This window comes from Orlajensenia flava (genome assembly GCF_004801905.1).
GTDB lineage: Bacteria > Actinomycetota > Actinomycetes > Actinomycetales > Microbacteriaceae > Orlajensenia > Orlajensenia flava.
The window spans coordinates 964864-1020736 of sequence record NZ_SSSN01000003.1; the positions used below are offsets into that span (position 1 = coordinate 964864).

Consider the following 55873-nt stretch of genomic DNA (forward strand, 5'->3'; position numbering starts at 1 on the left):
ACATGGACACCAGCCTCACCGTTCCGACGGCGACGAGCGTGCGCACCATCCCGGCCAAGCTGATGATCGACAACCGCATCGTCATCAACAACCACCTGCGCCGTTCGCGCGGCGGCAAGGTCAGCTTCACGCACCTCATCGGCTGGGCGCTCATCCAGGCCCTCAAGGTGTTCCCGAGCCAGAACGTCTATTACAGCGAGGTCGACGGCAAGCCATCCGTCGTCAAGCCCGCGCACGTCGGCCTGGGCATCGCCATCGACATCCCCAAGCCCGATGGCTCGCGAGCCCTGCTCGTGCCGGCTATCAAGCGCGCCGACACGATGACGTTCGGCGAGTACCTGGCCGCGTACGAGGACCTCGTGCAGCGGGCCCGAACCAACAAGCTCACCGCCGACGACTTCTCGGGCGCATCGATCTCGCTCACCAACCCGGGCGGCATCGGAACCGTGCACTCCGTGCCTCGGCTCATGAAGGGCCAGGGCTGCATCATCGGTGCGGGCGCCCTCGAGTATCCCGCCGAGTTCCAGGGCTCCAGCGAGAAGACCCTCGCCGGCCTCGCCATCGGCAAGACCATCACCCTCACCAGCACCTACGACCACCGCGTCATCCAGGGGGCCGGCTCCGGCGAGTTCCTCAAGATCGTGCACGAGCTGCTCACCGGCCAGCGCACCTTCTACTCCGACATCTTCGCGGCCCTGCGCATCCCCTACGCCCCCATCGAGTGGGCTCCCGACATCTCCGTCGACATCGCGAGCGCCATCGACAAGACCGCTCGCGTGCAGGAGCTCATCAACGCCTTCCGCGTCCGCGGTCACCTGATGGCGGATGTCGACCCCCTCGAGTACGTGCAGCGTTCTCACCCCGACCTGGACATCTCCAGCCACGGGCTGACCTTCTGGGACCTCGACCGCGAGTTCGTCACCGGCGGCTTCGGCGACAAGCGATCCGCGCTGCTGCGCGACATCCTCGGCGTGCTCCGCGACTCCTACTGCCGCACAACGGGCATCGAGTACATGCACATCCAAGACCCGGCGCAGCGCGCGTGGATCCAGGGCAAGGTCGAGCGCAAGTACGAGAAGCCGACCCACGACGAGCAGATGCGCATCCTGGGCAAGCTCAACGAGGCCGAGGCGTTCGAGACCTTCCTGCAGACCAAGTACGTCGGCCAGAAGCGGTTCAGCCTCGAGGGCGGCGAGTCGACCATCGCGCTGCTCGACATCATCCTCGAGGGCGCCGCTCGCGACGGCCTCGACGAGGTCGCGATCGGCATGGCCCACCGCGGTCGTCTCAACGTGCTCACCAACATCGCCGGAAAGACGTACGGCCAGGTGTTCCAGGAGTTCGAGGGACACATGGGGGGCAACGGCTCCGGCGACGTGAAGTACCACCTCGGCACCGAGGGCACCTTCACAGGAGCCGACGGGGAGGAGATCGGCGTCTACCTCGCCGCCAACCCCTCGCACCTCGAGGCCGTTGACGGCGTGCTCGAGGGAATCGTGCGCGCCAAGCAGGACCGCAAGCCCATCGGCACCTACTCGACGCTGCCTGTCCTCATCCACGGCGACGCGGCCATGGCCGGCCAGGGAATCGTCGTCGAGCAGATGCAGATGTCGCAGCTGCGCGGCTACCGCACCGGCGGCACCATCCACGTCAACATCAACAACCAGGTGGGCTTCACCACGCCGCCGACCGATGCCAGGACGTCGGTGTACTCGACGGATGTCGGCAAGACCATCCAAGCGCCGATCTTCCACGTGAACGGCGACGATCCCGAGGCCGTCGTCCGCGTCGCGGAGCTGGCCTACGAATTCCGTCAGGAGTTCCACAAGGACGTCGTCATCGACCTCATCTGCTACCGCCGCCGCGGGCATAACGAGGGCGACGACCCGTCGATGACGCAGCCGCTGATGTACAACCTCATCGAGGCCAAGCGCAGCGTCCGCAAGCTCTACACCGAAGCCCTCGTCGGTCGCGGCGACATCACCGAGGAGGAGTACGAGCAGGCGCACGCCGACTTCCAGGACCGCCTCGAGCGCGCCTTCCAGGAGACGCACGACGCGGCGACCGGCGCGATGCCCATGATCCTGCAGGGCGACGAGTCGGATGCCGCCGGCGAGCCCGAGGTGACCGGTGTGCCGGAGCAGGTCGTGCAGCTCATCGGCGACGCCTTCAATAACAAGCCGGCCGGGTTCACCGTGCACCCCAAGCTCGCGCAGCTTCTGGCCAAGCGCGAGGACATGAGCCGCAACGGCAACATCGACTGGGGCTTCGGCGAGCTTCTCGCCCTCGGGTCACTCCTCGTCGAGGGCACTCCCGTGCGTTTCGCCGGCCAGGACGCTCGTCGCGGAACCTTCGTGCAGCGCCACGCCGTGCTCCACGACCGCGTCAACGGCCAGGAATGGCTGCCGCTGGCCAACCTCAGCGACAACCAGGCCCGGTTCTGGATCTACGACTCGCTGCTCAGCGAGTACGCGGCGATGGGCTTCGAGTACGGCTACTCGGTGGAGCGAGCGGATGCCCTCGTGTTGTGGGAGGCGCAGTTCGGTGACTTCGCCAACGGCGCCCAGACCATCATCGACGAGTTCGTCTCCTCGGCGGAACAGAAGTGGGGCCAGCGCTCGAGCGTCGTGCTCCTGCTGCCGCACGGCTACGAGGGCCAGGGACCCGACCACTCCTCCGCGCGCATCGAGCGCTTCCTGCAGTTGTGCGCCGAGAACAACATGACCGTTGCGCGCCCCTCGACGCCCGCGTCCTACTTCCACCTGCTGCGCCGCCAGGCCTACGCCCGCCCGCGCCGCCCGCTCGTCGTCTTCACGCCGAAGTCCATGCTGCGCCTGCGGGGAGCGACCAGCCCGGTGGAGGACTTCACCAGCGGACGCTTCGAGCCCGTGCTGGACGACCCGAATATCGGCGACGCGTCAGCGGTCAAGCGCGTGTTGTTCATGGCGGGCAAGATCTACTACGACCTGCGCGCCGAGCTCGACAAGAACCCGAATCCGGAGATCGCCCTCGTGCGCATCGAGCAGTTCTATCCGCTGCCCGGCGCGGAACTGAAGGAGATCGCCGCCCGGTACCCCGACGCCGAGCTGTACTGGGTGCAGGACGAGCCCGAGAACCAGGGCGCTTGGCCGTTCTTCATCCTCGAGACCAGCAAGATGGGGCCGCGTCCGGTCGGGGTCATCTCACGTCCCGCATCCGCCTCCCCCGCCGCCGGCTCGGCCAAGCGTCACGCCGTGGAGCAGGCCGAGATCATCAAGGCCGCGCTGACCCTCTGATCTCCTCGGGCTCGGTGGCCGCTCGGGACAGTTTCGACGGCCACCAGATCGCGCGACCGATGTCGTACGAGATCGCGGGCACCAGCAGCGACCGCACGAGGAACGTGTCGAGCAGCACGCCGAACGCGACGATGAACGAGATCTGAGCCAGGAACAGGATGGGCAGCACGCCGAGCGCTGCGAAGGTCGCTGCCAACACCACGCCGGCCGAGGTGATGACTCCTCCGGTCACGACGAGCCCCCGCAGCACCCCGTCGCGGGCGCCGTGGAGCGCGGCCTCCTCGCGCACCCTCGTCATGAGGAAGATGTTGTAGTCCACGCCGAGGGCGACGAGGAACACGAACGCGAACAACGGCACCACGGGATCCGCTCCGGCGAAATGGAAGACCTCGTTGAAGACGATGGCGGAGACGCCGAGGGCAGCCGCGAAGGAGATCACCACGGTCGCGATCAGCAGTAGCGGAGCGACGATCGCCCGCAGCAGCAGCATGAGGATCAGCAGGATGACGACCAGCACGAGCGGGATGATGAGGTTGCGGTCGTGGATGGCGGCGGTCTTGGTGTCGAGCGCGACGGCGGTCTGGCCGCCGACGAGGATGTCGCTCGAGACAGCCGACAGCTTGTCTCGCAGCTGCACGACCACCGCCTCGGCGGCGTCGGAGTCGCTCGCGTAGTCGAGGGTCGCCTGCAGCTCGACACGTCCGTCGGCCACGGTCGGTGCCGGAACCGGGGTTCCGGTCGGCCCAACGGCCTGGATCCCCTCGCCCGTCACGGGAGCGGAGCCGGATGGCGAATCAGCCGATACCACGGCGAGCGAGTCGACGCCGTCGACCGTCAAGGCCGCATCTGCGGCGTCCTGCAGGCTCGACTCGGGGGCGATGATGATCGCCGGCGTTCCCGACCCCGCCGGGAAGTGCTCGCCCAGCACCTTCTGCCCGTCGCGAGCCTGCGACGAGCCGAGCACGAACTCGCTCGCCGGAACCCCATCCGCCTTCAGCTGCGTCATGCCGAGCGCCAGCACGAGCAGAAGCAGCGTCGAGCCGATCCAGAGCAGTCTGCGACGGCGGGCGACGAAGCGCGCGACCGCCGGCCAGACCCCCTTGCGAGCGATGACGTCGTCAGGAGCGGTATGGGCGCCGACGCGCGGGCGCACGGGCCAGAACGCCACCCGGCCGGCCCACAGGAGGAGTGCGGGCAGCAGGGTGAGCGCGGCGAGGATGGCGAGCGCGATGCCGATCGCCGCGACCGGCCCGAGGATCTTGTTCGAGTTCAGCTCGCTGACCAGCAGCATGAGCACGCCGGCGATGACCGTCCCACCCGACGCGACGATGGGTTCCCACGCGCCCTTCAGGGCTCGCAGCGTGGCCTCCCACTTGCCGTCGACGGTATGGAGCGCCTCACGGTACCGGGAGATGTAGAGCAGCGAGTAGTCGGTGGCCGCGCCGATCACCAGGATGAACAGGATGCCCTGCGTCTGCCCGTTGATGACCAGGATGTCGGCGCGCGCCAGGGCGACGACGACGAGGACGGATGCGCACAGCGCCGACAGGCTCGTGCCCAGCACGATGATCGGCAGCAGCGGAGACCGGTAGACGATGACGAGGATGAGGAACACGGCTCCGAACGCGACGCCCAGGAGTATCCCGTCGATTCCGGCGAAGGCTCCCGCGAGGTCGGTGGTGAAGCCGGCCGGCCCCGTCACGGCAGCGGTGAGGCCCTCGTCGTCGGATGACGCCAGCCGATCGCGGAGCGCTCCGACCACATCCTTGCTGTCGGCGGATCCGTCGATCTGCACGAACACCTCGGCGGCCTTCCCGTCCTCCGAGATGACAGCGGGCGACACGCCGTCGTCGATGACGCCGTCGATGTCGGCGAAGGCGTCGGCGTCGGCGGCGATCGACTTCTTGTCCGCGCTCGTCAGCGCCCCGTCACGCGAGTAGACGACGATCGCGGGGATGACGTCCTTATCGCGGAAGTCGTCCTGCAGCGACTGGACCTTGGTCGCCTCGGAGTCGGAGGGGAGGAATTGAGCCTGGTCGTTGACGACCACCTGGCTGAGACCGCCGAACGAGGCGCCCCCGGCTCCGAACAGGGCGAACCAGACGAGGATGAGGACGGCGGGAATGACGACGCGCAGCCAACGGGGAACCTTCACGTCATGATGCTAACCGAGTTAGCGAAAGCGGCGCTCGGTCGGGCGCAGACCGGGCTAGTGCGTGGCCTGGATCTCGCGGATGGAGAACAGCACTTGGGCGCGCAGCGTCTCGGGCGCCGTCTCGCGGCAGGCGCGCTGCACGGCCTCGGTCAGCACTCGGCCGACGTGGTGCTCCGATGTGCAGTCGGCGCAGTTGGCGAGGTGTTCGCGGATGTCCTGCACGTCGGACGCGCAGAGCTCGTTGTGCAGGTACTCCTCGAGTTCGGCCTTGGCCTTGTCGCAACCGCAGTCGGTCATGTCGTGCTCCTGGTCTGGGCGGAGGCGCGCGGACCGGCGAGGCCGATCCCCTGCTCCGCGGCGTATTCGGCGAGGGACTCGCGAAGCATCCGCCTGCCACGATGCAGGCGGCTCATCACGGTGCCGATGGGGGTCTTCATGATGTCGGCGATCTCCTGGTAGGCGAAGCCCTCCACGTCGGCCAGGTACACGGCCAAGCGGAAGTCCTCGGGAATCGCCTGCAGCGCATCCTTCACGGCACTGTCGGGCAGGTGGTCGATGGCCTCGGCCTCCGCGGAACGGCTCGATGATGCCGTCGTGGAGGTCGCGCCGCCGAGCTGCCAGTCCTCGAGCTCGTCGATGGTGCCCTGGTAGGGCTCGCGCTGCTTCTTGCGGTAGGTGTTGATGAAGGTGTTCGTGAGGATGCGGTAGAGCCAGGCCTTGAGGTTGGTGCCCTGCTCGAACTGCCGGAAGGCGGCGAACGCCTTCACGAAGGTCTCCTGCACGAGGTCCGCGGCATCCGCGGGGTTCTTGGTCATGCGCATCGCGGCCGCGTAGAGCTGGTCCATGAACGGAAGCGCCTGCTCTTCGAACAGTGCTCCGAGGTCGGGCTCGCTGGTGCCTTCAGATTGCGCATTCATCACGGGCAATCCTAGGCTCTGCCGCACCAGAGGTCTCTCGAGGACGGTTGCACCTGCCACCGGGACCTCCACTCATCGGATCGCACCGGTGTTGATCACCGGCTATCGTTGCAACCGATGCAGATCTCCCGGTATTCCGCACCTGAATTCGACCCCTACGGCGACAACCGGCCCGAGGAGTCGACGGAGTTGTGGGCCGCACCGGTGGCGTCCGAACCGATCGTCGCCGCGGTGAAGCTGCCGGGCTCGAAATCGCTGACCAATCGAGAGCTGGTTCTCTCCGCCCTCGCGGATGCGCCCAGCCTGCTGCGGCGGCCGTTGCACTCGCGCGACAGCGCGCTCATGGTGCAGGCGCTGCGCTCCCTCGGCACGCGCATCGTCGAGGTGGACGGCGAAGGGCCCGACCCCGACCTGCTCGTCACGCCGGGCGAACTCCTCGGCTCGACGACGATCGACTGCGGCCTGGCCGGCACGGTCATGCGCTTTCTTCCTCCCCTTGCCGGGCTCGCACTCGGCCCGACGACGTTCGACGGCGACGAGGGCGCCCGCATCCGTCCGATGGCGGCGACCATCGGTTCGCTCCGAGACCTCGGCGTCGACATCGACGACAACGGCCGCGCCGTCCTTCCCTTCACGGTGCACGGCACCGGCAGGATCGCGGGAGGCGACGTGTCGATCGACGCGTCCTCCTCGAGCCAGTTCGTCTCGGGACTCCTGCTGGCCGCCGCCCGGTTCGACGACGGTCTGCATCTGCGGCACTCCGGCGAGCGCCTGCCGAGCCAGCCGCACATCGAGATGACCATCGCCGCCCTCGCCGCACGTGGAGTCCTCGTCGAGGAGCCCGCCGTCGGCGAGTGGATCGTCGCGCCGGGAGCGATCGCCGGCCGCGAGGTCGACATCGAGCCCGACCTCTCCAACGCCGCCCCGTTCCTCGCCGCAGCACTCGTGACCCGCGGCAGCGTCACCATCCCGGACTGGCCGGAGCAGACCACGCAGGTCGGCGACGAGCTGCTGCGGCTGCTCCCTCTCTTCGGTGCCACCGTCATCCGCGACGGCTCGCTCGTGACGGTTCGCGGCGGCGATCGCATCCTGCCGGTCGAGCTGCACCTGCCAGAAGCCGGTGAGCTCGCGCCGAATCTCGTGGCACTCGCAGCCCTCGCCAACGGCACGAGCACCATCACGGGCATCGGCCACATCCGACACCACGAGACCGACCGCCTGGCTGCCCTCGCCGCCGAGATCAACGGCCTCGGCGGCCGCGTCACCGAGCTCGACGACGGGCTCATGATCGAGCCGGCGCCCCTGCACGGAGGTGTCTGGCGCAGCTACGCCGACCACCGGACGGCCACGTCCGGTGCCATCATCGGCCTCGCCGTTCCCGGCGTCGACGTGCACGACATCGGCTCGACGGCCAAGACGCTCCCGGCCTTCCCGCAGCTGTGGCACGAGATGCTGCACGGTGCGCCCGCGACGCAGTTCGAACCGTTCAGCCTGACCCTATGAGCTGGTGGGAGACGGACGACGACGAGGACGAACCGGAGTTCGACGAGTCCGACGTCCGGGTCAGGCCCAACCCCAAGGGGAATCGGCCGCGTACCAAGGTGCGGCCCGAGTACGCCCAGGCCATCACAGCGCGCGTGCTCGGAGTCGACCGCGGACGCTATACGGTCATGGTCGGAGAGAACACCGACGACGAGCACGAGGTCACGGCGGCCCGCGCTCGCGAGCTCCGCAAGCAGGCGATCGTCACCGGCGACCGGGTCGACCTGGTCGGCGACACCACCGGAGACGACGGCACCCTCTCGCGCATCGTGCGCATCCAGCCGCGCACGACTCTTCTGCGACGCAGCGCCGACGACACCGATGCCGTTGAGCGCGTCGTCGTCGCCAATGCCGACCAGATGCTCATCGTCGTCGCCGCCGCCAATCCCGAGCCGCGCATCCGCTTGGTCGACCGTTACCTGGTCGCCGCCTTCGACGCGGGCATCACCCCGATGCTGTGCGTCACCAAGACGGATGTCGCCGACCCGGCGGAGTTCCTGGCCAACTTCGCCGGTCTCGACCTACGTGTCTTCACGAGCAGGCAGGACGCCATGCCGCTCGCCGAGATCACGGATGCCCTGACCGGCCACGACACCGTCTTCGTCGGGCACTCGGGTGTCGGCAAGTCGACGCTCGTCAACGCGCTCATCCCAGGTTCCGACCGCGCGACCGGAGTGGTCAACACCGTCACCGGGCGGGGCAGGCACACGTCGTCGTCGACGGTCTCCCTGCGTCTTCCGGAAGGCGATGGCTGGGTGATCGACACCCCGGGCGTGCGCTCCTTCGGTCTCGGCCACGTCAACCCCGACAACATCCTGCGCGCCTTCACCGACCTCGCGGCCGTGGCGGAGGAGTGTCCACGCGGCTGCACGCACCTGCCCGATGCGCCGGACTGCGCCATCAACGAGGCCGTCGAGGCCGGGGAGCTCGGAGAGAGCGGGCCCGCACGATTGGACTCGCTGCAGCGACTGCTGTTGACTTTCCGATCATGACCGACACGACCGCCACCACCCGCCTCCAGCCCGGCGACACCGCGCCCGCCTTCACCCTCATGGCCGACGACGGCGCATCCGTCTCCCTCGCCGACTACGCCGGCGGCCCCGTCATCCTGTACTTCTACCCCGAGGCGATGACGCCGGGCTGCACGACGCAGGCCTGCGACTTCCGCGACAACCTGGGCTCGCTGCAGGGCGCCGGCTACACGGTCCTGGGTGTCTCGAAGGACTCTGTCGCCAAGCTCGCACGATTCCGCGAGGAGGACCACCTCACCTTCCCGCTCCTCTCCGACGAGGACCTCACCGTTCACCGTCTCTACGGCACCTGGGGCGAGAAGAACTCCTACGGGCGCATCGTGACGGGCAGCATCCGTTCGACCTTCGTCATCGACGCCGATGGACGCATCTCGCACACGTTCTACAGCACGAAGGCGACCGGCCACGTGGCGATGCTGCGCTCGAAGCTCGGCATCAGCTGACGGCGTCGCACTCCTCGGGGCGTGCGAATCCTGCGCGTACCGACGGCGTGAGCAGCAGCACCATGACGACGACGGATGGCACGAGCAGCGCCCATCCGATGTCGGCGCGCGCGTAGAGGCCCTGGAAGCATCCGACCGCCACGGCGACCTGAAGCACCTGCCAGGTGAAGGCAGCCCCGCGGATCCACGGCGCTCCCCGGAGCGATCCGATCGCGATGGCGATCACGAACGCCGCAGCGGCCAGCACCAGCACGAACAGGGCGATCGCGCTCGCGACCGAGTCCGCCGGCGCGCTCACGAGCTCGAATACCAGCCACACCGCGACGCCGACGATGAGCGCGGCCTCGGCGAACAACAGCACGCGCAACAGCACGATCAGGGGCCGGTTCACAGCGCAGTCTCATACAAAGCTATTGATCACGTTCCACTACTATGCGACGATTGTCGTCGGCCAAGTTTTGCTCACAGGGACGTGAGCGTTGCTCTCACGAGTTTACTTCCTGCAACTTGAGCTGTTTGGATCCCTTGCATTCGTGGCGATACGCCCATGCACCCGCAACAAAGGAGCACCCCCATGGACTGGCGCGACAAGGCCGCCTGCCTCACCGCTGACCCCGAGCTGTTCTTCCCGGTGGGAAACACCGGGCCGGCCGTCGATCAGATCGAGAAGGCGAAGTCCGTCTGCGCCCGGTGCACCGTCACCGAGGTCTGCCTGCAGTACGCACTCGAGACCGGTCAGGACTCCGGCGTCTGGGGCGGCCTCTCCGAGGACGAGCGCCGCGCCCTCAAGCGCCGCGCCGCCCGCGCCCGCCGCGCCTCCTGACGCAGGCGCACCGACGGTCCGAGGGCTACGTCCCGGGCCTGTGACTGAGGCCGTGATTCAGGCCATCCGACTCAACTCTTCGTCGACAACCAGCGCATCGGGATGTCGATCGTCACCTCGGTGCCCCTGCCGAGCACGGTGTGCCAGTCGATGGTTCCACTGAGCTCGCCCTGGATGAGCGTGCGCACGATCTGAGTGCCGAGGCCCGAACCGACCTTGCCCTCCGGCAGGCCGGATCCGGTGTCGCGCACCTTCACGCTGAGGGTGTCGTCGGAGCGCGACGCGATGATCTCGACGTCGCCCTCCTGGCCCGCCAGGCCGTGCTCGACGGCGTTGGTGACCAGCTCCGTCAGCGCCAGCGCAAGCGGGGTGGCGTATTCGCTCGGCAGCACGCCGAAGCTGCCCGACGACTTCGGATGCACGGTCGTGTTGTGGCTCGACGCCACCTCGGCGATGAGCAGCAGCACACGATCGAACACGGCGTCGAAGTCGACGCTCTGCGCCAGACCCTCCGAGAGGGTGTCGTGCACCACGGCAATGGCGGCCACCCGACGCATGGCCTGCGAGAGCGCGTCGCGCGCCTCCTCGGAGTGGGTTCGCCTGGCCTGGATGCGGAGCAGCGACGCCACCGTCTGCAGGTTGTTCTTGACGCGATGGTGGATCTCGCGGATGGTCGCGTCCTTGGTGATGAGCTCCCGCTCCTGGTGCCGCAGCTCGCTGACGTCGCGGATGAGCACGATGGCGCCGATGCGCTCCCCCCGATTGCGCATGGGGATCGCCCGCAGCGAGACCGTGACACCGCGGGCCTCGACATCCGTCCTCCACGGAGCCCGGCCCGTCACGACCAGGGGAAGTGACTCGTCTACGACGAGGTCGCCGCTGAGCAGACGGGTGGTGACCTCCGCGAGCGACTCCCCCTCGAGCTCTTCGGCGAAGCCCATGCGGTTGAAGGCGGAGAGGGCGTTGGGGCTGGCGAAGTTCGTGATGCCGTCCACGTCCAGGCGGATGAGGCCGTCCGCCGCACGGGGAGCGCCGCGACGGGGCCCGGTGGGTGCGCCGAGGTCGGGGAAGTCTCCGCTCGCGATCATCTCGAAGAGGTCGGCTGCGCACTCGTTGAAGGTGAGCTCCTGGCGGCTCGGCGACCGGGTCTCGCTGAGGTTGGTATGGCGGGTGAGCACCGCGATGGGTCGATCCGTCACCTGCGAGGTGGTCGGGCTCAGCCGGCGCATCACCGGGACCGCGCGGACGCGCGTCGGCGTCTCCTCGTACCAGGCCGGAGCGAACGAGTCCACGATGCGCATGGTGTCGAACGCCTCGCTCACCTGGGCGACCCACTCGCTGCGGATGGCCTGTCCCACGAAGTCGCGGTAGAACAGCGTGGCGGCGCTCGACGGCCGTGCGTGCGCGACGGCGACGAACGAGCCGTCGGCCGACGGAACCCACAGCACGATGTCGGCGAAGGCGAGATCGGCCATGAGCTGTCCGTCCGCCACGAGCATGTGGAGCCAGTCCACGTCGGCCTGGGAGCTGCGCCCCTGGGCGAGCACGAGATCACTGAGCGTCGACACGTGCTCCAGCGTATCGGAGCTCATCCTCGACGAAGCGGGCCATGGCCTGCCGTGCTTTGGAGCGCGGCGCCTCGTCGCGGAGAGTGCGCGCGGAGAGCATCGCGGCATCGTGGGCCCGTTGGTCGTCGGGGATCAGGCAGGCGTCGTCGATGCCCCCGAACCGGCGAAGCGTCGCCCGCAGCTGGCCCGAGGCGCCGATGCCGACGGCTCCCCCGCGCACCCGGTTGATCACGACGCTCATGCGCGGAGCCTCCAGCAGCTCGACGAGGTCGCCGTAGGCCCGTAGGAAGCGCGGGAGGCCGACGGGGTCGGATGCGCCGACCGCCACCACGTGGTCGGATGCGCGCAACGCCGCGATCGTCGCTCCGTTGCGGTGCGGCGCGAACAGGTCGCTCGAGATCTCCTCGTCGGTCTCGAGGCAGAAGCCGGTGTCGATCACGAGGACCTCGCAGTCGCGACGGCACGCCGACACGACGGCCGAGACCCGCGACGCGCCCAGCTCGGGCCACCGCGACGCCCTGCTGATGCCGGTGAGCACGCGGAAGCCGCCGCCGCGGGATCGGTACGGCTGCGCGATGCGCGCGAGCTCGTCGGCCGTCAGCGCATCCGCCGCCGCCAGCCGGCACGCTGCGGCGAACCCGGGCGACTCGTCGACGAGGCCCAGCGCCGGAGCGATGGTGCCCCCGTAGCTGTCGGCGTCGGCGAGGATGACGTCCACGCCGCTCGCCGCCAGCTCGGCCGCGATGCCGATGGCGACGCTGGTGCGTCCCGGTGCGCCCGTCGGGCCCCAGACCGCGATGACGCGCGGGGCGTCGCCATCGGCGTCCGCTCTCGTGTCGATGGCCATCGGTGCTGCCGCACGCACGATGAGGAGGCCCTCGAGCTCATCCCAGCGCGCTCCGGAGTCCACCACGTCGACGAGCCCGACCTCCGCGGCGTGACGGCGTTCGCTCGGCGAGCCCGCCAAGGCGATCACGCGGATGCCGCCGGCGTCGCACGCGGCCAGCAGTTCTCGCCCGAGCCCGGAGTGCGAGGCGGTGGTGATGACGGCATCCGCCTGGATCCGGCCGACCTGGTCGGTGAACTCGCGCGCCGACTCGAGCCGCGCAACGACGGTGTGTCCGTGCTCGATGATGTCGGAGAGCAGGGCGTCCTCGGTGCGTCGGTCGAGGATCAGGACGAGGCGCGCCACGATTCACCCGGCCGATGGGACGATCGAGATCGCGGAGTCGCCCGCGATCGCCTCCAGGACCGATGCGACCTTCGCGGAGGGCACCAGCACGTCCACCGTCGTCGAGCGGGCGTCCGAGATGAGACCGCCCGAGTCGTGCGTCGCGACGATGGTCGCCTCTCCGACCAGCACGGCGGGTGGTCCGAAGTGCGACGAGTCGGTGGCCGGCGCTGCCCAGAGGTCGACGACGCTGCCCTCCACGACGGATGCGGGAAGCCGGTCGACGCTGACGACCACGGTGGAGTGACCGGCCTCCGAGGCCCGACCAACGACGGAGGTCGGCACGAGTTCGCCGGGCAGCACCGACCGAGTGGCGACGAAGCCACCGTCGGGCAAGTCGTCTACGGCGAGGTACTGCGCTCCGGCCGAGCCGAGCCGCACGCTGCGCACGACCAGGTCGGAGTCGTCGATGCGCTGGCCGACGCTGAGGGTTCCGCGGGCCGCGTACACCTGCGTCGTGTCGTCCACGGTCGCGACGATGGCGCACACGCCGATGACGGACCCGGCTACGAGCAGCACGCCGACGATGAAGCGCGGATCGATCCAGAACGAGCGTGGAGCGCGTGCTCCCGACGGGCGTGTAGTCATTCCGACCTCCGAATACCCATCGTGGCCAAACCGCACGGATCCCGTGAAAGTTATCCACAACGGTGAACGACAGGGGTCGTCTCCACACCGGCGGACGATAATGAACCACATGACCCCTGCTGCGCCCGATGATGGCGTCGCGCGGTTCCTCACCCTCGCCGACACCGCCGAGATCCTCTCGATCACCGTCTCCGAGGCCGACGAGCTCGTGCGATCCGGTGAGCTGCCCGCGATCCGGGTCGGCGGCGCCTGGCGGGTCGAGCGGGTGGTCCTCGAGAACTACATCGACGGCCAGTACGAGCAGGCGAGGCGAGCGGCACTCTGGCAGCAGAGCGACTTCGGCAACATCCCGGAGCTCTCCGGCGGTCGCATCCTCCGCCCTGACCCCCAAACCGACGCGGAGTGACGCGGCGACATCAACCGGCCAGTCGCAACAGCCGGATCTGCTCGAGCGGGACGATGCGGTACTGACGAACCGCGCGGTCGCGGCGGGGCGTACCGGCCTCGTGCACCGCGAGGTCGATGTGGTCGCGGCCGACGCGGTCGATGGTGCCGTGTACCGCTCCCCCGGCACTGAGGACCTCGACGGATGCCCGACGCCGGCAGAGGTCGCGCAGCACGAAGGGCAACCCGATGCGGTCGATGAGCCGGCCCTGCGCGTCGCTCGCGGTGTGCTCGAGGCTCGGGTCCACCTGCCCGCGGCCGAGGATCACGGCCGTGATCGCGCCGAACGGGACGATGCACTGCGGATGCCATGGCGAGCCGTCGATGACCTCCCCGGCCAGCCAATCGCGGCCGAAGGTCGTCGGACGGACGGTGACCGGCGTCCCTCCCAGCAGTTCGAAGCGGATGGCCGCGACGGCGCCGAGACCGCGGTCGGCAGAGAGCGCCATGAGCCGATCGCGTAATCCGAGTCGGCCGAGGCGCAGCCGCTCCTCTTCGACGCGCAGCTCGTTCTCCTCGGTCAGGAGCTCCTGTTCGAGCTGGCCCTCGAGATCGGCGAACAGGTCATCGAAGCGCATGACCGAACGTTAACGGCACACGCCTGAAGGCACCGGTAGTTATCCACAGGTGCAACTGACTCTGGACAGTCGAGTGCCGCTCATGGTTGAGTCATCTCACCCCCGGACAGGGGTCAGCCCCACAGGTCGCGATGACGGCCGCAGGACGAGCGCGATGACAGCCACGACGAGGAGCCGACGATGAGGAAAGCCCAGGCCGTCGCCGTCCGCGAGCTCGACGAGGACTTCTTCGGCATGCAGCCCTCGCGTCGGGCCGACCTGCCCGACCCCGAGCCGCTGCTCGGCAACCTGACCCGCTGCGTGTTCGAGGTGCTCGCGGGGGCCCGTGACCTCGAGCAGATGATGCGCTGGATCACCGACGACGTCTACCAGAAGCTGCTCAAGCGCACCGTGCTCGCCTCACGCGCCCGCACCGTGCGCAAGCAGCCGGCGAGCCGTCCCAACATCAGCATCGGGCGCATCATCGTGACCGAGCCGCGCGACGGTGTCGTCGAGGCCGTCGTGCTCGTCAACGGACCTCAGCGCACCCGCGCCGTCGCCATCCGTCTGGAGGGCATGGACCAGCGCTGGCGTGCCACCGCCATCACCGTGATGTGATTCGCGCCAACGGCGCGGGTCTCAGCCCTTGCGGCGCTCCTGCGCTCGGCGCTCCGCTCGGTTGGCCGGTGACGGAGCTGCAGCATCCGTCTTCTGTCCGAAGGCGCCACGGGCTGCCGGCTGCTGCTGCGCCGGAGGAGCTGCGGGCGCGGACTGCGACTGAGCCACCTGACGACGCGCTCGCTCGGTGGCCGCCTGCTGGATCTGGCCGCGCTGGTTGCGCACCTCGACCCCGCCGTCGTCACTCGGAGCGGAGTAGCTCAGCCGCTCGACGGGAGCCTCGCTGGAGCCGAGCCCCTTGGCTGCGACCTGCGGCGCATCCACCTCGCCGCCGGCCTCGTTCACCTCGACCTCGAGGTTGAACAGGAAGCCCACGGTCTCCTCGCGGATCTGGCCCATCATCTGCTGGAACATCGTGAAGCCCTCGCGCTGGTACTCGACCAGCGGGTCACGCTGCGCCATGGCGCGCAGGCCGATGCCGTCCTTGAGGTAGTCCATCTCGTAGAGGTGCTCGCGCCAGCGACGGTCGATCACCGAGAGTACGACCCGGCGCTCGAGCTCGCGCATGGCGGGCGCTCCGAGCGTCTCCTCGCGACCCTGGTAGGCGATGCGCGCATCGGAGAGGATCTCGCGGCGCATGAAGTCGCGATTGATCTTGCCCTTGCTGCCCGCCTCGGAGACCACCTCGTCGATGGTGAGGCCGACCGGGTAGAGCGTCTTGAGCTCGGCCCACAGCGCGTCGAAGTCCCAGTCGTCGCTGATGCCCTCGCCGGTGTGCACGTCGATGACCTCGTCGATGACCGACTCGAGGAACTTCTGGGTGCGCTCGTGCAGGTCGTCGCCCTCGAGGATGTGTCGACGGTCGCCGTAGATCGCCTCGCGCTGGCGGTTGAGGACGTCGTCGTACTTCAGCACGTTCTTGCGCACCTCGGCGTTGCGGGCCTCGACCTGCGACTGAGCCGAGCGGATGGCGCGCGAGACGACCTTGGACTCGATGGCCACGTCGTCCGGGACGCCGCGCGACATCAGCGCCTCGGCTGCGCCCGCGTTGAACAGGCGCATGAGGTCGTCGGTGAGCGAGAGGTAGAAGCGGCTCTCGCCGGGGTCACCCTGACGTCCGGATCGACCACGCAACTGGTTGTCGATGCGACGCGACTCGTGGCGCTCGGTGCCGAGCACGTAGAGTCCGCCGGCGCCGATGACCTTCTCGGCCTCGGTGTCGACCTCGGCCTTGACCCGGCTGAACACGTCGTCCCACTTCGCCTCGTACTCGTCGGGCGTGTCGACGGGGCTGAGCCCGGCCGCGTTCATCTCCGAGACGGCGAGGAACTCGGCGTTGCCACCGAGCATGATGTCGGTTCCACGTCCGGCCATGTTGGTGGCGACGGTGACGGATCCGAGTCGGCCGGCCTGTGCGACGATGGCGGCCTCACGCGCGTGGTTCTTGGCGTTCAGCACCTCATGGCGCACGCCCTTCTTGGCCAGCAGCCGCGAGAGGTATTCGCTCTTCTCGACGCTCGTGGTGCCGACCAGCACCGGCTGGCCCGCGTCGTGACGCTTGGCGATGTCCTCGACCACCTGGGCGAACTTGACCTCCTCGTTCTTGTAGACGAGGTCGGACTGGTCCATGCGCACCATGGGCTTGTTGGTGGGAATGGGCACGACGCCGAGCTTGTAGGTCGACATGAACTCCGCCGCCTCCGTCTCAGCGGTACCGGTCATGCCCGAGAGCTTGTCGTAGAGGCGGAAGTAGTTCTGCAGGGTGACCGTGGCGAGCGTCTGGTTCTCGGCCTTGACGGCGACACCTTCCTTGGCCTCGATGGCCTGGTGGATGCCCTCGTTGTACCGGCGGCCCATGAGGATGCGGCCGGTGTGTTCGTCGACGATGAGCACTTCGCCGTTCATGACGACGTAGTCCTTGTCGCGCTTGAACAGCGCGTTGGCCTTGATGGCGTTGTTGAGGAACGAGATGAGCGGCGTGTTCGCCGACTCGTAGAGGTTGTCGATGCCGAGGTAGTCCTCGACCTTCTCGATACCGGGCTCGAGAACGCCGACGGTGCGCTTCTTCTCGTCGACCTCGAAATCCTCGCCCGAGACCAGGCGGGTGGCGAGGCCGGCGAACTCGTTGAACCAGCGGTTGGCCTCACCGGACGCGGGGCCCGAGATGATGAGCGGGGTGCGGGCCTCGTCGATGAGGATCGAGTCGACCTCGTCGACGATGGCGAAGAAGTGCCCGCGCTGCACCATGTCCTGCGCCTGCCACGCCATGTTGTCGCGCAGGTAGTCGAAGCCGAACTCGTTGTTGGTGCCGTAGGTGATGTCGGCGGCGTACTGCTCGCGGCGCACCTCGGGGGTCTGGCCCGCGACGATGCATCCCGTGGTCATGCCGAGGGCTCGGTAGACGCGACCCATGAGCTCGGACTGGTAGCTCGCGAGGAAGTCGTTCACGGTGATGACGTGCACCCCGCGGCTGGTGATGGCGTTGAGGTACGCCGCCGTCGTTGCGACGAGCGTCTTGCCCTCTCCGGTCTTCATCTCGGCGATGTTGCCGAGGTGCAGGGCGGCTCCACCCATGAGCTGGACGTCGAAGTGCCGCAGGCCCAACGTGCGGCGGCTGGCCTCGCGCACCGCCGCGAACGCCTCGGGCAGCAGGTCGTCGAGCGACTCCCCGTTGCCGTAACGCTCCCGGAACTCGACGGTCTCGTGCTTGAGTTCCTCGTCGCTCAGAGCGGCGAAGTCGTCCTCGAGGGCGTTGATCGCCTTGGCGTAGCTCTCTAGGCGACGGAGCGTGCGCCCCTCGCCGACTCGAAGGACCTTTTCCAGGATTGAGGCCACGAATGCACTCCAGGTTCGAATGACAGCGCGCGGGAACGCGCCTCGCAAACCTTACCAAGTGAACTCTGCCACTGGCTGGACGGGGCGCACCCCCCGCTCAGGCGGGAACGGTCTCCGCCTCGGCCTCGAGGCCGATCACCCCATAGTCCCACCCCTTGCGGCGATAGACGACGCTCGGGCGGCCCGTCTCCACGTCGAAGTAGAGGTAGAAGTCGTGGCCAACCAGTTCCATGTTGTAGAGCGCGTCGTCGATGGTCATCGGCGACGACGAGAAGCTCTTGCGACGGATGACGACGGGACTGTAGTCGTCGTTCTCGACCTCCTCTTGAACGGCCGACTGCGTGCCGGTCACGACCGGGATCGACCCGGTGCGGACCTGCTCCAGAACCTGCGCGGATGCCGGCTGGATGCCCGCGCCGGTGAACGCTCCTTCTGCGTCATCGCGCACTGATGCGTGCCGATGACCTCCCCCGCGGTGGACCTTGCGGCGGTCCTTGGCGCGACGCACGCGCTCCATGAGCTTGCCGAACGCGACATCGAACGCCGCGTACTTATCGGCTCCGTCGGCCTCGGCCCGTACGACGGGGCCCTTGCCGATGAGGGTCAGTTCGACCCGGTCGTTTCCACTGGTGCCATTGGTCTCGTGGTGACGGCACACCTTCACCTCGAGGGCGAGGGCCTTATCGGCCAGATTGGCGACCTTGTCGGCCTTCTCGGTGGCGTAATCACGGAATCGATCCGTGATGCCTGCGTTCCGTCCGACGATGTTCAGATCCATGTCGACCTCCCGTTTCCGGCGTGCCGTCCTGACGAGAGTGAGGGCGGTCCTTTCACGCCTTTAGCCCCACCGTAGACCGCCCCTCCTGAGATGTCACCTGTTGTTTCCCCGCAGCTTTCCCTGTAGTAGTCGAGCCAGCGCGGAGGGGTGTCTCGGCCGCGACGGCGACGCCGATGACCCGCAGTCCGGCCGCCCTCAGCACCCGTGCGGCCTCCTGCACGGTCGCTCCCGTGGTGAGGATGTCGTCGATGATCAGGACCGCAGATCCCGCAGTCGGACGGATGCCTCGCCGCAGAGCCAGGGCGCCCGAGACGTTGGCTGATCGCTCAGCTCGACCGAGACCGACTTGATCGTCGCGTCGGCGCGCGTGCCGCAGCAGTCGTCGCGCGCGGAGTCCGGCGCGGGCGAGCAGCAGGTCGACGGGACGGTATCCCCGTGTGCGGAACGCCGCCCGAGACGACGGGACGGCAACAAGCACGACATTGCGTTCGCCGGACGCGCTCACCGCATCCGCGACGGCTCTGCGCAGGAGCGGGGCGAGGGAGCGAGCCAGCTCGGTGCGACCGCCGTCCTTGAACGACGCGATCGCACCGCGCGCCGCGCCCGAGTACCAGGTGCCGCACCAGACGGGCAGCTCGCCCCGCGTGGCCACGTGCGCCGGCCCGGCGAGGGCGGCGCGGCAGCCGAGGCACAGCGCCCGCCCGAACGCACCGCAACCGGCACAGGACACGGGCGCCACGATGGCGAGCGCGTCCAGCAGGGCGTCGCGGATGATCGGCATGACCCACGGTCTCGCGTTGGCGGCCGACGGAGGCACCTCATGCGTCGGCCGACGGCGAACGGGCGCATCGCGGAGCCTGGGGAGGACACGCTGCACCGCGCTTCGGAGAGATGCTGCCGACGAGCCTGGGAAGGAGGCGTTACCGCTGAGGCCGAGGAAGGAGTCGCTACAGACCCTGTTGCGTGCCGAGGAAGGCGACACCATCGATACGGGCCTGCCAGAAGTTGCCCTGACGCTGCTCGAGCACATCATCCGCTCCGAGCAGGCGGAGGTCGCGATCGGTGTTGCCGCCCGTCACCTGACGGGCGCCGTTCGAGGCGTCGAGCACCACGCTCGGGCCGCCGATCTGCTGGCTCACCAGCACGGAGGATCCGTCGTCGCGGGTCGTGAGCGAGGCGACCGACAACTCGTCCACCCAGGCGACGTCCTTCGGCGTCCCGTCTGCCGTGGCGAGGGCGAGCGGTTCGCCGAGTTGCACGGGGATCTGGCGCTTGTCGCCCTGCCCCCTGATGACGGCCGCGGCGAAGAAGCGCGGGCCCCCCTGCGTCTGCAGCAGGGCGATGACGCGGGTCCCGTCGCGCGACAGCCGGAGCGAGGTGATGCTGCTCGCCTCAGGCCAGCTGGTGGCGACCGGGGTGGGCGTTCCGTCGCTCGCGAAGGCCGTCAGCGCGCTCGGGTTGTTCGCCGGAACGCTCATCACGACGCCGTACGCGTCGACAGTGGGGGCGATCAGATCGGGACGCGGGTCGAGCGCCACCGGCTGGGCTCCGGACCGCACGGACACGACCCCCGTCGGGGTGAGGACGGCCGCCGTGTTCTGGCCCGGACCTAGTGTCACCGCCTTCGGCGAGAGCGCGGCGATGGTGTCGGAGAGACCGCGGACGGGCTCGAGGCTGTCTCCCCCAGCCGACAGGAAGCCGAACGCGCCGCCGCGCATGACGAGGGCGCGAGAATCCACGGGCTGCTGCACGCTCGGGGTGTCGAGAGTGGGAACGTCCTGCGCGACTTGGTTGCCGTACAGTGTCACGTCGCCGATGGTCGTCACGCCGGAGAAGCTCGATGTCAGCTGCTGCTTCATGCGCGCCAACGTGGTCTGGTCGGCCTTGAGCGCCTCGCTGTTGAGCGGCACCTGAGCGTTGCGCGCGACCACCTGGACGGTCTCCGACGCGCTGCCGTCGGGGAATGCCGAGACGACCGCACCCTTGAGCCACGGACTCGGGCCGGCGATGAGCTCGCGCACGATCTGGGTCGGGGTCGTCAGTCTTCGAGGGAAGTAGCGCAGGTCCGGCACGAGGGCCGAGAAGGACGGGTCGAAGAAGTACAGCGAGTAAGCGCCGAAGACCAGGGCGAAGGTCGGCGCATCGATGAGGATGCCCTGCGGCGCCTTGCTGATGCGCCACTCCCCCTTGACCTTCACGAACTCGTAGGGCAGCGAGACGGGGGTGGACGCGGTCTCGGCGTACTGTCCGTGCGCGGTGAGGCCCGCCACGGGCGTGACGTCGACGGACATGGACAGTTCGCCGGTCGAGGTGTAGTCCCGGTCGACGTCGCGGTCGATGACGGCTCCGGCATCCGGATTCCACTCGTCGCTGAAACCGGAGGTGAGGTACTTGCGAGCCGTCTGGTACAGGTTGGCGGGGCTGGCGGCCGCGTCGATGAATCCCCTGAGGATCTGCTCCTGGGTCGCGCCCTTCTCGGGACTGCGCGCGAGGAAGTCGAGCTCGGGCGAATCGTCGGCCGGCTTGACGTCGGAGACGTGGACGGCACCGGACTGCGGGATGCTGGCGCAGCCCGCCAGCAGCAGGCTCATGGCGGCCGCCACGACGAGGAGTCGACGATGGCTACGCATCCGTCACCTCCCGTACGACAGGAGCGGGCTCGGTCGCTCCCGCGTCGTCGGGAACGACCGGAAGCGGGGAGCGACCCATGGGAGCCTCGGGGATGCGCGGCAGCATGAGCAGGAAGTTGGTGCCCGCGCCCTCCTGCGACCACAACCGGATGTCGCCGCCGTGCGCCTTGGCATCCTCGAGCGCGATGGCGAGCCCGAGGCCGGTGCCGCCGATGGTGCGCTGGCGCGAGGGATCCGCCCTCCAGAACCGGTCGAACACGTGCGCCGCGGCCTCGGCCGACATGCCGATGCCGTAGTCGCGCACCCCGATGGCCACGACGGACGAGTTGGAGTCGACCGACACCACGATCGGCTTGTGCTCGCCGTGCTCGATCGCATTGCCGACCAGATTGCGGAGGATGCGACGGATGCGGCGCGGGTCGACGTCGGAGTCGAGGTGGCCGCCCGGCGTCTCGAGCAGGAGTGCGCATCCGTTGCCCTCGGCGAGTGAGCGCATGCTCTCGACGGCATCCGAGGTGAGGTGCACGAGGTTGGTGGGCTCACTCGAGAGCTCGACCGATCCGGCGTCGTAGCGGCTGATCTCGAGGAGGTCGGCCAGCAGCACCTCGAACCGCTCGACCTGGGTGTGCAGCAGCTCGGCCGTGCGCTCGACGGAGGGCGTGAAGGTGTCGCGCTGGTCGTAGAGCACGTCGCCGGCGAGACGGATGGTGGTGAGCGGGGTTCGGAGTTCGTGCGACACGTCGGAGACGAAGCGCTGCTGCACCTCCGAGAGGTCGGCCAGCTCGCGGATCTGCGACTGCAGACTGTCGGCCATGCCATTGAACGAGCGCGCCAGGGTGGCGATGACATCGTCCCCCTTCTCGGGGATGCGCACCTCCAGGTCACCGGCAGCGAGCTTCTGACTGGTCTCGGCCGCTACCCGGATGGGCGTGACGACGAAGCGCACCACGACCCAGGTGACCGCACCGACCAGGAGGAGCAGGGCGAGGGCTGCGATGGCGGCGGTCTGCTGCACGAACGAGAGCGTCTGCTGCACGTCGGCGAGGCTGTAGCCGATGTACACCTCGTACCGGCCGGCTGCGGGCAGCACGAGCTGCGAACCGACCACGATGCCGGGCTGCGAACGCCCGAACGAGTCGGACAGGCTCACGGACTGCCAGTACTGGGCGGACGGCGTCTGCTGCACCTTGCTGCGCAGCTCATCGCTGATCGCGTTTCCGTCGGCCTTGAGTTCGGGGCTGGTCGAGAAGTCGGGCGGGGCGGCCGACGACGATGCCTGTCCCGGCGCGCGGTACATTGCGATGGCCTTGCTCGATGAGGCCGACGTGATGGTGCTTCGGGCCTCCGTGAGCGCGGCGCGTACGGACGAGGTGTCCGACGCGTCGGACGAGTTGAGGATGAGCTGCGCGGAGTCGGTCGCGCGGGTGGAGTCGGCGAGGACCTGCGCGAGGCGAGCTTCGAAGAGGTTGTTGCTCACCGAAGTGGACAGGTAGACACCGGTGAGCAGGATGGCGATGCTGGTGAGCCCGAGCGTGATGACGATCGTGCGGAACTGCAGCGAGCGCCGCCAGAGCCGGGCGATCTGCGTCGGCCAGAGCCGCCACTGCGTCGCTTCCCCCGCGAACGACGCGACGCGCTCGGTGCGCGCGCTCATGGCACGCTAGGCCGCGCCGCCGGCGCGGTAGCCCACGCCGCGCACGGTGGTGACGATGCGCGGGTTGTCCGGGTCGTCCTCGACCTTGGCCCGCAGGCGCTGCACATGCACGTTGACCAGCCGGGTGTCGGCCTTGTAGTGATAGCCCCAGACCTGCTCGAGCAGCATCTCGCGCGTGAAGACCTGGTTGGGCTTGGAGGCGAGTGCGAGCAGCAGGTCGAACTCGAGCGGCGTGAGGTTGATGCGACGGTCGCCGCGTCGCACCTCGTGCGCGGCGGGGTCGACACTGAGGTCGCCGATCTGGATGCGAGCCGTCTCGTCGGGCTGGGCGGGCCGCAACCGGGTGCGCACCCGGGCGATCAGCTCCTTGGGATTGAACGGCTTCACCATGTAGTCGTCGGCGCCCGACTCGAGCCCCTTCACGACATCCGAGGTGTCGGACTTGGCGGTCAGCATGATGATCGGCGTGCCCGATTCCGCCCGGATGCGGCTGCACACCTCGATGCCGTCGAGGCCGGGGAGCATGAGGTCGAGGAGTACGAGATCGGGCGTCGACGACCGGAACGCCTCGAGCGCGAGTGCGCCGTCCGCGCAGAAGAAGGGCTCGAAACCGTCTCCGCGCAGCACGATGCCGATCATCTCGGCCAGGGCGGTGTCATCGTCGACCACCAGAATGCGTGCGCTCATCAGCACAAGAGTAACCGAGCACATGCGAACATGTAGGCGTGAGCGACGCGCAGCAGTGGAACGCCGGGTACCCGGGCCAGCCTCCGGTGTGGACTCCCCCGCCCAAGCCGGGTCTGATCCCGCTGCGGCCGTTGAGTTTCGGCACGATTCTGGGAGCGCCGTACCAATTGCTTCGGAGAAACCCGAAAGCGACCTTCGGCAGCGGGCTGCTCATCCAGGCCGTCGTCGCGATCGCCTCGGCGGCCATCATCGTTCCGCTGTTGTTCATCCTGTTCACCCGCCTCCAGCACGCCGCCCGGGCCGACCAGGAGACCATCCTCGCCGGAGCGGTGGGGTGGTCGATCGTGGCGGGTGTCGTGATCCTGGCCGTCTCGGTGTTCGCGTCCGCGCTGTTGCAGGGCGTGATCGTGCTCGAGGTCGCCCGCGCGACCCTCGGCGAGAAGCTCAGCCTGGGCGCCCTGTGGAAGCAGGTGCTGCGCCGGCTCCTACCCCTCGCGGCCTGGCTCGTGATGTTCGGCGGAGCGTTCACCGTCGTGATCGGCATCCTCGTGGCCATCGCCATCCCGATCTTCGCGCAGGGCGGCTTCGCGATAGCCATCGGAGTGCTCTACAGCATCCTCGCGCTGCTCGGCCTGCTCGTGCTGTGGGCGTGGCTGGTGACGAAAACCCTGTTCGTGCCGTGCGCGATCGTGCTCGAGAAGCTCGGCATCCGCGCATCCGTCGCCCGCTCGTGGACGCTCACGCGCGGAGCGTTCTGGCGGACGTTCGGCACCTACGCGCTCGTCGTGGTCATCCTCTACTTCGCCTCGCAGGTGGTCACGGCACCCGTTGCGATCATCGGCCAGTTCGCGATCGGCTCGTTCGACCCGAACCACGCCGCGAACACGTTCATCGGCCTGGCGATCGTGCAGGGCATTTCGCTGTTCCTCAGCATCATCCTCGGCGCCATCACGGCCGTGGTGCAGTCGGCCACGGTCGCCCTGCTCTACATCGACCTGCGGATGCGGCGGGAGGGCCTCGACCTCGAACTGCTGCGCTTCGTCGAGGCTCGGGAGGCGGGCTACGAGGTCGTCGACCCCTACCTGCCTCGCACCGCATGAGGCTCGGGCCGTTCGACGTGCCCGTCGACCCGGACGCGCCCGAGGCGCGTCAGTGGTTGAACGACGAGCTCGCCAAGCCCGTCTACGAGGCGAGCAGGCCGAGCTGGTTCGACCAGGTCTCGAAGGGGTTCGCGGATTGGGTCGGCTCCCTGTTCCACCCGGGCGCCGGACTCGACGGATGGCTGCCCATCGTCCTGGCGGTGGTGGCGACCGTCGTCGTCGCCGGGGTGATCGTCGTGAGCATCCTCCTGTTCGGACTTCCGCGCCGCAATCGTCGCGCGTCGGCGTCGAGCGAGCTCTTCGGCGCGGACGACGAGCGATCCGCGCGCGAGCTGCGGCAGGCATCCGTCGCCGCAGCGCGTGAGGGTGATGCGGATGCCGCCATCGCCGACCGATTCCGTGCGATCGCGCGCGACCTGTCCGATCGCAGCGTCGTTGTCGTGCTGCCTGGAACGACCGCGGATCACGTCGGTCGGGAGGCGGCCGTCGCCTTCCCGGCACGTGCGGACGCGCTGAGCGACGCCGCCGCGGTCTTCGACGCCGTGCGGTACCTCGGGCGCGCCGGGACGCTGGAGCAGTACGAACGGCTGCGCGCCCTCGACGACGACCTTGCGGCCAGCCGGCCCGTCGAGTTCGCGGACGCCGAGCGATGAGCACCGAGGTCGGGGCGCGCCGCTCGCTGTGGACGCGCGGGAGGTTCTGGGTGATCGCGGGGGTGGCCGTCGCGATCGTCGTGATCATCCTCATGCTCGTCCGCGGCATCGCCGACGTCGCCGGTCGACCCTTCGCGGCGGACGACGCCGGCCCGGCCGGCAGTCGCGCTCTCGCCCAGGTGCTGCAGGGGCGGGGAGTGGACGTCCGCATCGTCGACACGCTGGCCGAGGCCACGAGCGCCGTCGGCGACGGTCAGGGTGCGACCCTGCTGCTGATCGACGCCGACGGGCTGCTCGACGCCTCGCAGCTGCGTCGCGCTGGCGCCCTCGCGGAGAGCACGGTCGTCGTCGCGCCCGGCTTCGAGGCGCTCGACGCCCTCGCCACCGGCGTCAGGAGCGGCGGAGCGCCGAAGCGCGACTCCCTCGACGCCCGCTGCTCGTTGCGCCCCGCGACGCAGGCCGGCTCCATCACCGCGGGCACCCGCACCCTGTCGAGCACGGACGACGCCTGGACCGGATGCTTTCCCGACGGCGGCAACCGCTACGGCGTGCTGCAGGCGACGGATGGCGGCCACACGACCACCCTGATCGCCGATGGTGCGCTGCTGCGCAACGACACCATCACGAGCCGCGGTGATGCCGCCCTCGCCCTCGGAGTGCTCGGCACGCAGCCGCGCCTCGTCTGGTACCTGCCGACGCTCGCTGACGTCGCCGTCGCCGGCAAGCCGACGGTCGCCGAGCTCACCCCGGGCTGGGTCACGCCGGTGCTGCTGCTCGCCGCGGCCGTCTTCCTCGCGGCCGCGGTGTGGCGCGGTCGCCGGTTCGGTCCGCTCGTCGTGGAGAACCTCCCCGTCGTCGTGCGCGCCGGCGAGACCACCGAAGGCCGAGCGCGGCTCTACGCCCGCAACTCGGCGCGCCTCCGCGCGGCCGACGCGCTGCGCATCGGAGCGATCGGACGGATCGCCTCACAGCTCGGCCTGCCGCGCGCCGCCGACGTCGACCAGATCTGCCTGAGCGCCGCATCCGTCACCCGGACGGCGCCGGACGCGATCCGCGGCGTCCTGCTCACCGACGAGCCGACGACGGATGCCGCCCTCGTCGCCCTCTCCGACCGCCTCGCCGCGCTCGAACGCGCCGTGCGCGAGGCCACCAGCACGTCCGCCCCTCCGCCGAGCAGAAGAATGGACCCATGAGCGAAACCAGCACCGCAGCCCCAGCCCCGGCCGCCGTCGACCTGCGAGCCGCACTCGAACGCGTGCGCACCGAGGTGGGCAAGGCCGTCGTCGGGCAGGACGGAGCGGTGTCCGGCCTGCTCATCGCCCTCCTGGCCGGCGGACACGTGCTGCTCGAGGGCGTGCCCGGCGTCGCGAAGACCCTGCTCGTGCGCTCGCTCAGCCAGGCCCTCTCGCTGCAGACCCACCGCGTGCAGTTCACGCCCGACCTCATGCCAGGCGACGTGACCGGATCGCTCGTCTACGACCAGCGTCGCGGCGACTTCGAGTTCCGCGAGGGGCCGGTGTTCACCAACATCCTCCTGGCCGACGAGATCAACCGCACTCCGCCGAAGACTCAGTCGGCGCTGCTCGAGGCCATGGAGGAGCGCCAGGTGAGCGCCGACGGCGTCTCGCGCCCGCTGCCCGACCCGTTCCTGGTCGCGGCGACGCAGAACCCCATCGAGTACGAGGGCACCTATACGCTCCCCGAGGCCCAGCTCGACCGGTTCCTGCTCAAGCTCGTACTCGACGTGCCCGAGCGCGAGAGCGAAGTCGAGGTGCTGCGCCGCCACGCCGAGGGATTCGACCCGCGCGATCTCGCGGCCGCCGGCGTCTCGGCCGTCCTGACCGCCGAGCAACTGCGGGAGGCTCAGCGCTCTGCGGCATCCGTCGGCGCGTCGGAGGATGTCCTGGCGTACATCGTGGATCTCGCCCGAGCCACGCGTCGGAGCCCCTCCGTGCGCCTCGGCGTGAGCCCTCGCGGCACCACCGCCCTGCTCGCCGCCGCGAAGTCGTGGGCGTGGCTGTCTGGCTACGACTCGATCACGCCCGATCACGTGCAGGCCATCGTGATGCCGGTCTGGCGTCACCGCATCCAGATCCGCCCCGAGGCCGAGCTCGAGGGGGTCTCGCCCGACACCATCCTGCGCTCGATCGTTCAGCAGGTACAGGTGCCGATCTGATCATGGTGGTCACCGGGCGGTTCGTGACGTTCGTCGCGGTCGGCGTCGTGCCGGTCGTGGTGTTCGGCGCGCTCGCGCCGAGCGCGGCCGGTCCGGTCCTGGTCGCGTGGCTCCTGCTCTGCATCGCCGTCGTCGTGGTCGACGCGCTGCTCGCTCCGCGTCCCTCCACACTGAAGCTGAGCCGCGTGCTGCCCGCGCGCGTCCGGCTGGGTGAGAGCGTGACGGCCGAACTCGTCGTCACGAACACCGGCCGTCGGCGCCTGCGCGGAGTCCTTCGCGATGCCTGGCAGCCGTCGGCCGGGGCGTCGCTCAGCCGGCAGGGGATCGACCTGCCCGGCGGCGAACGACGGATGCTGACGCTGCGGCTGACTCCGCTCCGTCGCGGGGAGCGCCGCGTCGAGTTCGTCGTCGTGCGTTCGCTCGGCCCACTCGGCATCGCTGGCCGGCAGGCGCGCATCGACGCGCCCGGCCGCATCCGCGTGCTCCCCCCGTTCACGTCGCGCAAGCACCTGCCGTCGCGGCTGGCGCGGCTGCGGGAGCTCGACGGGCGCACGGCCGTGATGGTGCGTGGACAGGGCACCGAGTTCGACAGCCTGCGCGAGTACGTGCGCGGCGACGACGTGCGCTCGATCGACTGGCGGGCCACCGCGCGGCAGGGCAGTCCTGTCGACGCGCCGCAACGCCTGATGGTGCGCACCTGGCGACCCGAGCGCGACCGTCGCGTGGTGATCGTGGTCGACTCGGCCCGCACGTCGGCCGCTCGGGTGGACGACGAACCACGCATTGACACGGCCTTCGAGGCGTCGCTGCTGCTGGCGGCGCTGGCGTCGCACGCGGGCGACCGCGTCGACCTGCTCGTCTGGGATCGCCGGGTGCGCGGCCGCGTGCAGGGAGCGGCGGGAGCAGAACTACTCTCTCGCATGGTCGATGCGATGGCGCCGATCGAACCCGAACTCATCGAGGCCGACTGGGCGGGCGTCCCTGCGCTCGTGCGACAGGCCGCCAGCGGCCACGCCCTCGTGGTGCTGATCACCTCCATCGAGGCGCCCGGCGCCGCCAGCGGAATGCTCGCGATGCTGCCCCAGCTCACGCGGAGGCACCGCGTTCTGGTGGCTTCCGTCACCGACCCGACCGCCCTGCGATCCGTCGGCGACCGGCACGACCTCGAAGGCGTCTACCGGGCCGCCTCGGCCGAGCGCGCGCTGCTCGACGTCGCGCGCGTGAGCGCCGCCATCCGTCGTCTCGGTGCCGACGTGGTGACCGGGTCGCCCGCCGACCTGCCGCCAGCACTCGCCGACCGGTACATCGCCCTCAAGGCGGCCGGCCAGCTCTGAGCGCTCGTCATCATTCGACATCCCGCGACGCCGACGGATGACGCGTGGCCCCGATGGATAGCCTGATGGCCGACCGACGCCGGTCGACATCCCTCCCCTTAACCTTCTGGAGCACAGCCATGCCTGAAACCGACGCCCCCGCCGTCGTCCCCATCGAAGCCAGCCCGACCCGCTATGCTCGCTGGGCTGCCGAGGTGGCCGGAACCTTCGTCCTCGTCTTCGGCGTGATCGGCACGGCGATCTTCGCAGCGGGCTTCGCCGCCGGGAAGGGCGGCTTCAACGTCGGATTCCTCGGCGTCGCGCTCGCGCTCGGTCTGTCCGTCCTCGTCTCGGCCTACGCGTTCGGCCCCATCTCGGGCGGCCACTTCAACCCCGCTGTGACCATCGGGCTCGCAACCGCCGGCCGCTTCGACTGGAAGGACGTCATCGGCTACGTCGTGGCCCAGCTCGTCGGCGGAATCCTCGCCTCGACGCTGCTGCTCGCGATCCTCGCCGGCTCGAAAGCGTTCTCGGTGCTGTGGTTCCGGGGCGCATCGACCGGCTGGGGTGTGCTCTCCCCCGGCGGCTACAGCCTCCTGTCGGTGCTGCTGATCGAGGTCATCGCCACCGCGATCCTCGTCTACGTGATCCTCGGCGTCACGAGCTCGCGCGGCGCCGTCGGCTTCGCCCCGCTGGCCATCGGTTTCACGCTCACGCTGCTCGCGCTCATCGCCATCCCGGTCTCCAACGGCTCGTTCAACCCGGCCCGCTCCATCGCCACGGCGATCTACGGAGGACCGGATGCGATCTCCCAGGTCTGGCTCACGATCATCGCGCCCATCGTCGGGGCACTCATCGCCGGGTCGACCTTCCGCTTCCTCTTCGACCGCACGAACAAGCTCGCGTCGGCGTAGAGCGGCGTAGGTCGGCGTAGGTCGGCGTAGCTCGTCGTAGCTCGTCGTAGCTCGGCGTAGGTCGTCGTAGCTCGTCGCAGGCCGGCGTAGGTCGTCGTAGCTCGTCGCAGGCCGGCGTAGCTCGGCGGGCGCGCGACAGCCCGGCTTCTTGTCCCGCATTCAGGCAACAGCGAGCTGCTCAGGACGTTTCCAAGAAATCCGGCCTGAGCAGCGCACCGTCGCCTGATCCGCGTGCGTGTACTCGGTGTACTGGGCGTGCGCCCGGGTGGCCCATCCGGTCGTTTGGCACACGATGAGTTCTGAATTCAGGCAATAGCGAGCTGGTCAGGACGTTTCCGAGGAATCCGACCTGAGCAGCGGGCTATCGCCTGATCCGCGTGCGTTCACTCGGGCGCGGCGGGGCGCGCGGTCAGCCCGCGATGAGCTGTCGCGCGCCCGCTTCGAACTCGCCCATGTCGCCGGTTTCGCCGGCGCGCGCGGCACGGCGACCGACCACGAGCATGTACGTGTAGAACAGCCCGGCGGCCACGACACCGATCGCCAGCTTCACCGGCCACGGCAGCGGCGACGGCGTGACGAAGCCCTCGATGATTCCCGATACGAACAGGGCGATCGCCAGGCCGATGGCCACGATGAACAATGCGCGCGCATCCTCGGCGAGGGCCTGCCCTCGGGTGCGGGCGCCGGGCGCGATCCACGCCCAGAAGATGCGCAACCCAGCCGCGGCTGCCACGAACACGCAGCTCAGTTCGAGCAGGCCGTGCGGAAGGATGTACTGGAAGAACACGTCCCCGCGGCCGTAGGCGAACATGATGCCCGCTGAGACGCCGATGTTCATGGCGTTGCCGATGATGACGTAGGGCACGAAGAAGCCGGTGATGCCGAGCGCGATGCACTGGGCGGCCACCCAGGCGTTGTTCGTCCACACGGCCCCGGCGAATGAGGCGGCCGGGTTCTCGGAGTAGTAGCCGACGAACTTCTCGTCGACGAGCGCGCGGCGTTGCTCCTCGGTGCCGAAGGATGCCAGCACCTGGGGGTCGCCGAGCGCCCACCAGGCGTACAGCGCCGCGATGATGACCGTGACCACCGCAACGGCGAGGGTCAGCCAGCGCAACCGCCAGAGTGCGGCGGGCAGCTGCAGCACGAAGAATCGCGGGACGAGGGAGAACAGGTTGGCGCTCGGCGCGGTGAATCGCCCTCGCGCGCGGGACAGGGAGACCGACAGGCGATCGCCCTGCACCGTGGACCCGGCGGTGGTCTTGATGGCCGACAGTCCCGTCGCGCCGCCCTGGTAGGCGGTGATGAGTTCGTCGGCCTCGGCGCCGCTCAGGGAACGACGGCTGCTGAGCGCGTCGAGTCGCTCCCAGTCCGGGTTGTGGGCGGCCGTGTAGGCGTCGAGATCCATCTGCTTAGATACTGGCATGGCGCAGCGTGTGACGGGTGAGGCTGTCGCGTTCGATGTGCAACCGGCGAGCATCATGCTGCGCGCCGCGGGAACCATCATCGATGCGATCGTCTACGTCGGCGCTCTCGGCATCACCGCCTGGCTGGTCACGTGGCTGGCGGGGGACGCCATCGATCCCACCGCCATGCGCGCCCTCGGCATCGCCGGCCTGGTGCTGTTCCTCCTCGGCGCGCCCATGGTCGTCGAGACCGCGAGCCACGGCCGATCGCTCGGCAAGCTCGCGGTGGGAGCGCGGATCGTGCGCGACGACGGGGGTGCCATCCAGCTGCGTCACGCGTTCATCCGTGCCCTGATGGGTGTCCTCGAGATCTACCTGACCTTCGGGGGCATCGCTGCACTCGTCGGCCTGCTGAACGACCGCGCGAAGCGGCTGGGCGACCTGATGGCGGGCACCTACAGCCAGCTCGAACGCGTCCCGCACTACCAGCCGAACCTCGCGCCCGTTCCGCCATCACTCGCGCAGTGGGCTCTGACCGTCGACGTCGCGCGACTGCCTGACGGGCTATCACGGCGCATGGCGCAGTTCCTCGCGCAGGCCCACGGCATGATGCCGGCCACCCGCGGGCGCCTGGCCGCATCCCTCGCCGAGGAGGCGTCGCCCTACGTCTCCCCCATCCCCTTCACCCCTGCCGAGAACTTCATCGTCGCCGTGACCGCGGTGCGACGCGAGCGGGAGGCGGTCGCCCTTGCGGCCGAGCGCGCCCACCTCGACGCCCTCTCGCCGATGCTGGCCGGCAATCCGCACGCCTTCCCCGATCGATAGGAGCACCCCATGGCCGACGTCCTTCTGTTCCACCACGCCCTCGGACTCACCCCGGAGGTGGTCTGGTTCGCCGACGCCCTCCGAGCGGCCGGCCACACGGTCACCACCCCCGACCTCTACGACGGGCGGACGTTCGACGACCTCGACGAGGGAATCGCCCACGCCGGCGAGCTCGGCTTCGACGAGGTGCGGGCGGCCGGGGTGAAGGCGGCGGATGACCTGCCGGAGCGCCTCGTCTACATGGGGATGTCGCTCGGTGTGATGCCGGCGCAGGAACTCGCGCAGAAGCGGGCCGGTGCGGCCGGAGCCGTGCTCATCAGCTCCTTCGTCGCGTTGGGCTACTTCGGAGACGAGTGGCCGGCGGGTGTTCCCGTGCAGGTGCACGGCATGGACGCCGATCCGATCTTCGCCGGCGAGGGCGACCTCGAGGCAGCGCAGGCGCTGGTGGCATCCGGAGCCGACGCCCACCTGTATCTGTATGCGGGCGACGCGCACTTGCTCGTGCAGGCCGAACCGCCCGTCGACGACATCGCCGCATTCGAGGTTCTCGACGCGACGCTGAGGTTCCTGGGCGAGATCGACAGCGCGGCGACGTCAGCCGACTGAGCCGCCGCGCTCATCCGCAGTCAGTAGCGGTAGTGGTCGACCTTGTACGGGCCATCCACCGGAACGCCGATGTAGGCGGCCTGCTCGGCGCTCAGCTCGGTCAGCTCGACCCCGAGTGCATCCAGGTGCAGGCGGGCGACCTTCTCGTCGAGGTGCTTGGGCAGCACGTACACGTCGATCGGGTACTCGTCGACCTTGGTCCACAGCTCGATCTGCGCGAGCACCTGGTTGGTGAACGAGTTGCTCATGACGAACGAGGGGTGGCCCGTGGCGTTGCCGAGGTTCATCAGGCGACCCTCGCTGAGGACGAGGATGGAGCGCCCGGTCGGCAGCCTCCACTCGTGCACCTGCGGCTTGATCTCCACGCGCTCGGCACCCTCGAGGTTCTCGAGCGCGGCCATGTCGATCTCGTTGTCGAAGTGGCCGACGTTGGACACGATGGCGAGGTGCTTCATGGCGAGCATGTGGTCGACGCCGATGACGTCCTTGTTGCCCGTGCAGGTCACGAAGATGTCGACGTCGCCCACGACGGATTCGAGCTTTGCCACCTGGAAGCCGTCCATCGACGCCTGCAGCGCGCAGATCGGGTCGACCTCGGTGACGATGACGCGAGCGCCCTGACCCCGCAGTGCCTCCGCCGCACCCTTTCCGACGTCGCCGTAGCCGGCCACGAGGACGACCTTGCCGCCCATGAGCACGTCGGTGGCGCGGTTGAGGCCGTCGGGAAGGGAGTGACGGATGCCGTACTTGTTGTCGAACTTGCTCTTGGTGACGGAGTCGTTGACGTTGATGGCCGGGAACAGCAGCGTTCCGGCGGCCGCCAGCTCGTAGAGGCGGTGGACGCCCGTCGTGGTCTCCTCGGTCACGCCCTGGAGCTCGGACGCGATGCGGGTGAAACGGTCGGTCGAGGAGTCCAGCGAGCGCCGCAGCGTGTCGAGCACGACGCGGTATTCGTGGTTGTCGGCATCCGTCGCGTCGGGAACAGCCCCGGCACGCTCGAACTCGAGTCCCTTGTGGACGAGCATCGTGGCATCGCCGCCGTCGTCGAGGATGAGGTTGGGGCCGATCCAGTCGGCTCCCGCCGCCTCAGCCTCGGCGCTCCAGTCGAAGATGCGATCGGTGCACCACCAGTATTCCTCGAGCGTCTCGCCCTTCCAGGCGAACACCGGAACGCCAGCAGGCGCCTCGGGAGTTCCCGTCGGACCGACGGCGATCGCCGCAGCGGCCTCGTCCTGGGTGGAGAAGATGTTGCAACTCGCCCACCGCACCTGGGCGCCGAGCGCCGTCAGTGTCTCGATGAGCACGGCCGTCTGAACGGTCATGTGCAGGGATCCGGCGATGCGCGCGCCGGCGAGCGGCTGGCTCGCGCCGAACTCCTCGCGCAGCGCCATGAGCCCGGGCATCTCGTTCTCGGCGAGACGCAACTGGTGGCGCCCCGCTTCGGCGAGCGACAGGTCGCGGACCTTGAACGGCAGGACGGTCGTGCTGGAGGCGGTGGTCATGTGAACCATTCTCGCAGCACGCGGCCGTACGGGCGAAAGCCGCTGGACGAGACGCCGCCGCTCGGCGTCGCCCGCGCTCCGTCGCGGTGCCATAACGCGCATCCGCTCGCGCTACAACGCGCCCCTGCTCCCGCCGCAGCGCCGGACGCCCGACGTCTCACGCCAACCGCAACAGTGCCATAACGCGCATCCGCCCGCGCCATATCGCACATCCCGACGACTAACGGTGCTGTAACGCGCATCCCGTCGACGAGCGGTGCCACAACGCGCACCGCGCGGGACGTGCGAGCCGTGGGCGCGCGCTCAGGCCCCGCTCACCCGAGCGCCTTCAGGGCCCGGGCGAGCGAGCCGCCGAGGTTCCATTCCGCGGTCAACGCGTCGACATCCGCGCGGGCAGTGGCCGAGAGCGGACGGATAGCGGCATCCACCTCGCCAAGGTCGAGGTCGCGCACCACCTCGACCACCGTCGGCGCGACATCCAGGTAGTCGGAGGCCGCCACGATCTTCGCGCGGACGGATGCCGAGAGCGCGACGTCCGGATCGCTCGCTGCGGCGCGGATGCCGTCGAGGTCGCCGAACTCCGCGAGCAACCCGGCGGCGGTCTTCTCCCCGATCCCGGCGACGCCCGGCAGGCCGTCCGATGCGTCGCCGCGCATCACCGCGAAGTCGGCGTACTGGGCCGCCGCGACGCCGTACTTCGCGCGCACCACGGCATCCGTCACCAGCTCCAGCCGGCTCATGCCGCGTGCCGTGTAGATGATGCGGATGTCGGCCTCGTCGTCGGCGAGTTGGAACAGGTCGCGGTCGCCGGTCACGACATCGACCGGCATCGACGCCTGTGTCGCGAGGGTGCCGATGACGTCGTCGGCCTCATGATCGGGCGCGCCCACGACGGGGATGCCGAGCAACCCGAGGAGCTCGCTGATCATCGGCACTTGAGGCGAGAGGAGGTCTGGCACCTCCTCGACGTCCACTCCTTCCGGCACCTCGCGCGCCACCCGATGAGCCTTGTAGCTCGGGATCAGGTCCACGCGCCAGGAGGGACGCCAGCTCTCATCCCAGCACGCGACCAGATGCGTCGGCCCGAAGTCCGAAACGAGGCGCGCGATGAAGTCCAGCAGCCCGCGCACGCCGTTGACCGACCGCCCGTCGGCCGCCTTGATGGTGTCGGGGATGCCGTAGAACGCGCGGAAGTACAGCGACGCGGTGTCGAGGAGCATCAGTCGCTCGGTCATGTGCCGATCATGGCACGAACGGCTGCATCCGTCGCGCGGACGACCGCCGGCGCCCGCTCAAGGCCCGGACGCGGGCATCGACGCAGCCGGCGCGCCGCTGGAGGACTACCGTTGAGGCTATGACGGAGACAACCGCGCCCAGCGAGGCAGACACCGAATCCGCCGAGACGCAGACCTTCAACGAACTCGGCCTCGACGACGCGGTGCTCAAGGCGCTGAAGGACGTCGGTTACGAGACCCCGTCGGCCATCCAGGCCGCGACCATCCCGCCGCTGCTCTCGGGGCGCGACGTTCTCGGCACCGCCCAGACCGGCACGGGTAAGACGGCGGCGTTCGCGCTGCCTATCCTGAGCCGTCTCGACGTGTCCCAGAAGACACCGCAGGCGCTCGTGCTGGCGCCCACCCGCGAGCTCGCCCTGCAGGTGTGCGAGGCGTTCGAGCGCTACGCGTCGCACCTGCGCGGGGTGCACGTGCTGCCCGTCTACGGCGGCCAGGGCTACGGTGTGCAGCTCTCCGCGCTCCGCCGCGGCGTGCACATCGTCGTCGGAACGCCCGGTCGCATCATGGACCACCTCGACAAGGGCACGCTCGATCTCTCGCAGCTGAAGTACCTCGTTCTCGACGAAGCCGACGAGATGCTCAAGATGGGCTTCGCGGAGGATGTCGAGACCATCCTCGCCGACACTCCCGACGACAAGCAGGTCGCACTGTTCTCGGCCACGATGCCCGCCGCCATCCGTCGCATCTCCGCGCAATACCTCAAGGATCCCGAGGAGATCACGGTCAAGGGCAAGACCACCACCTCGGCGAACATCACCCAGCGCTACCTCGTCGTCTCGTACCCGCAGAAGGTGGACGCCCTCACCCGCATCCTCGAGGTGGAGAACTTCGAGGGAATGATCGTGTTCGTCCGCACCAAGAGCGAGACCGAGACGCTCGCCGAGAAGCTGCGCGCCCGCGGCTACACGGCAGCGGCCATCAGCGGAGACGTCGCGCAGGTGCAGCGCGAGCGCACCGTCAATCAGTTGAAGTCGGGCAAGCTCGACATCCTGGTGGCAACGGATGTCGCCGCCCGCGGACTCGACGTCGACCGCATCAGCCACGTCGTCAACTACGACCTCCCCATCGACACCGAGTCGTACGTGCACCGCATCGGCCGCACGGGTCGCGCCGGCAGGACGGGCGATGCCATCAGCTTCGTCACCCCGCGTGAGCGACGGATGCTGACCTCCATCGAGAAGGCCACCCGTCAGACGCTCACGCAGATGTCGCTGCCGAGCGTCGACGACGTCAACGCCACCCGGCTCACCCGTTTCGACGACGCCATCACCGAGGCCCTCGGCCAGAGCGAGCGCATCGAGCGCTTCCGCGACATGATCGGTCACTACGTGGAGCATCACGACGTACCCGAGGCGGATGTCGCCGCCGCTCTGGCCGTCGTCGCCCAGGGAGACACGCCTCTGCTGCTCTCGGCGGAGGACGAGCGGATGCGCAACCGCGAGTTCGACGACCGCCCGGCGCGCGGCGGCCGCGAGGACCGCGACGACCGGCCAGGCCGCGGAGAGCGGTTCACGCGCGATCGTCCTGACCGGCCCGAGCGCCGCAGCCGTCCGAGCAGCGGCCCGATGGCGACCTATCGCATCGCGGTCGGCAAGCGCCAGCGCGTCGAGCCCCGTCAGATCGTCGGCGCACTCGCCAACGAGGGCGGTCTCAGCCGGGAGGACTTCGGGGCCATCGACATCCGTCCCGACTTCTCCCTCGTCGAGCTGCCGGCGGACCTCTCCCGCGGCGTTCTCGACCGACTCAAGGACACCCGCATCAGCGGAACGCTCATCGAGATCCGTCCCGACCGCGGCGGCCCCGCGCGCCGGGATCGCGACGACCGCGGCTCCGATCGCGACGAGCGGCCGTACCGCAAGCCGCGCCACTGACCTCTCCCGCCGTGCGAACGGACCCTTCTCGCGCTCGGTTCCGCCCGACGGTTGCAGTGGTCGGGCTGATCGTCGTGGGCGGCGCGGCAGCATGCATCGCCATCGCTATCGCGCTGCTCAACCCGGCGCCGCGTGGCCGGATTCCCGACGCCAGCGCACCGATGGCGACGGTCGCCGCTATCTACATGGAGGCCGCCGCGCAGCAGGACTGCGGCCTGACGCGGGCGCTCACGACCAGCAACACCTCGGCCTGGTGCGACGCGCCGAGATTAATCTCTTACACCCTGTCCGGGCGCACCGGCGACGACGGCGAGTGCATGACCTACGTGATCACGATCACAGCGAGCGGTGACGGGTCCATGAAGGCGGGCACCCAGCCCTGGTCGCTGTGCTTCCGACAGACTGCGGCGGGCTGGCGCCTCTGGGATCAAGGCCAGGGTTAGGTATTCGGATCGCCGACGCTTGCGTGGTCAGGTGCGGCAGGATCGGATGGTGCGAATACGTGGGGTGGTTCTCGACGTCGGAGAGACTCTGGTCGACGAATCCAGAGCGTGGACTCAGCAGGCCGAGAGGGTCGGGGTCACACCGTTCACCCTGATGGGAATGCTCGGAGCGCTCATCGAACGCGGCGAGGATCACCGTCAGGTGTGGACCATTCTGGGAGTGGACGCCCCGCCCGAGCCGATGGAGATCGTCGCGGCGGATCTCTACCCGGATGCGCTCGACTGCGTGCAAATGCTGCGCGGTGCCGAGCTTCTGGTCGGAATCGCCGGAAATCAACCGCTCGGAGTGGAGAAGCAGCTGGAGTCTGCGGGGCTGAGCGCCGACTTCATAGCGTCATCCGATGCCTGGGGCGTGGTGAAGCCGTCAGCGGAGTTCTTCTCGCGCGTCGTGCGCGCCGCACAGCTCGAACCGAGCGCCATCCTTTACGTCGGAGACCGTCTCGACAACGACGTCCTGCCTGCTCGCCGCGCCGGTATGCGCACTGCCCTGATCCGCAGGGGCCCATGGGGACACATCCACGCGCGCCGCCCAGAGGCCGAGTTGGCTGACCTGCGCGTCGACTCCCTCACTGAACTCGCATCCGTCGTCGTCGGAATTCAGCCGTGAGGGTCGACACCGTGGTGGAGAGGGGCCGCACTTGCGCGCGGTCTCGCCGCACGGAAACTCGCGAATGGCGATCTTTCGACCAACAGGTGTCGAATTCGGGCGTGCGTCGTTCGTCGCTTTGGTGTCGGGCTCGATGAGGCCAGGAGACTGTCTGAGTAGAAGGAGCGCTCATGAAGTACATGCTGTTGATCTACAGCAACGAAGAGGGGTGGAAAAATCTGACCGAGGCGGATGAGGACGCATTGAACCGTGCGCACCAGAAGCTTCTGGCAGAGTTGAACGCTTCAGGCGAGATGATCCTGTCGAACGAGCTCAGCACAACGGATGCGAAGGTGGTGCGACGTGGCGAAGATCGGTTGCTGGTCGTCGATGGGCCCTTCACCGAAGCGAAGGAGTTCGTCGGCGGTTTCTACATCGTCGACGTGGAGAGCATCGAGCGCGCTGTCGACATCGCGGGAAGCCTCGAGGAGACGGCGTTCGCCGAAGTCGAGATCAGGGCACTCATGCATTGAGACGATCGTCCGCAGGCGGACCGTGGGCGACCCCGACGACCAGTGTGGGCGTCCACTTCCGTCTGCACCCCTTCGCAGGCGCGCTCGCGGCGCAGCCGTGAACGGTGCCCTGAGGTTCACTCCGTGACTTCCGGCGAGGGAGGTCTGCGCTTCTTCCGCGATGCTGGCTACCGCGCCGACGGGCTCGAGTTGTTCTTCGACCTCGTCTTCGTGCTCTGCGTCGCCAACATGACCCGCATCCTCCGCGACGACGTCAGCTGGACATCGGCGTTGGTGTTCGTCGCGCTGTTCGTCCCGGTGTGGTGGGCGTGGATCGGCGTGACGTTCTACCTCGATCGGTTCCCGGCCGACGACAATCCGACGCGGGCGCTCATCCTGGTCGCCGCAGCGGGGGCCGGACTCATGGCACTGGCCGTTCCCGCAGCGACCGATCTGCAGCAGCTCGAATTCGCTTTCGGCTATGCCCTCGTGCGGGCGATGCTCGCTTGGCTGTATCTCCGCGCCCGTCGGGTCTCTCCGGACGGAGGAACCTTCGCGCGGCGCTACGCAACCGGGTTCGGAATCGTCGCGGCGCTCTGGCTGGCGTCGATGCTCGTCCCCGGTCCTGCGCGGGTGATCGTGTGGGTCGTCGCCATGGTGATCGACATCTCGGTGCCGAGCATTGCGGGCAGACGCGGCCGCCTGCTCCCGGTTGATCGAGAGCACCTGCCCGGGCGCATGGGTTCCTTCGTGATCATCGTGATCGGCGAATCGATGATCACGACGGCGTCACTCACCGACGGGCGTGCCCTGAATCCGAGCATGGGCCTCGTGCTCGCGGAAGGTTTCGTCCTGGCCGCCGCCCTGTGGTGGGGTTTCTACGACCGTGGCGCGTGGCGGCGGCGATACGAAGCCCTCGCCGGGGACGCCAGCGGCCGGCTCGCCATGGTCGTCTGCGCCTACCTGCACTTCCCGCTGGTCATTGGGATCTCCGCCGCTGCGGCCGGGGTGCAGGCTGCGTTGCTGCACCCCACGGCCGCCATCCCCGAGAGTGCTGCGATCGTCCTCGCCGCCGGGTGCGCCCTGTACCTGCTGAGCATGAACGTGATGGCGGCGGTGCTCGGCATCGGCAGGCGCGAGTCCCTGACGGTGCCGCGCATCGCACTCGTGGCAGCCCTCGCCGTGGTTGCCGTCCTCGGAGTCACCCAACGGTGGACCGCCCCGGCCTACCTGGCCGCTATCGCGATCATCCTGCTGTGTCACATCGCACTCAATCTGGTCCGAGCTCGAGCTACTCCGGTGGGCGGACCGAGCACGATCGCTGACAGGTAGGTCTCGGGGCGAATCCTCGCTCCGTCAGCCCCAGATGTATTCTTCGGCGATCTTGCCGTCGCGCCATTTGGCCACGGTGACCATGGTGGCGCCGCCGACGACGCCGACCACGCAGGTCCACTCGCCCTGGCCGAATCGGATGGGGTGCTCACTGATGCGCGGGAACGCGCCGGCCTGTGCGACGTAGTCCTTCATCGCGGCCTGGTGGGCCTGCAGGCCGCGGGTGGTCCCGACGCCTTTCCAATCGACCACGACGTCATCCGTGTGATGGTCGGCGAAGACGCCGTCCCAGTCCTCGCTGTCCCAGCCCTCGAAATCCAGCACGTCCATCCCGTGCAGATTGCGCTCCACCTCGTCGTCGGACGCTCCCCCGGCCGTGGGCGGCCCGACGAGCGCCAGATAGCTCTCGATCACGGAGATGTCTCCGGCGTCGCTGATCGCTCCGATGTAGCCATCGGGGCGGAGCAGCACGAGAGCGCTGCCCTCCACCCCGAACGTGGACGCCAGCGCGCCGTCGCCGTCGACGACGTCGGTCGCGTCGCCGGAGCGTCGGTGAGCGACGGGCACGACATCCAGCACGCGAATGCTCGTCGGCGCCGTCGCAGCGACGGCGTCTCCGAAGCGGAGCAGGGTGAACCGGCCCCCGCGCAGGAGATCGAACAGGCGCCACTCTCCGTCGGTGGTGACCAGTCCCAGCACATCGGGTACTCGATCACCGGCCCGTACGGGAGCCTGCTCGTCGCGGTCGTCGACGGCCAAGGGGCCGCTGCGGTAGCCGATGGTGAGTTGCATCGTGTTCGCATCTCCCCGGACGGGCAGGTTCTTCTCCTCCAGCGTCCGACGCAGACGTTCGTTCGAGAGGGCGAGTACGCTCTCCGCGACTGGCCGGCGCTCCGCCTCATAGGAGTCGAGAAGACCTTCCGGCGCGCCCGACTCGACAGCAGCCAGTTTCCAGCCGAGATTGTGCGCGTCCTGGATGCCGGTGTTCATGCCCTGTCCACCGGCCGGCGAGTGGATGTGCGCCGCATCGCCGGCGAGGAACGCACGACCGCTGCGGTAGCTCTCCACGAGACGGATGTTCGCCCGCCACAACGACGTCCACGCGGGCGCCGTCATCGTGATGTCGCTACGTCCGCTGCGCGAATCGAGGATCGCCTGCAGGTTCTGGATGGTCAACTCCGCGTCCTGACCGGGCGCGATGCTCGCCTGGAACTGGAACAGGTCCGTCGACGGGAGGGGGCACAGCATGGCCATGCCCTCCTCGTGCCGCCACATCCGCCACGCCTCGCGATCAAGGCCGTCGACCGATACGTCGGCCACGATCATCCGCACGGACTCCAAGGTCTCGCCGTCGAACGCGATGCCGAGCTGCTTGCGCACCACGCTGTGTCCGCCGTCGGCACCCACGAGCCAGTGCGCGGTCATGACCTCTTCGACGCCGTCGCGCATGATCGTCGCCGTGACCGTGCTCTCATCCTGGTCGAACCGAGTGAGAGCCGCGCCGAACTCGACAGAGCCGCCCAGCTCGGCGAGGCGCTCGCGAAGCGCCTCCTCCATGCGCCATTCCGGCGTGATCAGACTCGCCGGATACGGGATGTCGGGCCGGTCGCGGAAGGCCACCGCGTCCACGTCTCGGGTCACGCCATCCGGACCGGTCATCTGAATCGGCATCGCGAGCCGGCCATGCGCCAGAACCCGATCGACGACGCCCAGGTCGTCGAGCACCTCGAGCGTGCGCGGCTGCACACCCTTTCCGCGTGAGCCCGCCTGCGGCTGCTGGGCGGCCTCGATGATGCGGAATGGCACGTCCTTCCTCGCCAGCTCGCACGCCAGGGTGAGCCCGGTCGGTCCGGCGCCGATGATCAGGACGGTTGTCGTTATTTCGTTCATCATTCCTCCTAAGACAGTAATAACTGTCTACCCGTCGGGTCGATTTGTCAAGAAAGCATTTACTATCTACATTGAGATGCATGGACACCCCACCGAAGCGACGCTCGGGAGCCGAACTCCTCAACGCTCTCCTGGAAGCCGCTTGGAACGAGCTGGTGGAGTCCGGGTACGCACGAATGACGATGGCGAGCGTGGCCGCGCGCGCCGGCACAAGTGAGCCGGTGCTCTATCGACGGTGGAAGAACAAGGACGAGCTCACCATCGCCGCGTTCGCGCACCGCCGCGAGACCCACCCCGTCCAGCCCGCGATCGTCGGAAACCTGCGGGACGATCTGATCGCCGAACTCACCGCGGTCGGCGAGGCTCGCGCATCATTCTTCGCCATCGCATCCGCCGCCGCCTTTTCCGGACTCCGGACCGACGACGGCGGGGACCCCGCAGGAGTCCGCGACCAGATCATGCAGTCGAGGCCGAGAGCCGCCGTTCGTGACGTCTACCGACGCGCCCACGATCGCGGCGAGATCAACGTGGATCGGATCCCGTCATCCGTCCTGGAGATGCCATTCGAACTGATTCGGCACGACCTGCTGTTGAACCTGCACACACCGGGGCAGGACCGGATCACCGCCATCGTCGACGAACTGCTCCTGCCCTTGGTGTCGCCGCGTTAGGCCAACGCGTGAGACCTCGTCAGGCACCGGCGTTCGTCGTCGGGTAGGTGAAGATGGTCACCGGTTGAGCCTGACCGCCTGTTCGTCGGTAGAACTCGAGCGCGTGCGCGTCCTCGTCGTCGGCCGGCACCCACATCTCCGAGATGCCCGCTGCCGCGCCGTCTTCGAGCAGTCGCGCGATCATCGCTCGACCGACACCCCGGCGCTGCCAGTCCGACCGGATGGCGAGGTCGTACGTGAGCAGCTCGGTCGATTCTGTCCTGGTCATGGGCAGCGCGTGCGCCGTCAGGCCTCCAACCGGTCGCCCCTCCGCGACCGCGGCGTACAACCACAGGTCGGGCCGGGTCAGCAACTCTACGAGATACCGCTCGTGCAACGGCTGGTGGTCGAGGTCCTCGAAGACCACGGCCATCATCGCGAAGGTCCGCTGAGCGAGCTCGATGTCGGCAGATCCGAGCCGAACGATGTCCATGAGGCGAGGCGACGCCTGCTCTACTCGACGAATCCCCCGCTGTGAACGGGACGGACCTCGACGCCGCCGGCGCCCTTGATTGCAGGGTTGGTCGATGCGATCGTCAGGGCCGTCTGCTCGTCGTCGGCCTCGAGGAAGTACACACCGGCGACGACCTGGCCGGAATCCACGAATGGGCCTTCGGAGACTCCGGTCGTGCGAATGGATTTCGCCAGCTGTCGTGGAGTGAACGCCCACGCCGCCGTCATCGCCCCTGACGCGGCAAGTTCGTCGCCGTGCCCATTGGGCTCCGCGAGATCCTCGTCGGTCGCGTCAAGGGCGTGGGCGGAATCGTCGGCGTAAATCAGCACGGCAAACTGCGTCATCAGGTCTCCTCGTTCGACGTCACTCGCTCATCATGATGGCCACACCTCGACACCGCAACACCCGAGCCGAAACGCCTCGCGCCCCTTGATTTCTTCGTACGGAGGATGCCTACCGACTCGACGCCTGCTCGGTTGGCGAGGAGTCCTGTCAGGTTGGCGATGACTGGGTGGGACGTGGCGCCTGACGCAGCACTGCGATCGAAGCGCGCAGTTCGGCCTCGGTCGAGCCGAGAGCTGAAAGTACCGAGATGGCTGTTGAACCGTAGCCACCGGTGTCGATCGGCAGTCGGGCCAGGTTGGGCAGGAGCGCCTTCTCGTTGGTGACCCATTCTCCGGCGACCGCGTTCCAGGCGTGCGCGACGAGCATCGACGCCGTGACAGCACAGAGTGCGACGTAGGCGGAGTCGCCGGTAGCGGCGCCCTTCCGCGCAGCGTTGAGAAGGAAGTCCACCTGCCACAGGTTCTGGACCATCGCTTGACGCAGCGGCTCAGGGTACGGGGTGATCCGCGCGGCGAGGTTCGTCAACATCCCGGCACTGTCGCGAAGGGGCTTGCACGTCGCGACTTCGCCCGCATAGGCGACGTCGAGGAAGCCGAGCGGATGACCCGGCTGCACATGAAAGGCGAACTCCCCACGGCCGGCTCGCTCGCATTGTTCGGCCACCCGGCGCACGTCCCGGAATATCCAGTCGACGGCGGTCCCGTCCACCGTCAGCCATGCCCCGCCATCGACCCACGGTCCCCACCCGCCCGGTGCCGCGACCGGCACGTCCTCACCGGTCCACCGTCGGGCGAGCTCCTCAAGGGCGGCGCGGTCGACGTCGCCTTCGTAGTAGACGCCAAGATCCACGTCGGAGTCCGGCCGATGCGTCCCGCGCGCTCGGCTTCCTCCCAGGGCGACAGCCCTGACCCCTTCGACGGCGGACAACTCGTTGGCCATCTGTTGAAGTTGCTCGTCGGCGATCACCACCGGAGCATATCGACGACCCGATGAGGAGCGTGCCCCGGACAACGCGAGGATGAGTCGTCAATGTGAAATCAGGATGAACCCGATCAGGATGGCGACTCAATCGCATCACACTCGAGGATCGGCGTCGGATTGATCCCACACCACGCGGAGATCACGCGGCGTTGGCCGCGTTGGTTGCACGGATGACTATCCATGTGAGCCCACCGAGGAACACGGCGAGCGTCCCCCAGTAGGCGAGCGGGGAAGCGAGTCCGAGGGTGCTGAAGACGAGCGCAACGGCGAACGCCACCAGTGCAGGGGCTTGTCCGGCCGCGTGTCCGGAGCGCCAGGCGTCCTCGCTACGTGTGAGGGCGGGAACGCGGAGCCCGACCACGCTGTTGAGCGCTATCACGCCGCGGGCGGCGGCGAAACAGATGACGGCGACGAGCAGCAGCAATCCGGTGAAGACCCATCCCATCAGGGCCAGACCGCTGGCCGCATCCTGTGTGTGCATGCCCTCATCCTGTCCTTCACCGCGGGCGCTGTCACGTTCACCCCGGAGCGACGGGCGCGCGCAGGCTCGAATAGCATGGAGGGTCCCCCAGCGCTTGGAGCATCCGTGACGATCATCGCCGCCGCCGACGGTTCCGCGCTCGGCAACCCCGGTCCTGCCGGTTGGGCCTGGTACGTCGACGAGAACACCTGGGCGGCCGGCGGATGGAAGCACGGCACCAACAACATCGGCGAACTCACCGCGGTGCTCGAGCTGTTCACGGCTACGGCGCACGTCGATGACGACCTCCTCGTGCTGTGCGACAGCCAGTACGTCATCAACTCGGTCACCAAGTGGATGCCCGGCTGGAAGCGCAAGGGATGGCGCAAGGGCGATGGCAAGCCGGTGCTCAACCTCGAGCTGATGAAGGAGCTGGACGCGGCCATCGCCGGGCGGCGTTACCGGTTCGAGTGGATCAAGGGCCACGCCGGCCATCCGCTCAATGAGGCGGCCGACGAGCGCGCCCGCGGAGCCGCCGAGGCCTATCAGCGCGGGACCGCCGTGCCGAGCGGACCCGGCTATCCCGGGGCGGCATCCGCGGATCCGGCAAAGGCTGCTCCGGCCGCAAGGGCAGAGCCGGCAGCCACTCCGGTGCGGCCGAGTGCCCAGCCGACCCTGTTCGAGGACGCCGCACCCGCAGCCGAGAGTGTCGACGTCACCGTTCGGCTCACCGCCGACGAGCACGCCCGCATCGAACGTCGCGCCCGCGCGCAGGGCCTCTCTGTCGAGGAAGCCCTGCGTGGGCTGATCTGACAACGATCACCCGCTGTCGACATCGCGGAGCCCGCCAGTACGGCATGATGACGACATGACCTCCCTCACGCCGCTCGGCGACCCCTCATCGTCGACCCCTGTCGGCCCACCGCCGCCCCCACTCCAGCAGCCCGCTCCCGTCGTGCCGGGCCGAACCCTCGGCATCGTCGGGTTCGCCCTGTCGTTCTTCGCCGTGCTGAATCTGGCCGGGCTGGTTCTGTGCATCGTCGCCCTCGTGCGCTCGAAGCGGGCGGGCTCGGGCAACGGCTTCGCGCTCGCCGGAATCATCATCGCGTCGATCGGAATCGCCATCGCCGTGCTGATCGCCGCGCTCACCATCCCGATGCTCGTCGACGCGGCGCTGACCTGCCAGCGGCTGGGCGATGGCGTGCACCAGGTCGGCAACGCCACCTACACCTGCACGCCCACCTCCTTCCGGGTGTTCCACAGCATGTGACCGTGGTCGTCACGATCGGCACGTCGGGTTGGTCGTACGACCATTGGGAGGGCGTGCTCTACGAGCCCGGGCTGCCGGCGCGGGATCGTCTCGAGCGCTATGCGAGTGCCTTCCGCACCGCCGAGCTCAACGCGAGCTTCTACCGATGGCCGCAGACGGCGGCGTTCCGGAACTGGCGGCGTCGCCTGCCCGAGGGCTTTCTGCTCTCGGTGAAGGCGGCGCGCGGGCTCACCCACGGCAAACGCCTCTACTCCCCCGAGGTCTGGCTCGAACGGATGAGCGCCGGTTGGCACGACCTCGGCGAGCGCCGCGGTGCCATCCTCGTGCAGCTGCCCCCGTCACTCGAGCGCGACGATGACCGGCTGGCCTACTTCCTCGACCGGCGACCGTGGTGGATGCGCATGGCCGTGGAGCTCCGCCACGACAGCTGGAACACCGATGCGGTCTTCGAGCTGCTCGAACGCCGCGGTGTCGCGTATTGCGTGATGAGCGGCGCCGGCCTCCCGTGCATTCTGCGGGCCACGTCCGATCTGGTCTACCTGCGCCTGCACGGGCCAGACCACGACCACCTCTACGGCGGGTCGTACTCGGACGCCGACCTGGGCTGGTGGGCCGACCGCATCCGCGAATGGGAGCACGCCGGCCGCGACGTCTTCGCCTACTTCAACAACGACGGGGGCGGCAACGCGGTACGCAACGCGTCGACCCTGAGACGGATGCTCGGAGTCTGAGCGTCACGCCGAGAGTCGAGCGGCGCGAGCGGCTTCGAGCCGGATGCCCTCGGCCCGCGTCAGGAGCCCGTCACGCAGGTAACCCGCGTAGCCCCCGGGAGTGCGTCCCACCGGTCGACCGGACGTGAGCACCCAGCAGGCGTCGGTAGCCTCGACCCGCGCGCCGGCGAGGACGGCATGCTCCACCAACTGCACGTCCTCGTGCTCGGGCACCGACGCGAAGCCGCCGGCGCGGCGGTAGACATCCGCCCGTATGCCGAGGTTCGCGCCGTGCACGTGTCCGTTCGCCACACCAGGCACGTGGGTGAGACGCCAGGCGTCGAGCTGCTCGTCGGTGAGGTCGGCGACGTCGGGGCGCACCGTGCCCACCATGATGTCGACGCCCTGCCTGGCGAGGTCGATCTGGACGGTGAGCCAGTTCGACGGAACCGCCGAGTCGGCATCGGTGTTGGCGATCCAGACGGCGGAGGGTTCCGCTGCCTCGCGAAGGGCTGCGGTGACGCCAGCCGACCGGGCGAATCCGACCGCGCGGGCGTGCACCGTGACGACCTCGACATCGAAGCGCGCGGCGATGGCGGCCGACTGGTCGGAGCACTCGTCGAGAACGACCGTGACACTGACCGGCACGTCGGGAGCGAGGCGCGCGGCATCCGCTCTCGCCTCGTCCATGGCGACCAGGCATCGACCGAGGAGGGCCTCCTCGTCGTGCACCGGGATGACCACCACGACGCCGTCCAGCGCGGCCGTCACGGGAGGAGGCCTGTCTCTCGCGCTACCGAACGAGCGCCGGAACGCCCGAACACCTCGAGCACGAAGTCCTCCTCGACGTGAGACGCCAGGCGGGTGAGTCCCGGAGATCGGCGGATGCGCGCGTGCACCTCATCCCCGTTCGACGGATACTCCGCGACCGGATGCCGCCAGTGGCAGGCGAGCAGATGGCCGTCCGGCGTCAGCGACTCGTCGACGTAGGCGAGGGCCCGATCGAGGTCAGCAGGGGACCAGTAGTAGCCCACCTCGGAGAGCACCACGAGGTCGAACTCGTCGGTCGGCCACTCCCTCGGCACGTCCATGCGGGCGAATGCTGCCGACGGCACGTCGTCGAGGCGCTCGCGCGCTCTCACCAGTGGCTTCTCGGCGATGTCGACCCCGAGGATGCGCTCCGCCCGCGCGGCGAGAAGTTGCGTCAGCGCTCCTGTCGAGCATCCGACCTCGAGCGCCGATCGGTACCGGGGGCGAGGCAGGGACGCCACCGTGACGGCCCGCTTCCTCTCCTCGTACCAGCGTGTCTCGAAGCCCCACGGATCATCGCGGTCCGCGTAGAAGTCGGTGAAGAAGTCCGAGCCGAGACTGTCGCCGTCGCCGCCCTCGGCCGCCCCCGTGGCCGCGAGAACGAAGGTCTCGAACTCCCGGTCGAAGTGCTCGAGCATGCGCGGTCCGACGACGGCCGAGTCTGCTTCGTTCGAGGAGAGCGGCTCGACCTGACTCGCGTGCGCGCGCATCGCGAGCCTCTTGGTCGAGCGCGCATCATCGGTGAGCGACAGGAGCCGCACGTCGCCGCGGGGCAGGTCGCCGGGCCGGGCCCAGTGCCAGAACCAGATCGGGTATCCGGCATATCGGGCGCCGGCCTCCGCGGCGACGGCCTCCGATACCTCCCCGGCGATGCGGTGGTCGCGATGGCCATCGGCCGTCCATGGCGCGACGACAAGGGTGTCCACCGGCTCGGACCCGGTCGAGTGCACGGCGGCCGAGAGGCCGCTGGCCAAGATCTCGGTGTTCTCACGCAGCCCGCCATCCGGAATCCCGAGGAACACGATCCGAGCGCCGGGAGCCAGCGCATCGACCGCCGCGACGAGCTCCCCACGACGTGCCGCTGCGAGCTCGCGAGGCGTGCGTGTCGGCGAATCGGGATGGGAGCCCTCGCCATCGGTCGCCACGACGACCGTGACGGATCCTCCGGCGGCGTGCGTCTGGGCGATGAGTCCGGCGGCACCGAGCGTCTCGTCATCGGGATGGGCGGCCACGACGACGAGGGCCCGGCAGGACGACTCGAAATCGGCGAACGGATGCCCCGCGAACGTCGCCGACCAGTCCTTCTCGGGCGTGCCGGGGTCACGATGGTCGAAGCTCACCACAGCGTTCCACCCGCCGCGACCTTGCGACCCAGTGACGCGTCGTCGCGCTCGGCGTGGTGCTGGCGCACGTACACCTGCAGGTCGGCGACCCGGCGCGCGTACGCCTCGTCGGACGTGAGGGGTCCGGGTCCGAGGCCGTGCGCGGAGTGCAGGAGCGCCTGCTCGACGGCGGTCGCGACGACTGATCGCGCGCGACCGGCGATGACGGTCGGCGCGATGCCGGTACGTCCATCCGCTCGATCGGCCGCGTCCGCGAGCGCCGCGCGCGCACCCCAGAGAGCCGCGTCGGCCGCCCCGAGGTGCATCGCCGTCAGGGGCTCGTCGGTCGCGGATGCCGCGGCGGCGAGCCACTCGAGGAGCCCGATGGCGCCGCCCCACCAGCACGCGGCGACCCCGATGCCGCCCCAGGCGAAGCCGGGTCGCTCGAGGTACCAGCCGGGTCCGCCGACCGGTACAGCCGCGGCGGCGTCGAAGTCGACGGCAGCGCTCACGATGCCGCTGAGCCCGCGCGCGACCCACGGACCGTCGTGCGGGCTCACTCCGGTCGAGCGCAGGTCGACGGCGAACAGCCCGCGCTCTCCGCCGTCGAGGTGTGCGGTGACGAGGGCGTGGGACAGTCGGCCCGCTAGAGAGCACCACGGCTTGGTTCCCGTGATGGACCAGGCGTCGCCGTCACGGGTCGCCTCGAGGCGCATCCCCCGTCCTTCGGCGGCGTACACTCCCCACGTCGACCCGGCGTCCGCGTCGATTGCCGCCAGCTCGGGGCTTCCGGCATCGGACAGGATGGCGAGCGCATCGAGGTGGGGCTCGAGGATGCGCGCGGCAGCGACATCCTGAAGCGCCGTGTTCGCGAGCACCTCCCACACCTCGCGGTGGGTGGGGCGACCGCCGGAGTAGAGGTCGGACCCGACCGAGACGCTTAGCGCGAGCGTCGCGTCGACATCCACTCCGAGTCCCGGCACGCCTGTCGAGGCGGCCACGACATCCGTCACCCGGCGGGAAGGCTCGTCGCCGAGCGAGAGCACGAGCGGCGCCGGGGGCACAGGAGTCATCTTCCGATCATCACAGGGCCCCGACGTGCACCGAGGGGGCTGGACTCGACAGGGCGGGGGCGCTACGGACGGAGGGACCGACTCAGTCGGTGGTGCCGAACAAACCGTCACCGTGCTTCTTCAGCACCGCGTACGCGTCGGCGAAGTTGTCGGGCAAGGGGGCTTCGGGCTCGTACTTGGCCAACATGATGCCGATGAGACCGAGGGCAGGAGGCGTCAGCGGGCGCTCGGTGTCCTGGGCGTTGCGGCTGTCGGGCTTCGCCTCCGGGTTGGGCGGGACGTAGGGCTTGCCGACCGTCGGCCACAGCACCGGCTGCCTCGGCTTCTCGAGGTTCACGGCGTTGAAGATGGAGGTGGCGGTGGCATCGCGTTCCGTCAGCGGCGTGAGTCCGTGCATCTCCCAGAGCGTCTTGGCGAGCGAGCCGTGATGCATCGTCTCGTTGATGACGGTGCCGGCGCGCGTGTATGCGGAGACGACGATGGTCGGGACCCGGAGTCCCAGCCGGTCGAACGTGAAGCCCATCTCGCCCTCTTCGCGTCTCTTGGACGGCGAAGCGGCGGGAGGCGGCGCGACGTGGTCGTAGAGTCCGCCGTGCTCGTCGAAGGTCACGAGCAGGACCGTGTTCATGGCGTTCGACCCGGAGTGCGACTCGCCGTTCTTGATCGAGGTGTACACCTCGGCGAGGAGGGACTCGCCGGCGCGGAGATCGGAGAGAGCCACCTCGTAGCTGGGCATCGGCTGATCCTTGCCCGCCGCGTGGGCCCCCAGCGGTTTGCTGACCGGCGGATGCATGTCGTTGTGGTCGAACACCATGCGCGGTTCCACGAAGGAGTATTCGGGCAGGTTGCCGTCGGCCACATCCTTGTGGAACTGCTCCATGCTGCGGAAGTTGCTCTTCCAGTACTTCTCGATGGAGGGCGCGCTGAGGAAGCCGGTGAGCGAGACCACCTGGTCGGCGTCGTAGTAGACGCGCCAGCTGAGGCCGGCGTCCTCGAGCCGATTGAAGATGGTGGGAACCGCAGGGGCATCGAGCCATTTGCTCATGTACCCGGGGCCGCCGTTCGTGACGAAACCGTGCGCGGTACTGGCGTGGAAGAAGGAGCGGTTGCAGAAGGTCTGAGAGGGAACCGCCGCGAACCAGTGGTCGTAGACGGCGAAGCCACGCGCGAGCGTCGAGAAGACCGGCAGCATCTCGGGCGTGAACCCGCCCATCACGTTCGCGGCCTCGACTGCGCTCGGTGCCCGACCACGCGTCAGCGCGAAGTTGACGGCGTAGTCCTTGACGAAGCCGTCCATGGTGGGCGATCTGGTGTCGGCTGGCGCATTCCAGGGGGCGACCACACCGTGGCGCAACAGGTCGGAGTTGGTCTCGGGATCGAATCCGCCGAACAGTTGAGTGTTCACGTGAGGGTAGAACTCGCCCGGGTCGGGATCGGGCTGGGCCATGATCTCGTCGGTGGACCCGGTGTAGACGTGGGCTGCCACCGGCACTCCGTCGATACCGGGGTTGGAGTGCACCCTCTCGTCGACGCCCTCGAACGACTGACCGGCGCGCAGGCCGCCGTCGGCGTACAGGCGGCCCAGCAGGTGGTCGAACGAGCGGTTCTCGAACATCAGCACGACGACGTGGTCGAAACCCGGCTCGGAGCGCTTCTTCAGTGGCGTGAAGCCGAGATCCTCCCTCGGGTCGAGGCCGCTTTTTGCCGCTGCGGTGACGGCGCCGCCCGCCGCGAGGCCGGCCGCGCCGATGCCGGCGACCCGGAAGAAGTCGCGTCGCGACGTGCCGGCGCGCTTCGATGCGCCGCGGTCGGCGGGAGGTGTCGTCGGCTCGGGCACTGCTGTTCCCCTCTTGTGCTGGTTAAAGCGTACGGCCACCTGAGCGACGGATGCGGGCGAACGACGGCATCCGTTCGCCCGCTGGACGGGGAAGTCAACCGCCTCGCCCGCGCGCGTCGGTCGATCTACGGTCGTATCGAGCCCCGCCGGGGACGGAGACGAGGAACACGATGAGCAACACGAACGGTCACAACGACCCCGACATCGCCAGCGGCGCGATCACGGATGCCGACTTTCAGCACCAGGCCGGCGGTGAAGTCGAGAACTCCGCGGCGGCCGTCGCCAAGGACACCACCGAGAGCCCGTCGAGCGAGTCGGAGACGGCGGCGAAGCAGGCCGATCCGATGCCGGCGGGGGTGGATGAGGACATCGACCGCTCGGGCATCAACGCGGTGCCCGGAACCGGTGGCCCGGATGATGGCGGCGACATCGATGTCGATCCGGCAGATCTCAACATGCCCGGGCGCAGCTGAGCCCTCGGGAGCGCGGCCGCATCACGTCGGCCGCGCTTCATGCCCGTCTCGACCGTGCGTTCGGCGCTTCTCCTTCATCTCGGCTTCGAAGAGGTGACGCCTGCCGCCCACCAGTTCGTCCCGCGCTTCACGCTCGAGCGCGACGAACGTGTCGCGGTATCCGTCGTCATACTCCTCGACGATCTGGAACGACCAGCGCCCCTCGATGACATTGAGCCCTACGAGTTCTGTGGAGATGCGGTCGGCGAGCTCGGTGTGCCCGGCCGCCTGCAGCAGGTCGACCGCATCGCCCAGTGCGAGGTCGGCTTGGCCGGTGAGGCGGTGGAACGCATAGAGGTGACCGCGAGCGTCCTCCGCCACCTCGAGAGCCTCGGAGAGTTTGCCGAGCGCCTCGACGGTCGCGTCGGTGACTCCCGCCGGACGCTGGTGGTCGTCATCCGGCGATTCGCCCTCGCTGCGGACAGTGCGTGACGTCATACTGCAACACTCCGCCTCACGCAGCGCCGCGTCAACGTCTTGCCCGGGGTCGCGACGGATGCACTAACGTGATGCGATCACGACCGAGGAAGGTGGCGATGACGACGATCGGGCTCGAAGAGGAGTTCATGCTCCTCGACCCGCGCACGCTCGCCCCGGTCGGCCGGGCCGCGGAGGTCATCGAGGCCGTGCGGGTGACGGTCCACGCGCCTTTCGTCACATCGGAGTTCTACGCTTCTCAGCTCGAGTACGCGTCGCCCATCCTGTCCACGTCTGAGGACGCCTCGCGTGAGCTCGGCTCGTTCCGCGTGGCGCTCGCTGAGATCGCGACCCGGCTCGGCGTGGTCGCGGCCGGCGTCGGCCTGCCTTTCGACGTGACGGATGACGCGCGCCTGACACCGGGGGCGCGATATCTCGACATCGCCGATCACTTCGGAGCGATCGTCGCCGACCATCAACTGAACGGGCTGCACGTGCACGTCGGCGTTCCCGACCGAGAAGCCGCCATTCGCGCCAGTAACCGCCTGCGGCCCTGGCTGCCCGCGCTCCTCGCCCTCTCGGGCAACTCCCCGTTCTGGCACGGCAGGGACACCGGCTTCGCGAGTTGGCGTTGCATCCACATCCGGCGCTGGACCACCAGCGGCATCCCTCCGTACTTCCGCGACGCGGACGACTACGACGCTCGTGCCACTCGCCTGCTGGGGGTCGGCGGCACTACCGACATCGGCACGCTGAACTGGGCAGCCCGCCCCTCGGCGAAGTATCCGACGGTCGAAGTGCGCGTCTTCGACGCCCAGCTGGACGCGACGACGAGCATCCCGCTCGCGCTCCTCACGCGCGGCGTGATCGCCTCGCCATCGGATGATGACGAACCCGCCTTGCCGCAGGAGTTGCTCGACGCCGCCCTCTGGCATGCCGCTCGGTACGGGATGAGCGCTGGCCTGGTCGATCCCGCGTCCGGGTCGATGCGCCCGGCCGCCGAGGTCGTGCGCCGGTTGCTGCAGGTCGCGAAACCCGGGTTGGAGGCTCACGGGGACCACGAGCGCGTTGCCGCCTTCGTGGACAGGACCATCGCGGATGGAACGGGTGCCGACCGGCAACGCCGTGCCTACGCGCGCGGAGGGCGCGACGGTCTCGGCGACCTTCTCGCCCACCTTTAGAACGGATACCGCCCGGGCTCGCTGCTCATCGTGGTCAGGCGGAGCTCGGTGAAGTCCTCGATGGAGTAGTAGCCCGACCGACCCCATCCGCTGTCTTTGACGCCACCAACCGGCAGCGCCGCCTCGCTCGCCATCGTCGGAGCATTCACATGCACGATTCCCGAGTCGAACCGCTCCGCCATCGCCAGGCCGCGGACCCGATCGCGCGTCATGATCGAGGCGCTGAGCCCGTACGGGGTGTCCTGCGCGTCGCGCAACGCGGTCTCGGCATCGTCGAACGCCTCGACGACGAGCAGGGGCCCGAAGGTCTCGTCGGCCCCGGTCGTGCAGATCGCATCCGCGGGCACGTGGGTGAGGATGGTCGGCTGGTAGACCCGACCCTCGACCTTCCCGCCGGTGACGAGCGTCGCGCCGCGGTCGACGGCGTCCGTGACGCGAGCGTCGATCTGCTCGACGGCGTGGTCGTTGATGAGGGGGCCGATGATGACGGCCGGGTCGGTCGGGTCCCCGGTCTTGAGCGCACGCACCCGCTCGGCCAGGCCGGACACGAACTCGTCGTGGAGGGAGCGGGCGACGTAGACCTTGCGCGTGTTCATGCACACCTGCCCCTGGTGCAGGAAGGCGCCGAAGGTCACGGCCTTGATGGACTCCTCGACATCCGCGTCTTCGAGGATGATGGCGGGGTTGAAGCCGCCGAGCTCGAGCACCATGCGCTTGAGCGCCCTGCCGGCTCGTTCGCCGAGGATGCGGGCGGTCTTGTCCGATCCGGTGAAGTTGATGCAGCGCACCGCCGGGCTGGTGAAGAACACCTCGGCGATGGCCGCCGCGTCGCCGGGCGCGTTGGTGACGACGTTGAAGGTGCCGGCGGGGAAGCCGGCCTCCTGCAGGATCTCGGCGTGGATGAGGCCCGACGAGATCGGAGCAAGCTCCGATGGCTTGATGACGGTCGTGTTGCCGAACGCCATCGGCAGCAGGAAGGTGCGCCACGCCAGGTAGAACGCGCCGTTCCACGGGGTGAACCCCGCCACGACGCCCAGCGGCTTGCGGGTGACGGTCGCCGTCCTGCCCGGTGTGTCGCTGCGGATGACGTCGCCGACCGGTAGGTAGCCCCAGCTCGCCGCCTGGCGAAGCATGGCCGCCGAGAGCCGGATCTGGAAGGTGGAGAACGCTCGGCTGGCTCCACCCTCGACCGCCATGAGCTGCACCAGCTCCTCCTGACGACGTTCGACGATGTCTGCTGCCCTGAGGAACAACGCCTGTCGCGTACCGGGCGCCATAGCCGCCCATGATGGGAACGCCGCGGCGGCCGCCGTGACCGCCGCCTCGGCATCCGCAGCAGAGCCGGCCGCCGCGTCGGCGACGAGCTCGTCGTCGAGCGGATTCCGCACCGGGAACGTCGGTCCGCCGGAGTCGGTCCACGCGCCGTTGATGAAATGCGAGGTGACGGTGGAGGTGCCCGTCATGTCGATGATCGTCATGGAAATCCTTGCTTGATCGGTGGGAACGGATGCGTCAGATCCGGAGCAACGACTCG

General features: G+C 68.9%; 55 protein-coding genes (2 of these 55 running past the window's edge). 26 read left to right on the forward strand and 29 right to left on the reverse strand.

Annotated elements, in window-relative coordinates:
- Nucleotides 1-3275 carry the 3' portion of a multifunctional oxoglutarate decarboxylase/oxoglutarate dehydrogenase thiamine pyrophosphate-binding subunit/dihydrolipoyllysine-residue succinyltransferase subunit gene (locus E6C70_RS06500; protein WP_136423347.1) on the forward strand. Its footprint begins 529 nt before the window's first position, so 3275 of the gene's 3804 nt are visible here — the last part of the coding sequence; the start codon falls outside the window, past its left edge; it ends in the stop codon at nt 3273-3275.
- On the opposite strand, the gene E6C70_RS06505 is transcribed toward E6C70_RS06500, so the two are convergent.
- The 3 genes from E6C70_RS06505 to E6C70_RS06515 are packed head-to-tail and all read right to left on the reverse strand — an operon-like array spanning nt 3253 to nt 6347.
- On the reverse strand, nt 3253-5430 hold the full coding sequence (locus E6C70_RS06505) for an MMPL family transporter (protein WP_235833299.1): 2178 nt from the start codon (nt 5428-5430) through the stop codon (nt 3253-3255). The genes E6C70_RS06500 and E6C70_RS06505 overlap by 23 nt on opposite strands.
- Nucleotides 5431-5484: 54 nt before the next feature.
- Nucleotides 5485-5727 carry a zf-HC2 domain-containing protein gene (locus E6C70_RS06510; RefSeq protein WP_136423348.1) on the reverse strand — a complete coding sequence of 81 codons (243 nt, stop codon included), beginning with the start codon at nt 5725-5727 and terminating at the stop codon, nt 5485-5487.
- A complete protein-coding gene (locus E6C70_RS06515) occupies nt 5724-6347 on the reverse strand; it encodes a sigma-70 family RNA polymerase sigma factor (RefSeq protein WP_136423350.1) in 624 nt (207 codons plus the stop codon). Before E6C70_RS06515 ends, E6C70_RS06510 begins: the two co-directional genes overlap by 4 nt.
- Nucleotides 6348-6464: 117 nt before the next feature.
- Here E6C70_RS06515 and aroA point away from each other — a divergent pair, with 117 nt between their 5' ends.
- Genes aroA through bcp form a run of 3 tightly spaced genes read left to right on the forward strand, consistent with a single transcriptional unit; the run spans nt 6465 to nt 9363 of the window.
- On the forward strand, nt 6465-7850 hold the full coding sequence (gene aroA, locus E6C70_RS06520) for a 3-phosphoshikimate 1-carboxyvinyltransferase (RefSeq protein ID WP_136423352.1): 1386 nt from the start codon (nt 6465-6467) through the stop codon (nt 7848-7850).
- Entirely contained in the window at nt 7847-8881 is a 1035-nt protein-coding gene (gene rsgA / locus E6C70_RS06525) for a ribosome small subunit-dependent GTPase A (protein WP_136423354.1), read from the forward strand. Before aroA ends, rsgA begins: the two co-directional genes overlap by 4 nt.
- Nucleotides 8878-9363: a thioredoxin-dependent thiol peroxidase gene (gene bcp / locus E6C70_RS06530; protein ID WP_136423356.1), complete on the forward strand. Its 486-nt coding sequence runs from the start codon at nt 8878-8880 to the stop codon at nt 9361-9363. The genes rsgA and bcp overlap by 4 nt, the downstream gene beginning before the upstream one ends.
- Here the strand turns inward: bcp and E6C70_RS16635 are convergent.
- On the reverse strand, nt 9356-9754 hold the full coding sequence (locus tag E6C70_RS16635) for a hypothetical protein (protein ID WP_168770836.1): 399 nt from the start codon (nt 9752-9754) through the stop codon (nt 9356-9358). The two genes, bcp and E6C70_RS16635, sit on opposite strands and share 8 nt — an antisense overlap.
- A gap of 183 nt (nt 9755-9937) precedes the next feature.
- Between E6C70_RS16635 and E6C70_RS06535 the strand changes: the two genes are divergently transcribed.
- A complete protein-coding gene (locus E6C70_RS06535; RefSeq protein WP_055788231.1) occupies nt 9938-10186 on the forward strand; it encodes a WhiB family transcriptional regulator in 249 nt (82 codons plus the stop codon).
- A gap of 71 nt (nt 10187-10257) precedes the next feature.
- Here the strand turns inward: E6C70_RS06535 and E6C70_RS06540 are convergent, their stop codons facing one another.
- The 3 genes from E6C70_RS06540 to E6C70_RS06550 are packed head-to-tail and all read right to left on the reverse strand — an operon-like array spanning nt 10258 to nt 13573.
- The gene (locus tag E6C70_RS06540) at nt 10258-11754 is read right to left on the reverse strand and encodes a sensor histidine kinase (protein WP_136423358.1); all 1497 of its coding nucleotides are present in this window, start codon (nt 11752-11754) and stop codon (nt 10258-10260) included.
- Nucleotides 11738-12946: a CpaE/TadZ family protein gene (locus tag E6C70_RS06545; RefSeq protein WP_136423360.1), complete on the reverse strand. Its 1209-nt coding sequence runs from the start codon at nt 12944-12946 to the stop codon at nt 11738-11740. The genes E6C70_RS06540 and E6C70_RS06545 overlap by 17 nt, the downstream gene beginning before the upstream one ends.
- A 3-nt stretch (nt 12947-12949) precedes the next feature.
- Complete coding sequence (locus E6C70_RS06550) at nt 12950-13573, reverse strand: SAF domain-containing protein (protein WP_136423362.1); 624 nt, start codon at nt 13571-13573, stop codon at nt 12950-12952.
- A 109-nt stretch (nt 13574-13682) separates the two neighbouring features.
- Here E6C70_RS06550 and E6C70_RS06555 point away from each other — a divergent pair, with 109 nt between their 5' ends.
- A complete protein-coding gene (locus E6C70_RS06555; RefSeq protein WP_207670043.1) occupies nt 13683-13979 on the forward strand; it encodes a helix-turn-helix domain-containing protein in 297 nt (98 codons plus the stop codon).
- A gap of 10 nt (nt 13980-13989) precedes the next feature.
- Here E6C70_RS06555 and E6C70_RS06560 read toward each other — a convergent pair whose 3' ends face one another.
- Nucleotides 13990-14595 carry a hypothetical protein gene (locus tag E6C70_RS06560; protein WP_136423366.1) on the reverse strand — a complete coding sequence of 202 codons (606 nt, stop codon included), beginning with the start codon at nt 14593-14595 and terminating at the stop codon, nt 13990-13992.
- A 180-nt stretch (nt 14596-14775) separates the two neighbouring features.
- On the opposite strand from E6C70_RS06560, the gene E6C70_RS06565 reads away from it, so the two are divergent.
- Nucleotides 14776-15192 (forward strand): Rv3235 family protein, encoded by a 417-nt coding sequence (locus E6C70_RS06565; protein WP_136423368.1) that lies wholly within the window; start codon nt 14776-14778, stop codon nt 15190-15192.
- Between the two features lie 21 nt (nt 15193-15213).
- Here the strand turns inward: E6C70_RS06565 and secA are convergent, their stop codons facing one another.
- The 6 genes from secA to mtrA all read right to left on the reverse strand — a co-directional run bounded on the left by secA (nt 15214) and on the right by mtrA (nt 23776).
- Nucleotides 15214-18027: a preprotein translocase subunit SecA gene (gene secA, locus E6C70_RS06570; protein ID WP_136423369.1), complete on the reverse strand. Its 2814-nt coding sequence runs from the start codon at nt 18025-18027 to the stop codon at nt 15214-15216.
- A gap of 97 nt (nt 18028-18124) precedes the next feature.
- Nucleotides 18125-18805: a ribosome hibernation-promoting factor, HPF/YfiA family gene (hpf, locus tag E6C70_RS06575; protein WP_136423371.1), complete on the reverse strand. Its 681-nt coding sequence runs from the start codon at nt 18803-18805 to the stop codon at nt 18125-18127.
- 52 nt (nt 18806-18857) lie between these two features.
- Nucleotides 18858-19586, reverse strand: a complete 729-nt coding sequence (locus tag E6C70_RS06580; RefSeq protein ID WP_136423373.1) for a ComF family protein — start codon at nt 19584-19586, stop codon at nt 18858-18860.
- A 166-nt stretch (nt 19587-19752) separates the two neighbouring features.
- The gene (locus tag E6C70_RS06585; RefSeq protein WP_136423375.1) at nt 19753-21435 is read right to left on the reverse strand and encodes an LpqB family beta-propeller domain-containing protein; all 1683 of its coding nucleotides are present in this window, start codon (nt 21433-21435) and stop codon (nt 19753-19755) included.
- Nucleotides 21428-23089 carry an MtrAB system histidine kinase MtrB gene (gene mtrB / locus E6C70_RS06590; protein ID WP_136423377.1) on the reverse strand — a complete coding sequence of 554 codons (1662 nt, stop codon included), beginning with the start codon at nt 23087-23089 and terminating at the stop codon, nt 21428-21430. Before mtrB ends, E6C70_RS06585 begins: the two co-directional genes overlap by 8 nt.
- Before the next feature lie 6 nt (nt 23090-23095).
- Nucleotides 23096-23776, reverse strand: a complete 681-nt coding sequence (gene mtrA, locus E6C70_RS06595; protein WP_136423379.1) for an MtrAB system response regulator MtrA — start codon at nt 23774-23776, stop codon at nt 23096-23098.
- Between the two features lie 38 nt (nt 23777-23814).
- Between mtrA and E6C70_RS06600 the strand changes: the two genes are divergently transcribed.
- The 6 genes from E6C70_RS06600 (at nt 23815) to E6C70_RS06625 (ending at nt 29932) form a co-directional block, all read left to right on the forward strand.
- Nucleotides 23815-24876, forward strand: coding sequence for a DUF7847 domain-containing protein (locus E6C70_RS06600; RefSeq protein WP_136423381.1), 1062 nt, complete (start codon nt 23815-23817; stop codon nt 24874-24876).
- On the forward strand, nt 24873-25529 hold the full coding sequence (locus E6C70_RS06605; protein WP_136423384.1) for a DUF4129 domain-containing protein: 657 nt from the start codon (nt 24873-24875) through the stop codon (nt 25527-25529). The genes E6C70_RS06600 and E6C70_RS06605 overlap by 4 nt, the downstream gene beginning before the upstream one ends.
- On the forward strand, nt 25526-26722 hold the full coding sequence (locus E6C70_RS06610) for a DUF4350 domain-containing protein (RefSeq protein ID WP_136423385.1): 1197 nt from the start codon (nt 25526-25528) through the stop codon (nt 26720-26722). The genes E6C70_RS06605 and E6C70_RS06610 overlap by 4 nt, the downstream gene beginning before the upstream one ends.
- A complete protein-coding gene (locus E6C70_RS06615) occupies nt 26719-27705 on the forward strand; it encodes an AAA family ATPase (protein ID WP_136423388.1) in 987 nt (328 codons plus the stop codon). Before E6C70_RS06610 ends, E6C70_RS06615 begins: the two co-directional genes overlap by 4 nt.
- Nucleotides 27706-27707: 2 nt before the next feature.
- Nucleotides 27708-29039 carry a DUF58 domain-containing protein gene (locus E6C70_RS06620; RefSeq protein WP_136423390.1) on the forward strand — a complete coding sequence of 444 codons (1332 nt, stop codon included), beginning with the start codon at nt 27708-27710 and terminating at the stop codon, nt 29037-29039.
- Nucleotides 29040-29158: 119 nt separating this feature from the next.
- Nucleotides 29159-29932 carry an aquaporin gene (locus E6C70_RS06625; protein WP_136423392.1) on the forward strand — a complete coding sequence of 258 codons (774 nt, stop codon included), beginning with the start codon at nt 29159-29161 and terminating at the stop codon, nt 29930-29932.
- Nucleotides 29933-30341: 409 nt separating this feature from the next.
- Here the strand turns inward: E6C70_RS06625 and E6C70_RS06630 are convergent, their stop codons facing one another.
- Complete coding sequence (locus E6C70_RS06630) at nt 30342-31337, reverse strand: stage II sporulation protein M (RefSeq protein WP_136423394.1); 996 nt, start codon at nt 31335-31337, stop codon at nt 30342-30344.
- A 16-nt stretch (nt 31338-31353) separates the two neighbouring features.
- Here E6C70_RS06630 and E6C70_RS06635 point away from each other — a divergent pair, with 16 nt between their 5' ends.
- Nucleotides 31354-32160: an RDD family protein gene (locus tag E6C70_RS06635; protein WP_136423397.1), complete on the forward strand. Its 807-nt coding sequence runs from the start codon at nt 31354-31356 to the stop codon at nt 32158-32160.
- Between the two features lie 9 nt (nt 32161-32169).
- Nucleotides 32170-32766, forward strand: a complete 597-nt coding sequence (locus tag E6C70_RS06640) for a dienelactone hydrolase family protein (protein ID WP_136423399.1) — start codon at nt 32170-32172, stop codon at nt 32764-32766.
- 20 nt (nt 32767-32786) lie between these two features.
- Here the strand turns inward: E6C70_RS06640 and ahcY are convergent, their stop codons facing one another.
- Together ahcY and E6C70_RS06650 are read right to left on the reverse strand one after the other, a co-directional pair.
- Complete coding sequence (gene ahcY, locus E6C70_RS06645; protein WP_136423401.1) at nt 32787-34268, reverse strand: adenosylhomocysteinase; 1482 nt, start codon at nt 34266-34268, stop codon at nt 32787-32789.
- Nucleotides 34269-34582: 314 nt separating this feature from the next.
- Nucleotides 34583-35503: a 5'-3' exonuclease gene (locus E6C70_RS06650; protein WP_136423403.1), complete on the reverse strand. Its 921-nt coding sequence runs from the start codon at nt 35501-35503 to the stop codon at nt 34583-34585.
- 119 nt (nt 35504-35622) lie between these two features.
- Here E6C70_RS06650 and E6C70_RS06655 point away from each other — a divergent pair, with 119 nt between their 5' ends.
- The 5 genes from E6C70_RS06655 (at nt 35623) to E6C70_RS06675 (ending at nt 40367) form a co-directional block, all read left to right on the forward strand.
- The gene (locus E6C70_RS06655; protein WP_136423405.1) at nt 35623-37434 is read left to right on the forward strand and encodes a DEAD/DEAH box helicase; all 1812 of its coding nucleotides are present in this window, start codon (nt 35623-35625) and stop codon (nt 37432-37434) included.
- Nucleotides 37435-37490: 56 nt separating this feature from the next.
- A complete protein-coding gene (locus E6C70_RS06660; RefSeq protein ID WP_136423407.1) occupies nt 37491-37877 on the forward strand; it encodes a hypothetical protein in 387 nt (128 codons plus the stop codon).
- A 64-nt stretch (nt 37878-37941) separates the two neighbouring features.
- A complete protein-coding gene (locus E6C70_RS06665; RefSeq protein ID WP_235833300.1) occupies nt 37942-38544 on the forward strand; it encodes an HAD family hydrolase in 603 nt (200 codons plus the stop codon).
- 170 nt (nt 38545-38714) lie between these two features.
- Nucleotides 38715-39056, forward strand: coding sequence for a YciI family protein (locus E6C70_RS06670; protein ID WP_136423411.1), 342 nt, complete (start codon nt 38715-38717; stop codon nt 39054-39056).
- A gap of 123 nt (nt 39057-39179) precedes the next feature.
- Complete coding sequence (locus E6C70_RS06675; RefSeq protein ID WP_168770869.1) at nt 39180-40367, forward strand: low temperature requirement protein A; 1188 nt, start codon at nt 39180-39182, stop codon at nt 40365-40367.
- A 24-nt stretch (nt 40368-40391) separates the two neighbouring features.
- Here the strand turns inward: E6C70_RS06675 and E6C70_RS06680 are convergent, their stop codons facing one another.
- Nucleotides 40392-42260: an FAD-dependent monooxygenase gene (locus E6C70_RS06680; protein WP_136423415.1), complete on the reverse strand. Its 1869-nt coding sequence runs from the start codon at nt 42258-42260 to the stop codon at nt 40392-40394.
- Between the two features lie 77 nt (nt 42261-42337).
- Here E6C70_RS06680 and E6C70_RS06685 point away from each other — a divergent pair, with 77 nt between their 5' ends.
- On the forward strand, nt 42338-42928 hold the full coding sequence (locus E6C70_RS06685; RefSeq protein WP_136423417.1) for a TetR/AcrR family transcriptional regulator: 591 nt from the start codon (nt 42338-42340) through the stop codon (nt 42926-42928).
- Nucleotides 42929-42947: 19 nt separating this feature from the next.
- Here E6C70_RS06685 and E6C70_RS06690 read toward each other — a convergent pair whose 3' ends face one another.
- The 4 genes from E6C70_RS06690 to E6C70_RS06705 form a co-directional block, all read right to left on the reverse strand.
- Entirely contained in the window at nt 42948-43400 is a 453-nt protein-coding gene (locus E6C70_RS06690; RefSeq protein ID WP_136423419.1) for a GNAT family N-acetyltransferase, read from the reverse strand.
- Nucleotides 43401-43420: 20 nt separating this feature from the next.
- Complete coding sequence (locus E6C70_RS06695; RefSeq protein WP_136423421.1) at nt 43421-43765, reverse strand: YciI family protein; 345 nt, start codon at nt 43763-43765, stop codon at nt 43421-43423.
- A 148-nt stretch (nt 43766-43913) separates the two neighbouring features.
- Nucleotides 43914-44732 (reverse strand): nucleotidyltransferase family protein, encoded by an 819-nt coding sequence (locus tag E6C70_RS06700; protein WP_235833301.1) that lies wholly within the window; start codon nt 44730-44732, stop codon nt 43914-43916.
- A gap of 154 nt (nt 44733-44886) precedes the next feature.
- Nucleotides 44887-45228, reverse strand: a complete 342-nt coding sequence (locus E6C70_RS06705; RefSeq protein WP_136423422.1) for an SdpI family protein — start codon at nt 45226-45228, stop codon at nt 44887-44889.
- A gap of 75 nt (nt 45229-45303) precedes the next feature.
- On the opposite strand from E6C70_RS06705, the gene E6C70_RS17280 reads away from it, so the two are divergent.
- Genes E6C70_RS17280 through E6C70_RS06720 form a run of 3 tightly spaced genes read left to right on the forward strand, consistent with a single transcriptional unit; the run spans nt 45304 to nt 47208 of the window.
- Nucleotides 45304-46020 carry an RNase H family protein gene (locus E6C70_RS17280; protein WP_407921017.1) on the forward strand — a complete coding sequence of 239 codons (717 nt, stop codon included), beginning with the start codon at nt 45304-45306 and terminating at the stop codon, nt 46018-46020.
- Between the two features lie 55 nt (nt 46021-46075).
- Nucleotides 46076-46477: a DUF4190 domain-containing protein gene (locus E6C70_RS06715; RefSeq protein WP_136423424.1), complete on the forward strand. Its 402-nt coding sequence runs from the start codon at nt 46076-46078 to the stop codon at nt 46475-46477.
- Nucleotides 46478-46479: 2 nt separating this feature from the next.
- Complete coding sequence (locus tag E6C70_RS06720) at nt 46480-47208, forward strand: DUF72 domain-containing protein (protein ID WP_136423426.1); 729 nt, start codon at nt 46480-46482, stop codon at nt 47206-47208.
- A gap of 3 nt (nt 47209-47211) precedes the next feature.
- Here the strand turns inward: E6C70_RS06720 and E6C70_RS06725 are convergent, their stop codons facing one another.
- From E6C70_RS06725 to E6C70_RS06740, 4 genes are all read right to left on the reverse strand, one after another.
- Complete coding sequence (locus E6C70_RS06725; protein WP_136423428.1) at nt 47212-47958, reverse strand: glycosyltransferase family 2 protein; 747 nt, start codon at nt 47956-47958, stop codon at nt 47212-47214.
- Nucleotides 47955-49337 (reverse strand): bifunctional PIG-L family deacetylase/class I SAM-dependent methyltransferase, encoded by a 1383-nt coding sequence (locus E6C70_RS06730; protein WP_235833302.1) that lies wholly within the window; start codon nt 49335-49337, stop codon nt 47955-47957. Before E6C70_RS06730 ends, E6C70_RS06725 begins: the two co-directional genes overlap by 4 nt.
- Nucleotides 49334-50392, reverse strand: coding sequence for an acyl-CoA dehydrogenase (locus E6C70_RS06735; protein WP_136423432.1), 1059 nt, complete (start codon nt 50390-50392; stop codon nt 49334-49336). The genes E6C70_RS06730 and E6C70_RS06735 overlap by 4 nt, the downstream gene beginning before the upstream one ends.
- An 82-nt stretch (nt 50393-50474) precedes the next feature.
- On the reverse strand, nt 50475-52229 hold the full coding sequence (locus E6C70_RS06740) for an alkaline phosphatase family protein (RefSeq protein WP_136423434.1): 1755 nt from the start codon (nt 52227-52229) through the stop codon (nt 50475-50477).
- Between the two features lie 170 nt (nt 52230-52399).
- Between E6C70_RS06740 and E6C70_RS06745 the strand changes: the two genes are divergently transcribed.
- Nucleotides 52400-52702 (forward strand): hypothetical protein, encoded by a 303-nt coding sequence (locus E6C70_RS06745; protein ID WP_136423436.1) that lies wholly within the window; start codon nt 52400-52402, stop codon nt 52700-52702.
- 21 nt (nt 52703-52723) lie between these two features.
- On the opposite strand, the gene E6C70_RS06750 is transcribed toward E6C70_RS06745, so the two are convergent.
- Nucleotides 52724-53179, reverse strand: coding sequence for a hypothetical protein (locus E6C70_RS06750; RefSeq protein ID WP_136423438.1), 456 nt, complete (start codon nt 53177-53179; stop codon nt 52724-52726).
- Nucleotides 53180-53277: 98 nt separating this feature from the next.
- Between E6C70_RS06750 and E6C70_RS06755 the strand changes: the two genes are divergently transcribed.
- Nucleotides 53278-54339, forward strand: coding sequence for a carboxylate-amine ligase (locus tag E6C70_RS06755; RefSeq protein ID WP_168770870.1), 1062 nt, complete (start codon nt 53278-53280; stop codon nt 54337-54339).
- Here the strand turns inward: E6C70_RS06755 and E6C70_RS06760 are convergent.
- A complete protein-coding gene (locus E6C70_RS06760; RefSeq protein WP_207670044.1) occupies nt 54336-55817 on the reverse strand; it encodes an aldehyde dehydrogenase family protein in 1482 nt (493 codons plus the stop codon). The genes E6C70_RS06755 and E6C70_RS06760 overlap by 4 nt on opposite strands.
- A gap of 34 nt (nt 55818-55851) precedes the next feature.
- Nucleotides 55852-55873, reverse strand: the final stretch of a protein-coding gene (locus tag E6C70_RS06765; protein WP_136423442.1) for an amidohydrolase family protein. The gene runs 932 nt beyond the window's last position; the window shows 22 of its 954 coding nt (coding positions 933-954); its start codon lies off the right edge, out of view; its stop codon occupies nt 55852-55854.

What these genes read in the sequence shown, in the direction of transcription:
- E6C70_RS06695 (WP_136423421.1), bottom strand. Translation starts at nt 43,765, where the DNA reads ATGACGCAGTTTGCCGTGCTGATTTACGCCGACGATTCCGCCCACGCC.
- rsgA (WP_136423354.1), top strand. Translation starts at nt 7,847, where the DNA reads ATGAGCTGGTGGGAGACGGACGACGACGAGGACGAACCGGAGTTCGAC.
- hpf (WP_136423371.1), bottom strand. Translation starts at nt 18,805, where the DNA reads ATGGATCTGAACATCGTCGGACGGAACGCAGGCATCACGGATCGATTC.
- E6C70_RS06630 (WP_136423394.1), bottom strand. Translation starts at nt 31,337, where the DNA reads ATGGATCTCGACGCCTACACGGCCGCCCACAACCCGGACTGGGAGCGA.
- E6C70_RS06680 (WP_136423415.1), bottom strand. Translation starts at nt 42,260, where the DNA reads ATGATGAACGAAATAACGACAACCGTCCTGATCATCGGCGCCGGACCG.
- E6C70_RS06690 (WP_136423419.1), bottom strand. Translation starts at nt 43,400, where the DNA reads ATGGACATCGTTCGGCTCGGATCTGCCGACATCGAGCTCGCTCAGCGG.
- E6C70_RS06655 (WP_136423405.1), top strand. Translation starts at nt 35,623, where the DNA reads ATGACGGAGACAACCGCGCCCAGCGAGGCAGACACCGAATCCGCCGAG.
- E6C70_RS06620 (WP_136423390.1), top strand. Translation starts at nt 27,708, where the DNA reads ATGGTGGTCACCGGGCGGTTCGTGACGTTCGTCGCGGTCGGCGTCGTG.
- E6C70_RS06745 (WP_136423436.1), top strand. Translation starts at nt 52,400, where the DNA reads ATGAGCAACACGAACGGTCACAACGACCCCGACATCGCCAGCGGCGCG.
- E6C70_RS06510 (WP_136423348.1), bottom strand. Translation starts at nt 5,727, where the DNA reads ATGACCGACTGCGGTTGCGACAAGGCCAAGGCCGAACTCGAGGAGTAC.
- E6C70_RS06580 (WP_136423373.1), bottom strand. Translation starts at nt 19,586, where the DNA reads ATGCCGATCATCCGCGACGCCCTGCTGGACGCGCTCGCCATCGTGGCG.
- E6C70_RS06565 (WP_136423368.1), top strand. Translation starts at nt 14,776, where the DNA reads ATGAGGAAAGCCCAGGCCGTCGCCGTCCGCGAGCTCGACGAGGACTTC.
- E6C70_RS06635 (WP_136423397.1), top strand. Translation starts at nt 31,354, where the DNA reads ATGGCGCAGCGTGTGACGGGTGAGGCTGTCGCGTTCGATGTGCAACCG.
- mtrA (WP_136423379.1), bottom strand. Translation starts at nt 23,776, where the DNA reads ATGAGCGCACGCATTCTGGTGGTCGACGATGACACCGCCCTGGCCGAG.
- E6C70_RS06560 (WP_136423366.1), bottom strand. Translation starts at nt 14,595, where the DNA reads ATGCGCTTCGATGACCTGTTCGCCGATCTCGAGGGCCAGCTCGAACAG.
- E6C70_RS06755 (WP_168770870.1), top strand. Translation starts at nt 53,278, where the DNA reads ATGACGACGATCGGGCTCGAAGAGGAGTTCATGCTCCTCGACCCGCGC.
- E6C70_RS06735 (WP_136423432.1), bottom strand. Translation starts at nt 50,392, where the DNA reads ATGACTCCTGTGCCCCCGGCGCCGCTCGTGCTCTCGCTCGGCGACGAG.
- E6C70_RS17280 (WP_407921017.1), top strand. Translation starts at nt 45,304, where the DNA reads ATGGAGGGTCCCCCAGCGCTTGGAGCATCCGTGACGATCATCGCCGCC.
- E6C70_RS06640 (WP_136423399.1), top strand. Translation starts at nt 32,170, where the DNA reads ATGGCCGACGTCCTTCTGTTCCACCACGCCCTCGGACTCACCCCGGAG.
- E6C70_RS06615 (WP_136423388.1), top strand. Translation starts at nt 26,719, where the DNA reads ATGAGCGAAACCAGCACCGCAGCCCCAGCCCCGGCCGCCGTCGACCTG.
- aroA (WP_136423352.1), top strand. Translation starts at nt 6,465, where the DNA reads ATGCAGATCTCCCGGTATTCCGCACCTGAATTCGACCCCTACGGCGAC.
- E6C70_RS06750 (WP_136423438.1), bottom strand. Translation starts at nt 53,179, where the DNA reads ATGACGTCACGCACTGTCCGCAGCGAGGGCGAATCGCCGGATGACGAC.
- E6C70_RS06605 (WP_136423384.1), top strand. Translation starts at nt 24,873, where the DNA reads ATGAGGCTCGGGCCGTTCGACGTGCCCGTCGACCCGGACGCGCCCGAG.
- E6C70_RS06760 (WP_207670044.1), bottom strand. Translation starts at nt 55,817, where the DNA reads ATGACGATCATCGACATGACGGGCACCTCCACCGTCACCTCGCATTTC.
- E6C70_RS06555 (WP_207670043.1), top strand. Translation starts at nt 13,683, where the DNA reads ATGACCCCTGCTGCGCCCGATGATGGCGTCGCGCGGTTCCTCACCCTC.
- E6C70_RS06625 (WP_136423392.1), top strand. Translation starts at nt 29,159, where the DNA reads ATGCCTGAAACCGACGCCCCCGCCGTCGTCCCCATCGAAGCCAGCCCG.
- E6C70_RS06585 (WP_136423375.1), bottom strand. Translation starts at nt 21,435, where the DNA reads ATGCGTAGCCATCGTCGACTCCTCGTCGTGGCGGCCGCCATGAGCCTG.
- E6C70_RS06535 (WP_055788231.1), top strand. Translation starts at nt 9,938, where the DNA reads ATGGACTGGCGCGACAAGGCCGCCTGCCTCACCGCTGACCCCGAGCTG.
- mtrB (WP_136423377.1), bottom strand. Translation starts at nt 23,089, where the DNA reads ATGAGCGCGCGCACCGAGCGCGTCGCGTCGTTCGCGGGGGAAGCGACG.
- E6C70_RS06515 (WP_136423350.1), bottom strand. Translation starts at nt 6,347, where the DNA reads ATGAATGCGCAATCTGAAGGCACCAGCGAGCCCGACCTCGGAGCACTG.
- E6C70_RS06650 (WP_136423403.1), bottom strand. Translation starts at nt 35,503, where the DNA reads ATGACCGAGCGACTGATGCTCCTCGACACCGCGTCGCTGTACTTCCGC.
- E6C70_RS06685 (WP_136423417.1), top strand. Translation starts at nt 42,338, where the DNA reads ATGGACACCCCACCGAAGCGACGCTCGGGAGCCGAACTCCTCAACGCT.
- ahcY (WP_136423401.1), bottom strand. Translation starts at nt 34,268, where the DNA reads ATGACCACCGCCTCCAGCACGACCGTCCTGCCGTTCAAGGTCCGCGAC.
- bcp (WP_136423356.1), top strand. Translation starts at nt 8,878, where the DNA reads ATGACCGACACGACCGCCACCACCCGCCTCCAGCCCGGCGACACCGCG.
- E6C70_RS06715 (WP_136423424.1), top strand. Translation starts at nt 46,076, where the DNA reads ATGACCTCCCTCACGCCGCTCGGCGACCCCTCATCGTCGACCCCTGTC.
- E6C70_RS06705 (WP_136423422.1), bottom strand. Translation starts at nt 45,228, where the DNA reads ATGCACACACAGGATGCGGCCAGCGGTCTGGCCCTGATGGGATGGGTC.
- E6C70_RS06610 (WP_136423385.1), top strand. Translation starts at nt 25,526, where the DNA reads ATGAGCACCGAGGTCGGGGCGCGCCGCTCGCTGTGGACGCGCGGGAGG.
- E6C70_RS06550 (WP_136423362.1), bottom strand. Translation starts at nt 13,573, where the DNA reads ATGACTACACGCCCGTCGGGAGCACGCGCTCCACGCTCGTTCTGGATC.
- E6C70_RS06670 (WP_136423411.1), top strand. Translation starts at nt 38,715, where the DNA reads ATGAAGTACATGCTGTTGATCTACAGCAACGAAGAGGGGTGGAAAAAT.